This is a genomic window from Aquabacterium sp., assembly GCF_041915145.1.
Lineage (GTDB): Bacteria > Pseudomonadota > Gammaproteobacteria > Burkholderiales > Burkholderiaceae_C > Aquabacterium.
Window position 1 is genome coordinate 1 of record NZ_JAYSBZ010000020.1, and the last position, 44717, is coordinate 44717.

Annotated in this window: 40 protein-coding genes; 25 read left to right on the forward strand and 15 right to left on the reverse strand. The window is 67.0% G+C overall.

The features are described from left to right. Nucleotides 1-2 precede the first annotated feature (2 nt). The 7 genes from nusG (at nucleotide 3) to rpoC (ending at nucleotide 11767) form a co-directional block, all read left to right on the forward strand. Nucleotides 3-530, forward strand: a complete 528-nt coding sequence (gene nusG, locus ACE3SS_RS05580; RefSeq protein ID WP_374592175.1) for a transcription termination/antitermination protein NusG — start codon at nucleotides 3-5, stop codon at nucleotides 528-530. A gap of 168 nt (nucleotides 531-698) precedes the next feature. Continuing rightward, entirely contained in the window at nucleotides 699-1130 is a 432-nt protein-coding gene (gene rplK / locus ACE3SS_RS05585; RefSeq protein ID WP_374592176.1) for a 50S ribosomal protein L11, read from the forward strand. A gap of 1 nt (nucleotide 1131) precedes the next feature. Continuing rightward, nucleotides 1132-1833 carry a 50S ribosomal protein L1 gene (gene rplA, locus ACE3SS_RS05590; RefSeq protein WP_374592177.1) on the forward strand — a complete coding sequence of 234 codons (702 nt, stop codon included), beginning with the start codon at nucleotides 1132-1134 and terminating at the stop codon, nucleotides 1831-1833. Between the two features lie 294 nt (nucleotides 1834-2127). Next, nucleotides 2128-2643: a 50S ribosomal protein L10 gene (gene rplJ / locus ACE3SS_RS05595; RefSeq protein WP_374592178.1), complete on the forward strand. Its 516-nt coding sequence runs from the start codon at nucleotides 2128-2130 to the stop codon at nucleotides 2641-2643. A 51-nt stretch (nucleotides 2644-2694) separates the two neighbouring features. Then, nucleotides 2695-3075, forward strand: coding sequence for a 50S ribosomal protein L7/L12 (rplL, locus tag ACE3SS_RS05600; RefSeq protein WP_374592179.1), 381 nt, complete (start codon nucleotides 2695-2697; stop codon nucleotides 3073-3075). 296 nt (nucleotides 3076-3371) lie between these two features. Next, nucleotides 3372-7499, forward strand: a complete 4128-nt coding sequence (gene rpoB / locus ACE3SS_RS05605) for a DNA-directed RNA polymerase subunit beta (RefSeq protein ID WP_374592180.1) — start codon at nucleotides 3372-3374, stop codon at nucleotides 7497-7499. 20 nt (nucleotides 7500-7519) lie between these two features. Then, entirely contained in the window at nucleotides 7520-11767 is a 4248-nt protein-coding gene (gene rpoC, locus ACE3SS_RS05610; RefSeq protein ID WP_374592181.1) for a DNA-directed RNA polymerase subunit beta', read from the forward strand. 118 nt (nucleotides 11768-11885) lie between these two features. Here rpoC and ACE3SS_RS05615 read toward each other — a convergent pair whose 3' ends face one another. From ACE3SS_RS05615 to ACE3SS_RS05630, 4 genes are read right to left on the reverse strand one after another with little or no spacing between them, the layout of a single operon-like run. After that, the gene (locus ACE3SS_RS05615; protein WP_374592182.1) at nucleotides 11886-12431 is read right to left on the reverse strand and encodes a molecular chaperone TorD family protein; all 546 of its coding nucleotides are present in this window, start codon (nucleotides 12429-12431) and stop codon (nucleotides 11886-11888) included. Continuing rightward, nucleotides 12428-12973, reverse strand: coding sequence for a hypothetical protein (locus ACE3SS_RS05620; protein WP_374592183.1), 546 nt, complete (start codon nucleotides 12971-12973; stop codon nucleotides 12428-12430). The genes ACE3SS_RS05615 and ACE3SS_RS05620 overlap by 4 nt, the downstream gene beginning before the upstream one ends. 23 nt (nucleotides 12974-12996) lie before the next feature. Then, nucleotides 12997-14040 (reverse strand): 4Fe-4S dicluster domain-containing protein, encoded by a 1044-nt coding sequence (locus ACE3SS_RS05625; protein WP_374592184.1) that lies wholly within the window; start codon nucleotides 14038-14040, stop codon nucleotides 12997-12999. Next, nucleotides 14037-17024 (reverse strand): molybdopterin-dependent oxidoreductase, encoded by a 2988-nt coding sequence (locus tag ACE3SS_RS05630; RefSeq protein ID WP_374592185.1) that lies wholly within the window; start codon nucleotides 17022-17024, stop codon nucleotides 14037-14039. Before ACE3SS_RS05630 ends, ACE3SS_RS05625 begins: the two co-directional genes overlap by 4 nt. A 143-nt stretch (nucleotides 17025-17167) precedes the next feature. On the opposite strand from ACE3SS_RS05630, the gene ACE3SS_RS05635 reads away from it, so the two are divergent. After that, a complete protein-coding gene (locus tag ACE3SS_RS05635) occupies nucleotides 17168-18190 on the forward strand; it encodes an AraC family transcriptional regulator ligand-binding domain-containing protein (protein ID WP_374592186.1) in 1023 nt (340 codons plus the stop codon). 19 nt (nucleotides 18191-18209) lie between these two features. On the opposite strand, the gene ACE3SS_RS05640 is transcribed toward ACE3SS_RS05635, so the two are convergent. Next, on the reverse strand, nucleotides 18210-18833 hold the full coding sequence (locus tag ACE3SS_RS05640; protein ID WP_374592187.1) for a TetR/AcrR family transcriptional regulator: 624 nt from the start codon (nucleotides 18831-18833) through the stop codon (nucleotides 18210-18212). Between the two features lie 231 nt (nucleotides 18834-19064). Here ACE3SS_RS05640 and ACE3SS_RS05645 point away from each other — a divergent pair, with 231 nt between their 5' ends. The 3 genes from ACE3SS_RS05645 to ACE3SS_RS05655 are packed head-to-tail and all read left to right on the forward strand — an operon-like array spanning nucleotide 19065 to nucleotide 22479. Beyond that, on the forward strand, nucleotides 19065-19823 hold the full coding sequence (locus tag ACE3SS_RS05645; RefSeq protein WP_374592188.1) for an acetoacetate decarboxylase family protein: 759 nt from the start codon (nucleotides 19065-19067) through the stop codon (nucleotides 19821-19823). A 12-nt stretch (nucleotides 19824-19835) separates the two neighbouring features. Then, nucleotides 19836-21353: an acyl-CoA dehydrogenase family protein gene (locus ACE3SS_RS05650; RefSeq protein ID WP_374592189.1), complete on the forward strand. Its 1518-nt coding sequence runs from the start codon at nucleotides 19836-19838 to the stop codon at nucleotides 21351-21353. Nucleotides 21354-21363: 10 nt separating this feature from the next. Continuing rightward, complete coding sequence (locus ACE3SS_RS05655) at nucleotides 21364-22479, forward strand: acyl-CoA dehydrogenase family protein (protein WP_374592190.1); 1116 nt, start codon at nucleotides 21364-21366, stop codon at nucleotides 22477-22479. A gap of 8 nt (nucleotides 22480-22487) precedes the next feature. On the opposite strand, the gene ACE3SS_RS05660 is transcribed toward ACE3SS_RS05655, so the two are convergent. From ACE3SS_RS05660 to ACE3SS_RS05670, 3 genes are all read right to left on the reverse strand, one after another. After that, the gene (locus ACE3SS_RS05660; RefSeq protein WP_374592191.1) at nucleotides 22488-22925 is read right to left on the reverse strand and encodes a putative toxin-antitoxin system toxin component, PIN family; all 438 of its coding nucleotides are present in this window, start codon (nucleotides 22923-22925) and stop codon (nucleotides 22488-22490) included. A gap of 103 nt (nucleotides 22926-23028) precedes the next feature. Beyond that, nucleotides 23029-24132, reverse strand: coding sequence for a tRNA 2-thiouridine(34) synthase MnmA (mnmA, locus tag ACE3SS_RS05665; RefSeq protein ID WP_374592213.1), 1104 nt, complete (start codon nucleotides 24130-24132; stop codon nucleotides 23029-23031). An 8-nt stretch (nucleotides 24133-24140) separates the two neighbouring features. Beyond that, complete coding sequence (locus ACE3SS_RS05670; RefSeq protein WP_374592192.1) at nucleotides 24141-24632, reverse strand: NUDIX hydrolase; 492 nt, start codon at nucleotides 24630-24632, stop codon at nucleotides 24141-24143. A 166-nt stretch (nucleotides 24633-24798) separates the two neighbouring features. On the opposite strand from ACE3SS_RS05670, the gene ACE3SS_RS05675 reads away from it, so the two are divergent. The 4 genes from ACE3SS_RS05675 to ACE3SS_RS05690 are packed head-to-tail and all read left to right on the forward strand — an operon-like array spanning nucleotide 24799 to nucleotide 28114. Continuing rightward, nucleotides 24799-25914: a Re/Si-specific NAD(P)(+) transhydrogenase subunit alpha gene (locus tag ACE3SS_RS05675; protein WP_374592193.1), complete on the forward strand. Its 1116-nt coding sequence runs from the start codon at nucleotides 24799-24801 to the stop codon at nucleotides 25912-25914. A gap of 30 nt (nucleotides 25915-25944) precedes the next feature. After that, on the forward strand, nucleotides 25945-26307 hold the full coding sequence (gene panD, locus ACE3SS_RS05680) for an aspartate 1-decarboxylase (protein ID WP_374592194.1): 363 nt from the start codon (nucleotides 25945-25947) through the stop codon (nucleotides 26305-26307). A gap of 25 nt (nucleotides 26308-26332) precedes the next feature. After that, nucleotides 26333-26653: an NAD(P) transhydrogenase subunit alpha gene (locus tag ACE3SS_RS05685; RefSeq protein WP_374592195.1), complete on the forward strand. Its 321-nt coding sequence runs from the start codon at nucleotides 26333-26335 to the stop codon at nucleotides 26651-26653. Continuing rightward, a complete protein-coding gene (locus ACE3SS_RS05690) occupies nucleotides 26654-28114 on the forward strand; it encodes an NAD(P)(+) transhydrogenase (Re/Si-specific) subunit beta (protein ID WP_374592196.1) in 1461 nt (486 codons plus the stop codon). A 118-nt stretch (nucleotides 28115-28232) separates the two neighbouring features. Here ACE3SS_RS05690 and ACE3SS_RS05695 read toward each other — a convergent pair whose 3' ends face one another. Then, entirely contained in the window at nucleotides 28233-29345 is a 1113-nt protein-coding gene (locus tag ACE3SS_RS05695; protein WP_374592197.1) for a hypothetical protein, read from the reverse strand. 47 nt (nucleotides 29346-29392) lie between these two features. Further along, on the reverse strand, nucleotides 29393-30673 hold the full coding sequence (locus tag ACE3SS_RS05700) for a tetratricopeptide repeat protein (protein ID WP_374592198.1): 1281 nt from the start codon (nucleotides 30671-30673) through the stop codon (nucleotides 29393-29395). Nucleotides 30674-30964: 291 nt separating this feature from the next. Here ACE3SS_RS05700 and ACE3SS_RS05705 point away from each other — a divergent pair, with 291 nt between their 5' ends. The 3 genes from ACE3SS_RS05705 to ACE3SS_RS05715 all read left to right on the forward strand — a co-directional run bounded on the left by ACE3SS_RS05705 (nucleotide 30965) and on the right by ACE3SS_RS05715 (nucleotide 34100). After that, nucleotides 30965-32686 (forward strand): long-chain-fatty-acid--CoA ligase, encoded by a 1722-nt coding sequence (locus ACE3SS_RS05705; protein WP_374592199.1) that lies wholly within the window; start codon nucleotides 30965-30967, stop codon nucleotides 32684-32686. A 117-nt stretch (nucleotides 32687-32803) separates the two neighbouring features. Beyond that, nucleotides 32804-33574: a 5'-methylthioadenosine/adenosylhomocysteine nucleosidase gene (locus ACE3SS_RS05710; RefSeq protein WP_374592200.1), complete on the forward strand. Its 771-nt coding sequence runs from the start codon at nucleotides 32804-32806 to the stop codon at nucleotides 33572-33574. 7 nt (nucleotides 33575-33581) lie between these two features. Then, nucleotides 33582-34100 (forward strand): hypothetical protein, encoded by a 519-nt coding sequence (locus ACE3SS_RS05715; protein ID WP_374592201.1) that lies wholly within the window; start codon nucleotides 33582-33584, stop codon nucleotides 34098-34100. A 6-nt stretch (nucleotides 34101-34106) separates the two neighbouring features. Here the strand turns inward: ACE3SS_RS05715 and ACE3SS_RS05720 are convergent, their stop codons facing one another. The 3 genes from ACE3SS_RS05720 to otnI all read right to left on the reverse strand — a co-directional run bounded on the left by ACE3SS_RS05720 (nucleotide 34107) and on the right by otnI (nucleotide 37727). Then, the gene (locus ACE3SS_RS05720) at nucleotides 34107-35891 is read right to left on the reverse strand and encodes a flagellin (RefSeq protein WP_374592202.1); all 1785 of its coding nucleotides are present in this window, start codon (nucleotides 35889-35891) and stop codon (nucleotides 34107-34109) included. A gap of 127 nt (nucleotides 35892-36018) precedes the next feature. After that, nucleotides 36019-36891 carry a lysophospholipase gene (locus tag ACE3SS_RS05725; protein WP_374592203.1) on the reverse strand — a complete coding sequence of 291 codons (873 nt, stop codon included), beginning with the start codon at nucleotides 36889-36891 and terminating at the stop codon, nucleotides 36019-36021. Then, nucleotides 36888-37727, reverse strand: coding sequence for a 2-oxo-tetronate isomerase (gene otnI, locus ACE3SS_RS05730; RefSeq protein ID WP_374592214.1), 840 nt, complete (start codon nucleotides 37725-37727; stop codon nucleotides 36888-36890). Before otnI ends, ACE3SS_RS05725 begins: the two co-directional genes overlap by 4 nt. A gap of 188 nt (nucleotides 37728-37915) precedes the next feature. Here otnI and coq7 point away from each other — a divergent pair, with 188 nt between their 5' ends. Next, nucleotides 37916-38554, forward strand: a complete 639-nt coding sequence (gene coq7 / locus ACE3SS_RS05735; protein WP_374592204.1) for a 2-polyprenyl-3-methyl-6-methoxy-1,4-benzoquinone monooxygenase — start codon at nucleotides 37916-37918, stop codon at nucleotides 38552-38554. Between the two features lie 81 nt (nucleotides 38555-38635). On the opposite strand, the gene ACE3SS_RS05740 is transcribed toward coq7, so the two are convergent. Next, nucleotides 38636-39064: an OsmC family protein gene (locus ACE3SS_RS05740; protein WP_374592205.1), complete on the reverse strand. Its 429-nt coding sequence runs from the start codon at nucleotides 39062-39064 to the stop codon at nucleotides 38636-38638. 357 nt (nucleotides 39065-39421) lie between these two features. On the opposite strand from ACE3SS_RS05740, the gene ilvA reads away from it, so the two are divergent. Together ilvA and ACE3SS_RS05750 are read left to right on the forward strand one after the other, a co-directional pair. Beyond that, complete coding sequence (gene ilvA / locus ACE3SS_RS05745; protein WP_374592206.1) at nucleotides 39422-40996, forward strand: threonine ammonia-lyase, biosynthetic; 1575 nt, start codon at nucleotides 39422-39424, stop codon at nucleotides 40994-40996. A 163-nt stretch (nucleotides 40997-41159) separates the two neighbouring features. Next, a complete protein-coding gene (locus tag ACE3SS_RS05750) occupies nucleotides 41160-42305 on the forward strand; it encodes a nicotinate-nucleotide--dimethylbenzimidazole phosphoribosyltransferase (protein WP_374592207.1) in 1146 nt (381 codons plus the stop codon). A 49-nt stretch (nucleotides 42306-42354) separates the two neighbouring features. On the opposite strand, the gene ACE3SS_RS05755 is transcribed toward ACE3SS_RS05750, so the two are convergent. Further along, a complete protein-coding gene (locus ACE3SS_RS05755; protein WP_374592208.1) occupies nucleotides 42355-42957 on the reverse strand; it encodes a hypothetical protein in 603 nt (200 codons plus the stop codon). A 147-nt stretch (nucleotides 42958-43104) separates the two neighbouring features. Here ACE3SS_RS05755 and gspG point away from each other — a divergent pair, with 147 nt between their 5' ends. The 4 genes from gspG to ACE3SS_RS05775 all read left to right on the forward strand — a co-directional run. Then, nucleotides 43105-43557, forward strand: coding sequence for a type II secretion system major pseudopilin GspG (gene gspG / locus ACE3SS_RS05760; RefSeq protein ID WP_374592209.1), 453 nt, complete (start codon nucleotides 43105-43107; stop codon nucleotides 43555-43557). A gap of 13 nt (nucleotides 43558-43570) precedes the next feature. Next, nucleotides 43571-44089, forward strand: coding sequence for a Tfp pilus assembly protein FimT/FimU (locus ACE3SS_RS05765; protein ID WP_374592210.1), 519 nt, complete (start codon nucleotides 43571-43573; stop codon nucleotides 44087-44089). A gap of 17 nt (nucleotides 44090-44106) precedes the next feature. Then, nucleotides 44107-44463 (forward strand): type II secretion system minor pseudopilin GspI, encoded by a 357-nt coding sequence (gene gspI, locus ACE3SS_RS05770; RefSeq protein WP_374592211.1) that lies wholly within the window; start codon nucleotides 44107-44109, stop codon nucleotides 44461-44463. Further along, a partial coding sequence (locus ACE3SS_RS05775; RefSeq protein ID WP_374592212.1) for a type II secretion system protein J occupies nucleotides 44463-44717 on the forward strand: 255 nt, incomplete at its 3' end. The genes gspI and ACE3SS_RS05775, both read left to right, overlap by 1 nt.

Below are 44717 nucleotides of genomic sequence, written 5' to 3' on the forward strand. Positions count from 1 at the left end.
CGCTGCGTTGGTATGTTGTGCATGCCTACTCCGGTATGGAGAAGGCTGTCGAACGCAATCTGCGCGAGCGCATCGACCGCGCCGGCATGCAAGACCAATTTGGGCGCATTCTGGTGCCGACCGAAGAGGTGGTCGAGGTCAAGAACGGCAAGAAATCGGTCACCGAGCGCCGCTTCTTCCCGGGCTACGTCCTGGTCGAGATGGTGATGAGCGATGACACCTGGCACCTGGTCAAGAACACCTCCAAGGTGACCGGGTTCGTGGGTGGCGCCAAGAACCGTCCGGTGCCCATCTCGGAAGACGAGGTCATGAAGATCGTCAACCAGATGCAAGAAGGCATCGAGAAGCCCCGGCCCAAGGTGGAGTGGGAAGTCGGCGAAGTGGTGCGCGTCAAGGAAGGTCCGTTCACCGATTTCAACGGTGCCATCGAAGAAGTCAATTACGACAAATCGAAGGTGCGCGTGTCGGTCACGATTTTCGGTCGCGCCACGCCGGTTGAGCTCGATTTCGGGCAGGTTGAAAAAATCTGACCATCTATTGATCAAGCCCCGATGGTGGGGCGGTTGCCGCAAGGTGCCGAACGCCATCCGTTGCTGCCGATGACGAGATATCGGTGCGAGGAGCCCAGGTAATCAGCCCGTGGGCGTTGGAACTCAGCCACTTTGGCGCGGCCGCCGGGGTGGTTCCAGGAGAAAGAAATGGCCAAGAAAATTGTCGGCTTCATCAAGCTGCAAATTCCGGCAGGCAAGGCTAACCCTTCGCCTCCGGTCGGTCCGGCGCTGGGTCAGCGCGGTCTGAACATCATGGAATTCTGCAAGGCGTTCAACGCCCAGACGCAGAGCATGGAGCCGGGTCTCGTGCTGCCGGTCGTGATCACCGCGTTCGCAGACAAATCCTTTACCTTCGTCATCAAGACGCCGCCCGCAACGGTGCTGATCAAGAAGGCAGCCAAGCTGGACAAGGGTTCGCCCCGTCCGCACACCGACAAGGTGGCCAAGCTGACGCGCGCGCAGATCGAAGAGATCGCCAAGACCAAGATGAAGGACCTGACGGCTGCCGACCTGGACGCCGCGGTTCGTACGATTGCCGGCTCCGCCCGTTCGATGGGCGTGACCGTGGAAGGGGTGTGACATGGCTAAGCTGACGAAACGCCAAAAGGCCCTCGAAGGCAAAGTGGACAGCACCAAGCTGTACGCCATCGAAGATGCTCTCAAGATCGTGCAAGAGTGCGCCACCGCCAAGTTCGATGAATCCATCGACGTGGCCGTGCAACTCGGCGTGGACGCCAAGAAGTCGGATCAGGTCGTGCGTGGCGCCGTGGTGCTGCCCAACGGCACTGGCAAGACCAAGCGCGTGGCGGTGTTCGCCCAAGGCGCCAAGGCTGAAGAAGCCAAGGCTGCTGGCGCTGACGTGGTCGGCATGGAAGACCTGGCTGAGCAAGTCAAGGCTGGCAACATCAACTTCGACGTCGTGATCGCTTCGCCGGACACGATGCGCATCGTTGGTACGCTGGGTCAGATCCTCGGCCCCCGCGGTTTGATGCCGAACCCGAAGGTCGGCACCGTGACGCCCGACGTCGCCACCGCCGTGAAGAACGCCAAGGCTGGCCAAGTGCAGTTCCGTGTCGACAAGGCCGGTATCGTGCACGGCACCATCGGCCGTCGTTCGTTCGACGCCGACAAGCTCAAGACCAACCTGGCAGCGCTGCTGGATGCGTTGACCAAGGCCAAGCCGGCCACCAGCAAGGGCATTTACCTGCGCAAGGTGGCGGTGTCGTCGAGCATGGGCGTGGGCGTGCGCGTGGACGTGTCGTCCGTGAACGTGGGCGCTTGAGCCTGAAGTGAATCAGGGTTTGGCGGGTGTCTGACGCCAAACCGAAAAGATTGGTGGGCCGTCGCCTTTTCGGAAGCGACGGGCTATCAAAGACCGTTGGCGCGGCGCAAGCTGCTTAATCGAGGCCGGTGAGCGAAGTTTTCGCAAGCAGGCTGGCAAGCCAACGCAGATGGCGGTCCCGCTGGAAGGAATTCGAATGCCGCAAGGCAAGGATTTTCCGGACAGAAGGTCGCTGCAAACCGGGTGCGTCCGGGGTGTCGCAAGGCAAACCGAACGCGTTTTAAGGAGTAGACCTTGAGTCTGAATCGCAACGAAAAAGAAGCCGTTATCGCCGAAGTGGCTGCCCAGGCGGGCAAGTCGCAGACGCTGGCTTTGGCTGAGTACCGCGGACTCACGGTGGCTCAACTGGACCAGCTGCGCCGCATCGCGCGTGCTCAGGGTGTGTATCTTCACGTGCTGAAGAACACCCTGGCGCGCCGCGCTGTCGCAGGCTCGTCCTTTGAAGTCGCCGCTGAGAGCATGAGCGGCCCGCTGATCTACGGTTTCTCTGAAGATGCCGTGGCAGCAGCCAAGGTGATCGCTGACTTTGCCAAGGGCAATGACAAGCTGGTCATCAAGGCGGGTGCTTATGCAGGCAAGGCCCTGGACGCCAATGGTGTCAAGGCGCTGGCCTCCATCCCCAGCAAGGAAGTGCTGCTGGCCCAATTGTGTGGCCTGCTCAATTCGCCGGTGTCGGGCTTTGCTCGCGTGCTGGCCGCTGTGGCCGAGCAAAAGGGTGGCGGCGCAACCGCCGAAGCCCCGGCTGCTTGAGCCCCGCGCGCGTACTCAATTCAACATTCAACCGATTTTTAGGAAACCAAAATGGCATTCGATAAAGACGCATTCCTGACCGCCCTGGACAGCATGTCCGTGATGGAGCTCAACGAGCTGGTCAAGGCCATCGAAGAGAAGTTCGGCGTGTCGGCCGCTGCAATGGCCGCTCCCGCTGCTGGCGGTGCTGCTGGTGGCGCTGCCGCTGCTGCTGAAGAGAAGACCGAATTCAACGTGGTGCTGGTTGAAGCCGGTGCCAACAAGGTCGGCGTGATTAAGGCTGTCCGTGAAATCACCGGCCTGGGCCTCAAGGAAGCCAAGGATCTGGTGGACGGCGCTCCGAAGAACGTCAAGGAAGGCGCTGCCAAGGCTGACGCTGAAGCTGCCGTCAAGAAGCTGGTCGAAGCTGGCGCGAAGGCTGAACTCAAGTAATTCTTGGGTTGAAGCGAGGCTGGCGTCCGTTTCGGGCTGCCAGCCTTTTCGCACTTCAGGGGTTTGTCGCCCCTGAGGGCACTTGAAAGGATGTTGCCGACCGCAGCGCCCTTCCAAGTGTTCTCTGAACCGACTGCAGAGAACCGGTTTGGTCGGACCGAGGTGCAATGCCTCGGTTGTCCGCCAGCGGTTGGTAGTGGCCAACCACCAAGCTTCGAACGCAATGTTCGAAAAGCCAGTCGCCGAACCGAGAAGCGCCGCGCAGGGCCCGCCGGCGCCTCGACACGGAGTCATTGATGGCGAAAGCAACCCCCTACAGCTACACCGAGCGCAAGCGTATTCGCAAGAGCTTTGGCAAACGCACGAGCGTGCTGAATGTTCCTTACCTGTTGACGATGCAGAAGGACTCGTACGTCGCCTTCTTGCAAAAGGACGTTCCGCCTGCCAAGCGCAAACCGGAAGGTTTGCAAGCGGCCTTCTTGTCCGCGTTCCCGATCGTCTCGCACAACGGGTTCGTGGAAATGAAATTCCTCGAATACAACATCGCCAAACCGGCGTTCGATACGCGCGAGTGTCAGCAGCGGGGTTTGACTTATGCAGCGGCCGTGCGCGCTCGCCTGCAGATGATCATCTATGACCGTGAAACTTCGACCTCGCAGTCGAAGGTGGTCAAGGAGATCAAGGAGCAAGAGGTCTACATGGGCGAAGTGCCCCTGATGACCGACTACGGCTCGTTCATCGTGAACGGCACCGAGCGCGTGATCGTGTCGCAGCTGCACCGCTCGCCGGGCGTGTTCTTCGAGCACGACAAGGGCAAGACCCACAGCTCGGGCAAGCTGCTGTTCAGCGCCCGCATCATTCCGTACCGCGGCTCGTGGCTCGACTTCGAATTCGACCCGAAGGACATCCTGTACTTCCGCGTCGACCGTCGCCGCAAGATGCCGGTCACCATCCTGCTGAAGGCCATCGGCCTGAATCCGGAAGCGATCCTGGCGCACTTCTTCGTGTTCGACAACTTCCGCCTGATGGACGCTGGTGCCCAGATGGAATTCGTCGCCGACCGCTTCAAGGGTGAGGTGGCCCGTTTCGACATCACCGACAAGGGCGGCAACGTCGTCGTCGAGAAGGACAAGCGCATCACCGCGCGCCACACCCGCGCGCTGGAGCAATCGGGCACGCAGTTCATCACCGTGCCGGAAGACTTCCTGCTCGGCCGCGTGGTGGCCAAGAACATCGTCGATCCGGACACCGGCGAGATCATCGCCAAGGCCAACGACGAGCTGACTGAGGCGTTGCTCAAGAAGCTGCGCGCCGGTGGCATCAAAGACCTGCAGGTGCTCTACACCAACGAGCTGGATCAAGGCGCGTTCATCTCGCAAACGCTGGCCAGCGATGAAACCGCTGACGAGCTGGCTGCCCGCGTGGCCATCTACCGCATGATGCGCCCCGGCGAGCCGCCGACCGAAGACGCCGTGCAGGCGCTGTTCGGCCGTCTGTTCTACAACCCCGACACCTACGATCTGTCGCGCGTCGGCCGCATGAAGTTCAACGCGCGCGTGCTGCGCGAAGGCTCCGAAGGCCCGATGGTGCTGACCAACGAGGACATCCTCGACGTGGTCAAGATCCTGGTCGATCTGCGCAACGGCCGTGGCGAAGTCGATGACATCGACCACCTCGGCAACCGTCGCGTGCGTTGCGTGGGCGAACTGGCCGAGAACCAGTACCGCTCGGGGCTGGCTCGTATCGAGAAGGCCGTGAAGGAGCGTCTGGGCCAGGCCGAGACCGAAGCCCTGATGCCGCACGACCTGATCAACTCCAAGCCGATCTCGGCTGCGCTGAAGGAGTTCTTCGGTGCGTCGCAGCTGTCGCAGTTCATGGACCAGACCAACCCGCTGTCCGAGATCACGCACAAGCGTCGCGTCTCGGCCCTGGGCCCGGGCGGTCTGACCCGCGAGCGCGCCGGCTTTGAAGTGCGCGACGTGCACCCGACCCACTACGGTCGCGTGTGCCCGATCGAAACGCCTGAAGGTCCGAACATCGGCCTGATCAACTCGCTGGCGCTGTATGCGCAACTCAACGAGTACGGCTTCCTCGAAACGCCGTATCGCCGCGTGATCGACAGCAAGGTGACCGACCAGATCGATTACCTGTCGGCCATCCGCGAAGGCGACTACGTGATCGCGCAGGCCAACGCCTCGCTCGACGCGACCGGCAAGCTGATCGACGAACTCGTGTCGGCCCGTGAAAAGGGTGAGTCGGTGCTGACCAGCCCCGAGCGCATCCAGTACATGGACGTGGCCCCGACGCAGATCGTGTCGGTCGCTGCCTCGCTCGTGCCCTTCCTGGAGCACGATGACGCGAACCGCGCGCTGATGGGCGCCAACATGCAACGTCAGGCCGTGCCGGTGCTGCGCCCCGAAAAGGCGCTGGTCGGTACGGGCGTCGAGCGCGTGGCTGCGGTCGACTCGGGTACGGTGGTGACCGCCAACCGCGGCGGCGTGGTCGATTACATCGACACGAACCGTATCGTGATTCGTGTCAACGATGACGAAGCCGTGGCCGGTGAAGTCGGTGTGGACATCTACAACCTGATCAAGTACCAGCGCTCGAACCAGAACACCAACATCCACCAGCGCCCCATCGTGAGCCGTGGCGACAAGGTGGCGGCGGGCGACGTGATTGCTGATGGCGCCTCGACCGACATCGGCGAGCTGGCCCTGGGCCAGAACATGCTGGTGGCCTTCATGCCCTGGAACGGCTACAACTTCGAAGACTCGATCCTGATCAGCGAGCGCGTGGTGGCCGAAGACCGCTACACCTCGATCCACATCGAGGAACTCGTGGTGATGGCCCGCGACACCAAGCTGGGCAGCGAAGAAATCACGCGCGACATCCCGAACCTGAGCGAGCAGCAACTGGCTCGCCTGGACGAATCGGGCATCGTCTACATCGGCGCCGAAGTTGGCCCGGGCGACGTGCTGGTGGGCAAGGTCACGCCGAAGGGCGAGACCACGCTGACGCCGGAAGAAAAGCTGCTGCGCGCCATCTTCGGCGAGAAGGCGTCCGACGTGAAGGACACCTCGCTGCGTGTTGACCAAGGTACCAACGGCACCGTGATCGACGTGCAGGTCTTCACCCGTGAAGGCATCCAGCGAGACAAGCGCGCCCAGCAGATCATCGACGATGAGCTGAAGCGCTTCCGCCTGGACCTGAACGATCAGCTGCGCATCGTCGAAGCCGACGCGTTCGAGCGGATCGCCAAGCTGCTGGCCGGCAAGGTCGCCAACGGCGGCCCGAACAAGCTGGCCAAGGGTACGGCGATCACTGCCGAGTACCTGCAGTCGATCGAGCGCTACCACTGGTTTGACATCCGCCCGGCGGAAGACGAGCTGGCGAACCAGCTCGAGTCGATCAAGAACTCGCTGGAGCAGACCCGCCACAGCTTCGACCTCGCGTTCGAAGAAAAGCGCAAGAAGCTCACGCAAGGCGACGAGCTGCCCGCTGGCGTGCTGAAGATGGTCAAGGTGCACCTGGCCGTGAAGCGCCGCCTGCAGCCTGGCGACAAGATGGCCGGCCGTCACGGCAACAAGGGTGTGGTGTCGAAGATCGTTCCGGTCGAAGACATGCCCTACATGGCCGACGGCACGCCGTGCGACATCGTGCTGAATCCGCTGGGCGTGCCCTCGCGGATGAACGTGGGTCAGGTGCTTGAAGTGCACTTGGGCTGGGCCGGCAAGGGCATCGGCCAGCGCATCGGCGACATGCTTCAGAAAGAAGCCGCCACGGCCGAGCTGCGCAAGTTCCTCGACGAGCTGTACAACAAGTCGGGCGGCAAGACCGAAGAGCTCAGTGCGCTCAGCGACGCCGAAGTCCGCGAGATGGCGGCCAACCTGAGCAAGGGTGTGCCGTTCGCGACGCCGGTGTTCGATGGTGCCAAGGAAGAAGAAATCCGCGGCATGCTGCAGCTGGCCTATCCGGCCGACATCGCCAAGGCCAAGGGCCTGACGCCGACCCGCACGCAAGCCATCCTGCACGACGGTCGCACCGGTGACGCCTTCGAGCGTCCGGTCACCGTCGGCTACATGCACGTGCTGAAGCTGCACCACTTGGTGGACGACAAGATGCACGCCCGCTCGACCGGCCCGTACTCGCTCGTCACGCAGCAGCCGCTGGGTGGTAAGGCGCAGTTCGGCGGCCAGCGCTTCGGTGAAATGGAAGTGTGGGCGCTCGAAGCCTACGGTGCGTCTTACGTGCTGCAGGAAATGCTGACCGTGAAGTCCGACGACGTGAATGGCCGTACCAAGGTGTACGAAAACATCGTCAAGGGTGAGCACTCGATCGACGCCGGCATGCCCGAGTCGTTCAACGTGCTGGTCAAGGAAATTCGTTCGCTCGGTATCGACATCGAGCTCGAGCGCAACTGAGATAGGAATAGGAGAGCCCCATGAAAGGTTTGCTGGACCTGTTCAAGCAATTCACCCCTGATGAGCATTTCGATGCCATCAAGATCGGCCTGGCCTCGCCCGAGAAGATTCGGTCGTGGTCGTTCGGTGAAGTGAAGAAGCCTGAGACCATCAACTACCGCACGTTCAAGCCCGAGCGTGACGGCCTGTTCTGCGCCAAGATCTTCGGCCCGATCAAGGACTACGAGTGCCTGTGCGGCAAGTACAAGCGCCTGAAGCACCGCGGCGTGATCTGCGAAAAGTGCGGCGTCGAAGTCACCCAGACCAAGGTGCGCCGTGACCGCATGGGTCACATCGACCTGGCTGCGCCCTGCGCGCACATCTGGTTCCTGAAGTCGCTGCCCAGCCGTCTGGGCCTCGTGCTCGACATGACGCTGCGCGACATCGAGCGCGTGCTCTACTTTGAAGCCTACGTGGTGGTGGACCCCGGCATGACCCCGCTGAAGAAGTTCAGCATCATGTCGGAAGACGACTACGACGCGAAGAAGCAGGAGTACGGTGACGAGTTCGAGGCGCTGATGGGCGCCGAGGGCGTGAAGCGCCTGCTCGAGGAGATGGACCTCGACACCGAGATCGAGAAGCTGCGTGGCGACATGACCGGCTCCGAGCTGAAGGTCAAGAAGAATTCCAAGCGCCTCAAGGTGATGGAAGCCTTCAAGAAGTCGGGCATCAAGCCGAACTGGATGATCCTCGATGTGCTGCCCGTGCTGCCGCCGGACCTGCGTCCGCTGGTGCCGCTGGACGGCGGTCGCTTCGCAACAAGCGACCTGAACGACCTCTATCGTCGCGTCATCAACCGCAACAACCGCTTGGCTCGCCTGTTGGAGCTGAAGGCGCCCGAGATCATCGTGCGCAACGAAAAGCGCATGCTGCAAGAAGCGGTCGATTCGCTGCTGGACAACGGTCGTCGCGGCAAGGCCATGACCGGTGCCAACAAGCGCGCGCTGAAGTCGCTGGCCGACATGATCAAGGGTAAGTCGGGTCGCTTCCGTCAGAACCTGCTGGGCAAGCGCGTCGACTACTCGGGTCGTTCGGTGATTACCGTGGGCCCGACCCTCAAGCTGCACCAGTGCGGTCTGCCCAAGCTGATGGCGCTTGAACTCTTCAAGCCTTTCATCTTCGCGCGTCTCGAAGCCATGGGCATCGCGACCACGATCAAGGCTGCCAAGAAGGAAGTCGAAGCCGGCACGCCGGTGGTGTGGGACATCTTGGAGGAGGTCATCAAGGAGCACCCGGTTCTGCTGAACCGCGCGCCGACGCTGCACCGCCTCGGCATCCAGGCTTTCGAGCCCGTGCTGATCGAAGGCAAGGCGATCCAGCTGCACCCGCTGGTTTGCGCGGCCTTCAACGCCGACTTCGACGGTGACCAGATGGCCGTTCACGTGCCGCTGTCGATCGAAGCGCAGATGGAAGCCCGTGCCCTGATGCTGGCCTCGAACAACGTGCTCTTCCCGGCCTCGGGCGAGCCGTCGATCGTGCCGTCGCAAGACGTGGTGCTGGGTCTGTATTACGCGACCCGCGAGCGCATCAACGGCAAGGGCGAAGGCATGGTCTTCGCCGATCTCAAGGAGTTGCAGCGCGCGCTCGACAACGGCGTGGTCGAGATCACCGCCAAGATCAACGTGCGCCTGACCGAGTGGGTCAAGAACAAGGAAACCGGCGAGTTCAAGCCCGAGACCAAGCTGGTCGAGACCACCGTGGGCCGCGCGTTGCTGAGCGAGATCCTGCCCAAGGGCTTGCCGTTCGCCAACATCAACAAGGCGCTGAAGAAGAAAGAAATCTCGCGCCTGATCAACACCTCGTTCCGCAAGTGCGGCCTGAAGGAAACCGTGGTGCTGGCCGACAAGCTGCTGCAAAACGGCTTCCGTCTGGCCACGCGCGCCGGCATCTCGATCGCGATCGACGACATGCTCGTGCCGAAGGAAAAGCCGGGCCTGATCGAGCGCGCCGAGAAGGAAGTGAAGGAGATCGAGCAGCAGTACGTGTCCGGTCTGGTCACCGCTGGCGAGCGCTACAACAAGGTCGTGGACATCTGGGGCAAGACCGGCGACGAAGTCGGCAAGGTCATGATGAGCCAGCTGGCCAAGCAGAAGGTCATCGATCGCAACGGCAAGGAAGTTGATCAGGAGTCGTTCAACTCGATCTACATGATGGCCGACTCGGGTGCTCGCGGTAGCGCCGCCCAGATCCGTCAGCTGTCGGGTATGCGGGGTCTGATGGCCAAGCCGGACGGCTCGATCATCGAGACGCCGATCACGGCGAACTTCCGCGAAGGCCTGAACGTTCTGCAGTACTTCATCTCGACCCACGGCGCCCGCAAGGGTCTGGCCGACACGGCGTTGAAGACCGCGAACTCGGGTTACCTGACGCGTCGTCTGGTCGACGTGACGCAGGATCTGGTCGTGACCGAGCAGGACTGCGGCACCGACAACGGCATCGCCACCCGCGCGCTGGTTGAAGGTGGTGAAGTGATCGAATCGCTGCGCGACCGCATCCTGGGCCGCGTGCCCGCGATCGACGTGCTGCACCCCGAGACGCAAGAAGTGTTGGTGCCGGCCGGCAAGATGCTGGACGAAGACACCCTGGACGAACTCGAGGCCGCAGGCGTCGATGAAGTCAAGGTTCGCACGCCGCTGACTTGCGGCACGCGATTCGGCCTGTGCGCCAAGTGCTACGGCCGCGATCTCGGCCGTGGCGGCCTGGTGAACGCCGGTGAGGCGGTGGGCGTGATCGCCGCGCAGTCGATCGGTGAGCCGGGTACCCAGCTGACCATGCGGACCTTCCACATCGGTGGTGCCGCGTCGCGCGCCGCCATCGCGTCGAGCGTCGAGGCCAAGTCCGACGGTCTGATCGGCTTCAACGCCACGATGCGCTACGTGACCAACGGCAAGGGCGAACTGGTGGTGATTTCGCGTTCGGGCGAAATCGTCATCTCCGACCCGCACGGCCGTGAGCGCGAACGCCACAAGGTGCCGTACGGCGCGACGCTGAACGTCAAGGCAGACCAGTCCGTGAAGGCTGGCCTGATCCTGGCAACCTGGGATCCGCTGACCCGTCCGATCATCACCGAGTTCGCCGGCAAGGCCCGTTTCGAGAACGTCGAAGAAGGCGTGACCGTGGCCAAGCAGGTGGACGAAGTGACCGGCTTGTCCACGCTCGTCGTGATCGACCCGAAACGCCGTGGCGCCGCCAAGGTGGTGCGTCCGCAAGTGAAGCTGCTCGACGCTTCCGGCGCCGAAGTGAAGATCCCGGGTACCGACCACTCGGTGACCATCGGCTTCCAAGTAGGCGCGCTGATCCAGGTGCGCGACGGTCAGGACCTCGCTCCGGGCGAAGTGCTGGCGCGTATCCCGATCGAAGGTCAGAAGACCCGCGACATTACCGGCGGTCTGCCGCGTGTGGCCGAGCTGTTCGAAGCCCGTACGCCGAAGGACAAGGGCACCCTGGCCGAGATCACCGGTACGGTGTCGTTCGGCAAGGAAACCAAGGGCAAGGTGCGTCTGCAGATCACCGATCCGGAAGGCAAGATCTGGGAAGAGCTCGTGCCCAAGGAAAAGAACATCCTGGTGCACGAAGGCCAGGTGGTCAACATGGGTGAGCTGATCGTCGACGGCCCGGCCGATCCGCAGGACATCCTGCGTCTGCTGGGTATCGAGGAACTGGCCCGCTACATCGTTGACGAAGTGCAGGACGTGTATCGCTTGCAGGGCGTGAAGATCAACGACAAGCACATCCAGGTGATCGTTCGCCAGATGCTGCGTCGCGTGCAGATCACCAACCCGGGCGACACGCACTACATCGCTGGCGAGCAGGTGGAGCGCTCCGAGATGCTCGACACCAACGACCGGATGCGCGCCGAGGGCAAGATCCCGGCCACGTATTCCGACGTGCTGCTGGGTATCACCAAGGCTTCGCTGTCGACCGACTCCTTCATCTCGGCCGCTTCCTTCCAGGAAACGACCCGCGTGCTCACCGAGGCTGCCATCATGGGCAAGCGCGACGAGCTGCGTGGCCTGAAGGAAAACGTCATCGTGGGTCGTCTGATCCCGGCCGGTACCGGCTTGGCCTTCCACCAGGCTCGCAAGGCCAAGGAAGAGATGGACGACGCCGAGCGTCGCGCCATCGCCATGCAAGAGGCGGAAGAGAACGCTGCCCTGGCAATGTCGCAACTGGACGAGTCGGCCGAAGAGGCTGCACCCGCTGCCGGTGGCGACGTGGCTGCCGAATAAGCGGTTACGTTCGTGCTGCGGACCCGGGCCGAAAGGCCCGGGTGATCAACCCGCCAGTCACTTGTATTGATTCAGTTTTGATCAGTGCAAGTGACTGGCGGGTTGTTTTTTTGTGCGATCAGCTGGCGTCAGGCGCCGGGCATTGGCGCAGGTCATCGGCCAGCCGCGCCAGCACGGGTTGCCAGGCGGTGCCTTCAAGACGCTGGCCCACCTGGGTGGCCCAGGGCAACAGCCAGCGCGTGATCAGTCCGTGCTGCAAGACGGGCTCCTCTTGTTCAAACGAGACGGCCAGCAGCTCCAGCACCACGGCCAGGTGATCTGGCGGTAGCGGCGCAGCGGCCCAATCCAGCTGGAGATGCTCCATGACGCGCACCAAGTCTTCTCGCACGTCGCCGCCGTCGAGCTGCAACTCGGCGTGCAGGATGACGGTCACGGGGGACTGTGGTGCTCCCAGGTGGAAGGTGCCCCAGTAGTCGCCCGCCAGCGTCTCGAACGAGCCGAGCCCCAGCGCCGAGAACACCTCCGCGCGTTCGCGGTCATCGAGCATCGGGCTGAAGAATCGCGACCACAAGAGCAGATCGATGGCGCCGTCGTCGTCAGGCGCGGGCTTGTCGAGAACGCCTTCGGGCGCGGCGTGGTGCGCCTGGGTTTGCGCGGCGCTCATGTCAAGGACACCAGGGTCGTGGAGACGGATTTCAGCCCGCCTCGCTCTTTCTGATCGCCGCGCCACACGGCGACGCCCACCTTGCCGGCTTTTTCGAGTTCGACCCAACCCGGGAGTTGCAGCACCACTTGCCAGTAGCCACCTTCCCACTTGGGTGCGGCGACCCAGTTGGTGGGCGGCGTGCTGCGTTGCATGGTGCCGAGGCCCTCGGCGTGCATGCGAAACAAGTCTTTGCGATCAGCGCGCCACAGCACGCCTTGCACCGGCTGGCCGGGCGCGCCCATGGTGATCCACGGCGCATCGGCCTGCTCGGGCACGAGCAGGGCGCAGGCGTCGGGGAACAGCGACGGGTTGTCCGTTACCGACGTCACCGGGGCGCTGCAGGGCCAGCGCAGCACGATGCGATAGCCGCGTCCGGCGACGCGCTCGTAATCGAGTTGCACGCGTGGCGTGAGCGGCGTGGTGTGGTCGGCGTAGGCCTTGGCCATATAGCCGCCGGGCTGCATGGCCACGGGCGCGGCCATCATGTCGATGGTTTTCATGTTCGGCTTTTCAGGGGCGGGGGTCAGAACACGGTGGCGCTCTTGCCGGTGTCGAGGTGGAAGTTGTCGTTCCAGTCGTAGGCGATGAGGATGTCCATCAGGGCGCTGGCCTGGCCGTGCTTGCTCCGTTCGCGCTCGGCTTGCAAGGTGGCCATCGCCGTGTGGACGCGCGGGCCGAACAGGCTTTCGAGGTAGCCCGGCGGAATACGCATCTCGTTGGTGGGGCGGCCTTCGCTGTCGAGCTTGTGGGGCGACAGCGGCGGGATGTAGAACACGTTGGGCTCCAGGCCGAACTCGGGGTGCAGCGGCAGCGCCACCTTCCACTGGTGCACCAGCTTCCAGATCGGGCCGTTTTCGTCGTTCAGATAGCCAACGTAGCGCAAGCGGCCCGGGCACTGCCGGGCGCACGCCGGCGCCACGCCTTTCTCGACGCGCGGCAGGCAGAAGATGCACTTGGTGGACACCTGCCGCACCGGGTCGAAGAAGACCTTTTTGTACGGGCAGGCTTCGACGCAGAAGCGGTAGCCGTGGCAATGGTCTTGATTGACCAGCACGATGCCGTCTTCGGCGCGCTTCTCGATGGCGTTGCGCGGGCAGGCGTCTTTGCAGGCGGGGTGCGTGCAGTGGTTGCACAGGCGCGGCAGGTAGAACTGGTGGTTGTCTTGCGGGTATTGGCCCTCGCCGTGGTCTTCGTCCCAGTTCGGGCCCCATTGCGGCTGACCCTCGGGGCGCAGCCAGGGCTTTTCGGCTTCGGCCTCGGTGGCGATCTTGAAGTAGACCTTTTTGTGGTTGAACTTCCACGCGCGGCCATAGCCGGTGTCGGCGTCGGGGATCTCGCCGCGCTTGACCTGCCCGTGGGCATCGCGGCCGCCGATCTCCCAATACTTGGCCGGGAAGCCCTTGCCGGGCATGCTCTCGACGTTGTTCCAGTAGGCGTAGGCCGTGCCTTCGTCGCGGTTCCAGAGGTTCTTGCAGGCCACGGTGCAGGTCTGGCAGCCCAGGCATTTGTTGAGGTCGAGCACCATGGCCAGTTGGCGCTGGACGGGTTGGGGTTGGATCAGGCTCATGCGTGTTGCCCTTGCGGGTTGGCGGATGCGTTGGGGTTGGCGTTGGCGTTGTTTGGCTCCGTCCAGGGGCGGATGCCGATGCGGGTGTCTTGCACATGCGTGCCGGGCTCGAACAGCGCGAAGGCCCACTGCACGTGTCCTCGTCCGCCCGCGAAGTGCATGGGGTTCATGAGCCCGGGCATGATCCACTTGTAGCTGCGGTGATCGGGGAACTGATGCGGCTCCCAGGCATGGAAGAAATACGCCACGTTGGGGCGAACCATGTTGGAGTGCTTGATACGCATGCGTACGGTGCCCAGCCGGTTGAAGATCTCGGCCCAGGCGTGGTCGGCCAGGCCCAGGCGCTTGGCGTCGGCGGGGTTGAGATAGAGCAGCGGCTCGCCGCGTTGCAGGCGCATCAGCAGCGGGGTGTCGCGCCAGATCGAGTGGATGCTCCAGCGCGAGTGGCACGAGATCATCTGGAACGGGTAGTCGCCGCCGGCCTTGGGGCTTTCTTTGTGGGTGGGCAGACTCTCGTTGGCCTCGATGAACCAAGGGTGGTCGATGTAGAACTGCTGGCGGCCCGTGAGCGTGGGCCAGCGCCACTTGTGCTTCACCTGGTGCTGGGCCACGGTCAGCACGCCTTCGCCTTCCCAATCGCCATTGAAGAGCTGCGAGTTGAGCGTGGTGCTGCCGGTGCTGCTGAACTTCTGCACGCCGCTTTGCCGCAGATCGGTGTCTTGCATGCCCGAGGTCGATGAGCTGAAGCGGATGATTTCTTGCGTCACGCCGGGGGCGTCCTTCGGGCCCCAGCCGCCGTCGCAGGCGTAGATCTTGTGGATCTGCTTGAGATCGAATTCCTTCTTCAGCCCGCAAGGCGCGGCGGCGGGCACGTTGCGCTCGATGGCAATCTCTTGCACCCGCTTGGACAGATGCCAGTAGATCTCCCACTCGTCGCGGCTGTCGCCCAGCGGCGGAATGGCGGCGTCGCAGTAGTGGAGGTAGGGCACATACGAGACCGGGTATTTGATCCCGACCTTTTCGTAGTAGCCCGCGGCGGGCAGCAGGTAGTCGGCATGCATGCCGGTGAACGACAGCTTGGGGTTGACGTCCACCACCAGATCCAGGCTGGGCCACAGCTCGTTGAGCGCGTGTTGCGGCAGGTTGCTGCGGCGCAGAACGTTGTTGCCCCCGGTGATCCAGGCCTTGGGCGGGGTCTTCTCGGGGCGCGGAAAGGTCGGCATCCAGCCCTTGCGGCGCGCCTCGGCGTCGTAGTCGCTCAGGGTGCGCGAGTAGCCGGCGGCGCGCGTCTCGCGGTCGAGCTCGCCTTTGATGCCGGCAAAGTTGAGGTTGGCCGAAGCGCTGTTGGTGGCGCACACCCGCTCGTTGGTGATGCGCTGGGTTTCGGTGAGCGTGATTTCGAGCGGCGTCTTCTTGCGCATCACCAGCTCGGCTGCCGTGCGAAAGATGCCGCCCCAGCCCAGCGCCTCAAGGGCCACGCCCATCAGCCCGCCCAGGCCAGGCGCTTTCAGCTCGGTGGCGATCTCGAAGCCCTCGATGGCAAACCAGCCGGTGGCGTTGAGGCCGGCGCCGCGCTTGCCGATGGCCCCCTTGAGTGCCAGGCACAGGATCTTCGAGCGGTTCATCAGATCGGCGTGCAAGAAGCGGTTCGAGCCCCAGCTCGACAGCACCAGCGGACGCTCGGCCTTGGCAAAGCCTTCGGCGAACGCCTCGACTTGCGCAACGCTGAGGCTGGTGACCTGCGCCGCCCGCTCGAACGTCCAGAGGTCGAGCTGCTCTTTCAAGATGGCGCCCACCGGCGCTACCTGAACGGTCTTGCCGTCCTTGAGCGTGGCGCTGTAGAGCCCCTCGATGGCCGGGTCGACGTCTTGCAAGAACAGCCGGGGGTTGTCGCTGCCCTCGCCGGCGGGGGCCGCCGCGATCCGCCGGGCCCGCAAGTCGTACCAATAAAACACGCCGGTGCGGCCCTCGGGCTTGAGGTCGCTCTCGGCCAGAAACTGCCCCGTGTCCAGCCGCACCAGCATGGGCAAATCGGTCTGCTCTTTCACGTAGGCCCAGTTCACGCGATCGGTGGCCCAGATGTGGCGCGCGGTGGCCAGCGCCAGCGCGGCGTCGGTGCCGGCGCGTATCGGCAGCCAGTGATCGGCGTGCGTGGCGGTGGCCGAGAAGATCGGGTCGACCACCGTGAGCGTGGCGCCCTTGTAGCGGGCCTCGAACAAGAAATGCGCGTCCGGGATCTGGGTGACGGCGGGGTTCATGCCCCAGACGACGAGGTGATCGGACAAGAACCACTCGTCCGAGCTGCCGCCCATGTGCGGAAACCCGAACGTCAGCATCGAGCCGATGTTGAGATCGCCCACCTCGGCCCAGTCGTCGGCGATCGTGGCGCCCAGTTGCCCGAAGAACTTGATGCGCCCGGCGGTCGTGGCGCCGTAATCGAAGTGCGGGCCGAGATCGTGGTAGATCGCCTCGACACCGTGCTGCTGGGCGATGTCCACCATCTTGCCGGCGATCTCGTCGATGGCCTGCTCCCACGAGATCTTCTGCCACTGCCGCGAGCCTCGCTCGCCCACGCGCTTGAGCGGTGTCGTCAAGCGCGACGGGCCATACATCACGTGGGTGTAGCAGGCCCCTTTCTGGCAGCCGCGCGGGTTGAAGTCGGGCACCACGCCGGGCTCGGACGACGCGTAGTTGGCCGCCTGCTCCTCGCGCACGATGACGCCGTTCTTGACGTAGATGTCCCAGTTGCAGGCGCTGCGGCAGTTCAGCCAGCCGTGCGAGCCCTTGGCCACCTTGTCCCACGTCCAGCGCTGGCGGTACAGATCCATCCAGGATCCCAGCTTCTCTTGCGTGCGCGGGCCCAGCGGCACACCGCTGGCCTGATGCCGGCGGGGGCTGAAGTGATACAGCGGCAGGCCCGCCACCGCCGTGGCGCCGGCACCCAGCGCCGCATACTTGAACAGGGTTCGTCTCGTGAGCGTCATCGCACCCTCTCGTTGTCGTGTTGTCTCGTGGTGTTGTCGTGATCCCGACACGGTTGTGTCGTCTTCACGCCACTTTGAGCGTAGTGAGCGACGGCCCGGCGCGCCGGTGAGGGCATGACAACAATCGGTGAATAATGGCCAGCATGCAGAACGAAGCCTCGCCACCACGCCGGCAGCGCCGGGTTCCGGTGCACTACTTCGGGCAGTTGCTCGACTACATCGACGCGCAGGGCGGGCAGTCTCGGCGGGTGCAGGGCGCCGCCGGGCTGCGCGCCGAGGCGCTGCGGCCCGACGGGCGCGTCGAGCTGGCGCGGGTCGATCGTCTGCTCGACGCCGCCGAGCGCGAGCTGGGCGCCGGCTTTGGGCTGCGTTTCGGGCTGCAGCTGTCGCTGGCCTCGCACGGCAGCCTGGGCTTCGCGACGATGGCCAGCCGCAGCATCGGCGAAGCCCTGTCGCTGGTGGCCGAGTTCTTTCGCATCCGCAGCCCGCTGGTCTGGATCAGCCTGCTGGCCGAGGGCGACGAGGCGCGGCTGACGATCCAGCGCGCGCAGCCCCTGGCCCGGCACGACGTGGTGGTCGACATCACCCTGGGCTGCACGTTCTCATCGCTGCGCTTTCTGGCCCAAGGCGCCTTGCGGCTGCGCCGGGTCGAGCTGTGCCGGCCAACGGTGGACGACGCTTATGCGCGCACCTTCGGCTGCCCGGTGCGCGCGGCCTGCGCGGCGGACGCTCTCGTTTTCGCGCGCGCCGATCTCGACCGCCCGCTGCCGCTGGGCGACGCCACGGCGCTGGCCCAGGCGCGAGCGGCCTGCGCGGCCGAGCTGGTCACGGCCGGTGACACCGCCGGCGTGGCCGCCCAGGTGCGCGGCGTGCTGGCCTCGGCGGGCGAAAGCTTCCCCGATGCCGACACCGTGGCGGCGCGCCTGCGCCTGTCGGCGCGCACCCTGCGCCGGCGCCTGAGCGACGAAGGCGTGCGGCTTCAGGAGCTCGCCGACGAAGAGCGCTTGCGGCAGGCCTTGCGCTGGCTGGGCGATACCGACGAGAGCGTGCAGCGCATCGGCGAGCGTCTGGGCTACGCCGACCCGTCGAACTTCGGCCACGCCTTCAAGCGCTGGACGGGGCAATCCCCCCAGGCCTGGCGCAAGGCGCGGCGGCAGGCCGGCTGAGGCGCGCTGGCGGCGCGGCTCATTGCGGCAGCGCCAGCATCATCGCCACCGTGCTGCGCGCCAGCAGCTCGACGACCTGATCCTCGCTGTCGTAGCGGCGATCGGCCAGCCCCAGGCCGAATTGCAAGGTGAGGGCGACGACCGCGTCGGCACCCATGCGGCGCATGGCGTCGCTCAGCCCCGCGGCGGCAGCCAGTCCGGCGAGGTCGCGCGCGAGGTCGGCGCTCAGCTCGTCGAGCAACTGCCGTCCGCAGGCTCCGAGGGTGGATTGCGGGCGGTGCTGCTCGGCCAGAAACAGCCGCAGCAGGCCCGCGTGCCTGACGGCCGCGCGGATCGACAGCCGATAGGCCTCGACCGACGCGGCGACCAGATCGCTGCTGGTGCGCAGCGGCGCGCGCGCGGCATCGAGGCTGTGGCGCAACTGCTGCACCAGCTGCGTGGCCAGCTCGCGCAGCAGCTCGTCCATGTCGCGAAAGTGCACGTAGAACGTGGGCTGGGCCACCCCCGCCCGCTGAGTGATCCGCCCCGTGGTGAGCCCGTCGGGGCCGTGTTCGAGCAGCACGGCCATGGCGGCGTCGAGCAGGCGATGGCGGGTCAGGAGCTTGGCTTCCTTGCGGCTGAGGGGGCGGGCGGCGGCGGGCATGGGCGGGGCAACGGTGCGCTTGATCGGGCGATTGTCTTATAGGTCGAATCAGCCGACTTGGTCGGGCTGGATCCGGCTGGCATTCGGCGGGCGTTCGGCATCGATACTCGGTAGTTTCCTGGGGCCGGGCAACGAATGGCTTTGAAGTGGGTCAATGATCGCCTATAGATCTATCGGTGAAACTGCGTGCGCTGCCTGTCGCCGCGACGGGCCAACCGGAAAGGGTTCGACATGCTGTTTCGCTTCATCGATCAATGGCGCACGATGCTGGGCATGGGGCTGGGCAAGCCGAATATGTGGGATCACGCCCGCATGGTCTTTTGCGACATCCCGGTGGACGCGGCCAAGGTGCGGAGCTGGCTGCCGTTTCCGCTGCGACTGGCCCGGCCGGCGCGCGCCACGCTGTTCATCGCCGACTACCCCAAGACCACGTTCGGCTGCGTCTACCGCGAGGCGGCGGTGCTGATCCATGCCCGCCTGTTCGGCATCTTCCCGGTGCTGCATTGCCCGTGGATGGTGGTGGATTGCGATCAGGCGCTGATCTGGGGGCGCGAGCTGCTGGGGTACCCGAAGAAGATGGCGCAGATCGAGTTCGCCGAGGGGCCGGACGGCCGCTTTCACGGCAGCGTGGCGCGGCGCGGCTTCGAGGTGATGCGCTTCGAGGGCGCGGTCGGCGCGCGCGACTCCCAGCCCGGCCCGGGCATCGGCCGCATGCAGGTCAACATCCGCTCGCACATCAGCGTCTTCATGCCGGGGCACTTGCTGACGGTGCGGCCGTCCGAGACGGTCCACGAAGCCAACCAGATGCAGCTGCGCGTGGAGCTGAAGGACTCGCCCTACGAGCCGCTGGGCATCGCCGCCGGGCCGGCCGAGCGCGCGACGATCCGCACCTGCGATATCGGCGGCGGGCTGTTCCCGCCACCCATGCGGATCTGGCCGGTGGGGCCGGCGTTCATGACGCGGCTGTCGCACCTGCTGCGCACGCGCTGAGGGGAGGCCGCGATGACACAGTCGAACCCGTCGGCGGGCGGCGCGGGCGGGCTGCCCGGCCTGGCCGGGTGGTCGGCCGGACTGGCGGCGGTGGCCGAGCTGCCCCGCTCGGCGCGACGCGACGTGGAGGCGGCGATCGAGCTGGCGCGGCGCTTCAACGCCGAGGTGGTGCGGCTGCTGGCGCTCGACCTTGACCGCGCCGTGCAAGACGACCCCGAGCTGCTGGCACACGGCTTCATCGCGCAAGCCAACGAGTGGCGCCTGTTCACGCGCTGGCTGCCCAAGATGTTTGGCGGCGCGGGCTGGAACATGCTGTCGCTCTACGCCTTCATCGAGGAGGTGTCGAGCGAGTGCGTCGGGCTGGCCAACGTGATCGGGGTGCACTACCTGGGCGTGGCCACGCTGCTGTCCACCTGGAACATGCGCCTGGCGCTGCGCGTGTTCGCCGACGTGGTGGCGGGCGAGCGAGCACGCCGGCCCTGCCTCGTCTCGCTGGCCATCACCGAGCCGCACGCCGGCACCGACGTCGAAGAGACCGAGCTGGTCGACCGCGCCCGCCTGGGCACCACGGCCACGCGCCAGCCCGACGGCAGCTACCGGCTCGACGGGCGCAAGGTGTTCATCTCGAACGGGCACGTATCGACCTGGCACATGGTCATCTCCTACGAAGATCGTCGCCACCCCGCCGACACCACCGTCGTCGCGGCCGTGCGTACCGGCACGCCGGGGTTCTCGTTCGGGGCCAAGGAAAAGAAGATGGGGCAGAAGGCCTGCGTGGCGTCCGAGCTGCTGTTCGATGACTGCCGCGTGCCGCCCGAGCAGGTGGCGCTGGACCGCGAGCAGACCCGCGCGCTCGGGCGCCCGCATCGCGACATCGCGCAGACGGTGATCGACTACGTGGTGTCGTCCACGCGCGCCGGGGTCGGCGCCTTCGCGGCCGGCACGGCGCGCGGCGCCGCCGAGGCGGCCACCCGCTACGCCGCCACCCGGCAATTGGCCGGCGGGCAGCTCCTGATCGAGCAGCAATGGGCCCAGACGTTGCTCGCCGACATGGCCCAGCACGCCGCGCAGGCCCGGCAGGCCTACATCGAGTCGGCCCTGGCCAACGGGCTGGGCGGGCTGTACCAGGTGCTGTTCGCCCAGCCGGCCTACGGCGCCGACCGCCTCATGCCCCGCGCCTGGATGCGCCGGGGCGGCGCGCTGGCGCTGCGCAGCGACTGGCTCACGCGCTGGTTCCAGCGGCGCTACCTCGGCGCGTATCCGCCGTGCTGGCAGCACCTCACCTCGGGCGTGGCCTCGCTGGCCAAGGTGGCGTGCAGCGATTTCGCGGTGAAGAACGCCGGCCTGGCGATCGAGCTGATGGGGGCGGACGGCCTGCGCCACGAGTACGGCGTCGAGAAACGCCTGCGCGACGCCAAGCTGCTGCAGATCTACGAAGGCACCAACCAGCTCAACCGCATCAACTATTTCAAGTGCCTGCTGCGGCCGCACGAGGGCGTGCGCGTTTTCTTGCGCAACTGCGCGGTGTGAGGAGTCAACCATGAGCCACGACAGCTGCGAGATGCGCTGGCCCGACGACGGGCTGCACGACTGGTGGGACGCCGCCGATGCCTTCGCGCGCGGCCAACTGGCGGGCGACGCCGCGAGCCGGGGCGACGAGGTCAGGGCCGCCATGCGCGAGATGGGCATGGCCTCGATCTGCGCCGACGAGCGCCTCGGCGGGCTGGCGCAAGGCGCGGCGGCGCTGGCGCGCGTCCTCGAGGCCCTCGGCGCGGTCGATGCCTCGGCGGCTGCGGTGATCTACGCCCAGGCGGCCGCCCATCGGGCCTTGCGCTGCGCGAGCCTGCCGGCCGATGCGTGGCGGCGGCACGCGCCCGATCTGGCCGATGCCTGGCTGGCCTGGCCGGGCTACCGGGCGCTCGACGAAGGCAGTTGGCCCGCGCTGACGGCGTCGCCCGGCGCCGACGGCGGCGCCACGGCGGCGCTGAGTGGCGAGGTGCCGATGCTGCTGCTCGGCGACTCGGCCGACTGGGCCGTGTTGCCGGCTTGCGCGCCAGACGGCACGCGCCCCCTGGTGCTGCTCGATCTGCGGCACCCCGGCGTGCGGCGCGGCGCGCCCATCCGCACCCTCGGGCTGACGGCGTGCGGCGCGGCCGACCTGTGCCTGACCGCCGCGCCGTGCCTGCTCCTCGGGGTGGACGCGGCGACCGCGTTCCGGCGTGGCGCGCCGCTGCTGGCCGCCGGGGTGATCGCCATGCAATGCGGGGTCATGCGCGGCAGCCTGCAAGCCGCTCAGACCTACGCCGCCGATCGCCACCAAGGCGGCGGCGACCTGCTGGGGTGGGGCGAAGTGCGGCGCCTGCTGTCGCTGATGCATGAGCGCTGGCGCGCGGCCCGGGGGCTGCTCGCCCAGGCCGTGGCGGCGGACGAGCCGGCGGGGGCGGCCGATGCCGCGTCGGCGGAATACGGCGCCTTGCACGCTGGCGCGCTGGCCTGCGAACTCACGCTCGACGGGGTGCAACTGCTGGGCGGCAACGGCTACATGAAAGACTACGGTCAGGAGCGCCGCCTGCGCGACGCGCGCCAACTGCAAAGCCTGCCGGGCGGCGTGGCCTGGCGGCGCCAGCGGCTCATCTCGCAAGCGCTGGCGGCCTGACGCGGCGCTCAGCAGCCCGCCGCGCTGTCCGGCGGGGGCAGACCGCTCCAGCGCGCGGCGGGCACGATCTCCAGCCCCACCGCGCGAGCCCGGCGAGCCAGCTTGAGCAGCGCGGCGTCCTTGCTGATGAGCCAGCGCGCGCCCACGGCCAGGGCCAGGTCGATGAACACCTGATCCTCCGGGTCCTTGCAGCGCATCGGGCCGCGCGGCGGGCGATCGACGAAGCGGGCGGGCTCGAACGCGGCGGCCATCGTTTCGGGGTGCGGTTGCCAGCGCGCAAAGCAATCGCGCGGCCAGACCAGACCCCACTCGCGCCGCATCGCCTCGCAAGCCACCCAGCGCACGGCGCCGGCCGCCACCGCTGCGGCGATCGGCTGCATCGCGGGGTCGCGAAAGAGGTGCCAGTCGAGCAGCGCGTTGGTGTCGAGGATGATGATGGGCGGCATGACTACCCCTCGCCTGCGGCATACCGCAGTCGGTCCCCCGAGGGGACGGAGCCCGGCTTCGGGCGGCCGGGCGCTCGGGCTCCCGCGCTAGCCCATGTCCTATTCACTGAGCTTCCGCGATCACGCCGCCGCCCAGGCAGACGTCGCCGTCGTACAGCACCACCGACTGCCCCGGCGTCACGGCCCACTGCGCCTCGGCGAAACGCACGTCGATGTGCTCGGCGTCGGTCGATTCGAGGCGGCATTCGGCGTCGGCCTGGCGGTAACGCGTCTTGGCGGCCAGCGGGCCGATGGGGGGCGCAAAGCCGGCGACCCAGCTCAGGTCGTCGGCGCGCAGCGCGTGGCTTTGCAGCCAGAGGTGGGCGTGGCCCTGCACCACGTAGAGCGTGTTGGTGGCCACGTCCTTGCGCGCCACGAACCACGGCTCGTGCTCGCCACCGCCGCGCGGCGCACCCTTGTCTTTCACACCGCCGATGCCGATGCCTTTGCGCTGACCCAGCGTGTAAAAGCTCAGCCCGACGTGTTCGCCCAGCACGCGGCCGCGGTCGTCCTTGATCGGGCCGGGCGTGTTCGACAGGTAGCGGTTGAGAAACTCGCGGAACGGCCGCTCGCCGATGAAGCAGATGCCGGTCGAGTCCTTCTTCTTGGCGTTCGGCAGCTTGATCTCGGCGGCGATGCGGCGCACCTCGGTCTTGGGCAGCTCGCCCACCGGGAACAGCGTCTTGCTGATTTGGGCCTGGTTCAGGCGGTGCAAGAAGTAACTCTGATCTTTCAGCGGGTCGAGCCCCTTGAGCAGTTGATGCTGCTCGCCAACTTGCCGGACTCGGGCGTAGTGGCCAGTCGCGATCTTTTCGGCGCCCAGGCGCATCGCGTGGTCGAGGAAGGCCTTGAACTTGATCTCGGCATTGCACAGCACATCGGGGTTGGGCGTGCGGCCGGCCTGGTATTCGCGCAGAAATTCGGCGAAGACGCGGTCTTTGTATTCGGCGGCGAAGTTGACGTGCTCGATCTCGATGCCGATCACGTCGGCCACGCTGGCGGCGTCGAGAAAGTCTTGCCGGCTCGAGCAATATTCGGAGTCGTCGTCATCTTCCCAGTTCTTCATGAAGATGCCGATCACCTCGTGCCCCTGCTGCTTGAGCAGCCAGGCGGACACGGCCGAATCGACGCCGCCGCTCAGCCCGACGACCACCCGCTGACGCCGCACGCCCGCGCTCACAGCGTCTCGGGCTCCATGAAAAGACTGACGTCGGTGTAGATGGAGTCGAGCGGCAGCCGGCGCCCGGCGAGGTGGTCTTCGATGCAGCGCAGCACCAGCGGGCTGCGGTGGCGGTGCGTGCTGGCGCGCAGCTCCTCGGGCGTCATCCAGACGGCGCGGATGACGCCGGTGTCGAGCGCGCGGCCCAGCTCGGGCTCGCCGACGGTGCCGGCGAACGCCAGGCGCACGTAGGTCACGTCTTCGCCCGTGCGGGTGCGCCGAAAACGCGACAGGTAGACGCCCTGAAACGCCAGCGGGGTGAAATGGCAGGCGGTTTCTTCGAGCGCCTCGCGGATCACGCCCTGCAACGGCGACTCGCCCGGGTCGAGGTGGCCGGCGGGGTTGTTGAGCAGCAGACCGTCGGAGGTTTGCTCCTCGACCAGCAGGTAGCGGCCGTCGCGCTCGACAATGGCGGCGACCGTGACATTGGGTTTCCAGCGGTGTGTCATGGTCATTCATTATCGTTGGAGTCGCTTTTCGGAACGACAAGTTCCGCCCCTCGTGCTCCAGAACCCTCGTCCAACTTGTGTATGCTGGAGGGTTCGACACATTCTTGTATTGCACACCAGCGCCGCGCCTCTTGGCCGCCGCTTCGATGACACCGAAGGAGACCGCATGTTCATTGGCGTTCCGCGAGAGACGACTGTCGGCGAGACACGCGTTGCCGTCACGCCCGAGACGGCCAAGAAACTGAAGGCCCAGGGCCACACGCTGCGCATCGAGTCGGGTGCCGGGGTGGCCGCCAGCGTGCCCGACGAGGCCTACGCGGCCGTCGGCGCCGAGATCGTGGACGCCGCCACGGCCTGCGCCTGCGACCTGGTGCTCAAGGTGCGCGCTCCGCAAGACAGCGAATTGCCGCTGCTGCGCGCCGGCACCACCGTGGTGGGCATGCTCAACCCCTTCGACGCCGCCGGGCTGCAGCGCCTCAACGCCACCCGGCTCACGGCCTACGCGCTCGAGGCCGCGCCGCGCACCACCCGCGCGCAGAGCATGGACGTGCTGTCCTCGCAGGCCAACATCGCCGGCTACAAGGCCGTGATGATGGCGGCCGACAAATACCAGCGCTTCTTCCCGATGCTCATGACCGCCGCCGGCACCGTGAAGGCCGCGCGCGTCGTGATCCTGGGCGTCGGCGTGGCGGGCCTGCAGGCCATCGCCACGGCCAAGCGCCTGGGCGCGGTCATCGAGGCGTCCGACGTGCGCCCCTCGGTGAAGGAGCAGGTCGAGTCGCTGGGCGCCAAGTTCATCGACGTGCCCTACGAAACCGCCGAAGAAAAAGAAGCCGCCGAAGGCGTGGGCGGCTACGCCCGCCCGATGCCGCAAAGCTGGCTCGACCGCCAGAAGGCCGAAGTCGCCAAGCGCGTGGCGCAGGCCGACATCGTCATCACCACCGCCTTGATCCCCGGTCGTGCCGCCCCCGTGCTGGTCACCGAAGACATGGTCAAGGCCATGAAGCCGGGCTCGGTCATCGTCGACCTGGCTGCGGCGCAGGGCGGCAACTGCCCGCTCACCGAGGCCGGCAAGACCGTGGTCAAGCACGGCGTGACGCTGGTGGGCGAAACCAACCTGCCCGCGCTGGTGGCCGCCGATGCCTCGTCGCTGTACGCCCGCAACGTGCTCGACTTCCTGAAGCTGATCATCAACAAAGAAGGCGCCTTGCACGTCGACCTCGAAGACGACATCGTCAAGGCTTGCCTGATGTGTCGCGATGGTCAGCTGCTGCGCGCCTGATTCCCCGCCCTTGCCTTAGAGGATTTCGCCATGCAACGCATCATGCTCCGTGCCAAGCTGCACCGTGTCACCGTCACCGAAGCCGACCTCACCTACGAAGGCTCGTGCGGCATCGACGAAGACCTGCTGGACGCCGCCAACATGCACGAGTACGAGCGCATCGACCTGTACAACGTCAACAACGGCGAGCGCTTCTCCACCTACATCATCAAGGCCGCGCGCGGCTCGGGAGCGATCTCGCTCAACGGCGCCGCCGCGCGCCGCGCCCATGTGGGCGACCTGCTCATCATCTGCACCTACGGCCCGGTGGCCGAGAGCGAGGTGCCGGCCTGGAAGCCCAAGGTCGTGCTGGTCGATGGCGACAACCGCGTCACCGAAATCCGCAAGCTCTGATCCGACTCAAGACTAGGAGACAACGATGGAAGCCTTAGTGCCAACTGTCAGCCACGTCGTCATCAACCTGACCATCTTCGTGCTCGCCATCTATGTGGGCTATCACGTGGTCTGGACGGTGACCCCCGCCCTGCACACCCCCTTGATGGCCGTGACCAACGCGGTGTCGGCCATCGTCATCGTCGGGGCCATGCTCGCAGCCGCGCTCACCGTCACGCCGCTGGGCAAGATCATGGGCGTGCTGGCCGTGGCGCTGGCGGCGGTCAACGTGTTCGGGGGCTTCCTGGTCACGCGCCGCATGCTCGAGATGTTCAAGAAGAAAGACAAGAAGGCAGGGGGCAAGTAAATGAGCCTGAACCTCATCGCATTGCTGTATCTGGTCGCCTCGGTGTGCTTCATCCAGGCGCTCAAGGGCCTGAGCCACCCGACCACCTCGATCCGCGGCAACCTGTTCGGCATGATCGGCATGACCATCGCCGTGCTGACCACGGTGGGCCTCATTCAGGGGCAAGCCGAGCACCTGCACGTGAGCTTCGGCGCGGGCCTGGGCTACGTGCTGGCCGCGCTGGTGGTGGGCGGCAGCGCCGGCGCCATCATGGCCAAGCGCGTCGAGATGACCAAGATGCCCGAGCTCGTGGCCTTCATGCACAGCATGATCGGTCTGGCGGCGGTGTTCATCGCCATCGCCGTGGTGGCCGAGCCCTACGCTTTCCAGATCGTGGCCAAGCCTATTGGTGATGCCCTGGCGGTGATTCCGGTAGGCAATCGTTTGGAGCTGGCCCTGGGCGCGGCTGTTGGCGCCATCACCTTCTCGGGCTCGGTCATCGCGTTCGGCAAGCTGAGCGGCAAGTACAAGTTCCGCCTGTTCCAGGGTGCACCGGTGGTGTTCGCCGGTCAGCACATGCTGAATCTGGTGCTGGGCCTGGCGGCCATCGGCCTGATCGCGCTCTTCATGGCTGTTGATGTTCAGCGCCTGGACGTGTTCTTTGCCCTGATCGCGCTGAGCTTCGTGCTGGGTGTGCTGATCATCATCCCGATCGGTGGCGCCGACATGCCCGTGGTGGTGTCGATGCTCAACAGCTACTCGGGCTGGGCGGCGGCCGGCATCGGTTTCTCGCTGAACAACTCGATGCTGATCATTGCCGGCTCGCTGGTGGGCAGCTCGGGCGCGATCCTGAGCTACATCATGTGCAAGGCCATGAACCGCTCGTTCTTCAACGTGATCCTGGGTGGCTTTGGTGGTGACGCCGGCGCGGCGGCCACGGGCGGCGCGCAACAGCAGCGCGCGGTCAAGAGCGGCTCGGCGGACGACGCGGCCTTCATCCTGGGCAACGCCGAAACCGTGGTCATCGTGCCGGGCTACGGTCTGGCCGTGGCGCGCGCGCAGCACGCCGTGAAGGAGCTGGCCGAGAAGCTCACGCACAAGGGCATCACCGTCAAGTACGCCATCCACCCGGTGGCGGGTCGCATGCCGGGGCACATGAACGTGCTGCTGGCAGAGGCCGAGGTGCCGTACGACCAGGTCTTCGAGATGGAAGACATCAACGGCGAATTCGGTCAGGCCGACGTGGCCATCATCCTGGGCGCCAACGACGTGGTGAACCCGGCCGCGCAGGTCAAGGGCAGCCCGATCTACGGCATGCCGATTCTGGAAGCCTACAAGGCCAAGACCGTGATCGTGAACAAGCGCTCGATGGCCAGCGGTTATGCCGGCCTGGACAACGAGCTGTTCTACATGGACAAGACCATGATGGTGTTCGGCGACGCCAAGAAGGTCGTGGAAGACATGGTCAAGGCGGTGGAGTAAGCCGCTGCAAGCACGAGGCCGACGCGTGCGTCGGTGTCAACAAAAAGGCCGCGAGGGGAAACCGTCGCGGCCTTTTTGTTGGGCCGCACGGGTGTGCGGCTGTCGTCGGACGCTGGCGTCAAGGCGTCTTGACGGTGGTCGGCTGGACCAGTTTCACTTGCTGGGCGATCACCGAGTCGGTGAATCCACGCGATGCAGGCGTGCCTTCTACGCCGCGCACCGCCACGTTGCCCATATAGCCTGCAGCATTTTTGCCAGTCAGGGTGCCGTCCACTGCCATGCTGTAGTAGCCGCCACCTGTCTCGATCGCCTTGGTTGTTGTTGCGGACAGTTGTGCTCCGTTGGCGATGCCGCTTACCGAGAACACCAGCGGCTGCTTGCCGACTTCGATTTCCTTGGTCACGGTCTGGGTGAAGAGGCCGGTGCCAAAGGCCATGGTCATGTTGAAGATCATCTTCTGGATCAGCGTGACGCCCTTGTAGCTGGCCGTGAAATTACCCGCACGCAAGGCCGCGATATCCGCATCGCTGGTACGCACGCCAACCACGCCATAGATCGGGGTCTGACCCTCGGCACTCAACGAGGCGACGGTCTCGGTGTTGCCCCGTGCGTAATCGACGATGAAAGCCCAGGCCTGGATGGCGTTGCTGTCGATGCCTTCGACGGTGACGGGAATGGCGACCGGGTTGTTGCTCACGTTCGTGTACGCCAAGCCGGCAAAGTCGAGGCGACCGGTATCGGTCAGCGCGAGTTTGGTGTCCGCCGAGGTGCCGACGTAGTCATGAGGCGTGAATGCACCGCTGACGAAGGAGGGCCCGGTCAAGTTGGATATGGTGGTGTTGGTCAGCGAATACGTGCCCCGCACCTTGGCCTGATCGCCGCCGATCACGGCGTACTCGCAGTCGCAGTTGGTGTCCAGCTTGGTGAAGGTCGCGAAGCCTTCAAGGGTGCCCTCGGTGGCTGGCGTCGGCGGGTTCACCGGCCCGATCGGGCGATACAGGCTGGACGCATCGGTGCGGAAGCTGGGCAGCGCCGGCGGGTTGCCGGCGGCCGGGGCTTCGAATTGCTCCCACGGGCCCCAGGCCTTGACGCTGTCTTGCGCGATGGTGACGTCGCCGTAGAGCTTGATGTTCTGCATCTCGGCGGGGGTGGCGGCATGAGCCGACAGGCCCGCGACGAGCGCGGCGGCCAGGCTGGTGGCGCGGAGCGCGGTCTGGAGGGTGGGGCGCATGGGGGTACTCCTTCGAAAATGAAACAAATAAGCGAGGTGATCGAGGGTCAGTAGCTGCGACCCAGCGAGGTCACGAACAGGGTGCGGCGGTAGTCGTACAGGCCGATGTTCGAGCCGTTGCGGATGTAGGTCACGCTGTTGGCCCACTGCCATTTTTCGAGCCAGCCGCTCTGGAAGCGGTGGTTGGCGCCGAGTTCGATGCGGTTTTCGTTTTCGTGGCGCTTGTAGCCGTAGAGCAGTTCGGGCGCCTTGAATTCGGCGTGGCGGTAGGACACGCGGCCGAACACGTCGCCGCCGTTCCAGGCTTGCCAGCGCAGTCCGATGAAGGGCTCGTCGGCGTTGTTGCTGAAGCGGCCATAGCGGTCTTCCTCGACCGAGAAGCGCACGCCGCCTTGCACCGCGAGGCTGTTGCCGAACGACAGGTGGCCGTAGCTCAGGCCGATCGAGCGGTAGTGGCCGTCGCGGCCTTCGTCGATGCTGCGGTTGTAGGCGCGGTTGATGTATTGCAGATCGACGCCGAATTCGCCCTGGGCGACCTGAATGGCCAGCGAGGGGCTGATCGACCAGTAGTCGGCCAGGTCTTCGCCGCCCAGCGTGATGTGGTCGACCTGGAAGTTGAGGTTGGCGCGGGTGCCGTTCTTGCTGATCAGTCCGGGGCCGGTGGACAGCGTGGCGACGCCGAGGTTGTAGGCCTTTTCCTGGTCGTAGCCACGGTGGTAGAGGCTGCCGGCGGTCGTCCAGCTGAAGCGCGAGGTCGATTCGCCCAGGCGCACCGGGCTGCCGCTTTGCCAGGTGTGGGTCAGGCCGGCTTGCAGGTCGGTGCCCCAGTCGGAGCGGCGCTGGCCCGCGGGGTCGAGCGTGAAGCCGCCGGGCAGCAGGGTGCTGGTGGGGCCGGCGGTGACGTTGCTGTCGTGGACCAGGCCGGCCAGGCCCGATGCCTCGAACTTGTTGGGCTGGCCGAAGGTGGCCTTTTCGTCGAGTTCGAGCTGCTTCAGGAACGATTGCACCGACAGGCGCACGTTGTCGGGCGTCTTGGGGTCGTCGAGCACCTGCTGGGCCTGGGCGCGGGCCTTGGCGAATTCGAGGGTGCGGTAGTAGGTGACGGCCAGCTCCAGGCGGGCGCGGTTGAGCGTCGGGTTGGCCTGCAGCAGGCTTTCAAGCGTTTCGATGGCCGAGTAGGGGCGACCGGTTTCGCGCTCGTACAGGCCTTGGCGATATTGGTCTTCGATGTCGCTGCCTTGAGCGCGAGCCAGGGCAGGACAGAGGGTGGCGCAGGCCAGGGCGCAGGCGGCGACCACGGGGCGGCTGCCAATCGGTGCGAAACGCATGAACAAGTCTCCGGACTTCAATGTAGATGGTGCCAACTCGCCCCGATCGCGCAGGTTCGTGCTTGAAGCAGCACCGCCTGACCCGCTGTCGTGCAGGGCGTTTAACGAATTGTTACAAGACCGATTGTGATCTTTTCACGCGGATTGTGGGAGGGGCGGAGCCACCGAATCAGGGGGACTTGCCCCTGATTCGGTGGCTCCGGGCAACGCTGTTGGGGCGTGGGCCGCGTTTCCCCCGGTTCGCCGCCGGGCATGCTCGCCCCAGAATCGGCTCCCGCCCAGGAGACCGCTATGGACAAGATTTGGCTCAAGAGTTACCCGCCCGGTGTGCCGCACAGCATCGACCCGGATCAGATCGACTCGCTGTTGCAGCTGATGGACGAAGGCATGCGCGCCTTCCGCGATCGGCCGGCCTACAAGTTCATGGGCAAATCGATGTCGTTCGGCCAGCTGGACGCGCTCAGCAAGCGCTTCGCGGCCTATTTGCAGAGCCTGGGGCTGGTCAAGGGTGACCGCGTGGCGATCATGATGCCCAACGTGCCGCAGTATCCGGTGGCGGTGGCGGGCGCGTTGCGCGCGGGCTGCGTGGTGGTGAACGTCAACCCGCTCTACACGGCGCGCGAACTCGAGCACCAGCTCAAGGACTCGGGCGCCAAGGCCATCGTCATCATCGAGAACTTCGCCGCCACGCTGCAGGAATGTCTGGGCAAGACGGCGGTGGGTCACATCGTGCTGGCCGCGGTGGGCGACCTGCTCGGGCCGCTCAAGGGCACGCTGGTCAACCACGTGGTGCGCCGCGTCAAGAAGATGGTGCCGCCCTTCGAGCTGCCGGGCGCCGTGCGCTTCAACAAGGCGCTCGACCTGGGCGCGCGTGCCGCGTGGCGCGCGCCCAAGTTGGCGGGCAGCGATGTGGCCGTGCTGCAGTACACCGGCGGCACCACCGGCGTGAGCAAGGGCGCCATGCTCACGCACCGCAACATCGTGGCCAACATCCTGCAGGCCGAGGCCTGGAACAACATCCTGTGGGCGCAGCTCGATCGCAATGAGCAGCCCGTGCTGATCTGCGCGCTGCCGCTGTATCACATCTTCGGTTTCACGGCCTGCATGATGCTGAACATGCGGCTGGGCGGCTGCAACGTGCTGATCATCAACCCGCGCGATCTGCCGGCCTTGTTCAAGGATTTGGCGCGTCAACCCTTCCACAGCTTCCCGGGCGTCAACACGCTGTTCAACGCCATGGTGCACCACCCGGACTTCCACAAGGTCGACTGGAGTCAGTTGCGCGTCACCGTGGGCGGCGGCATGCAGGTGCAGCACCACACGGCGCAGCTGTGGCGCGAGCGCACCTCGGTCAACATCTGCGAGGCCTACGGCTTGTCCGAAACCTCTCCGGGCGTGACCTGCAACATCCCCACGTCCACCGAGTTCAGCGGCACCATCGGGCTGCCGTTCCCGTCCACCGAGGTGCACATCCTCGACGAGGTCGGGCAGCCCGTGCCGCTGGGCTCGCCCGGCGAGATCAGCGTGCGCGGCCCGCAGGTGATGGCCGGCTACTGGCAGCGGCCCGATGAAACCGCCAAGGTCATGACGCCCGACGGCTTCTTCCGCACCGGCGACATCGGCGTGATGGACGAGCGCGGCTTCGTGCGCGTGGTCGATCGCAAGAAAGACATGATCCTGGTGTCGGGCTTCAATGTCTATCCGAACGAGATCGAGGACGTGCTTACCCAGATGCCCGGCGTGCTCGAAGCCGCCGCCGTGGGCGTGCCCGACGACAAGTCCGGCGAGGCCGTGAAGCTGGTGCTGGTGCGCGAGAGCGAAGCCGAGCACAGCCCGCCCGTCACCGAGGCCGACGTGCGCGCCTATTGCGAGGCCAACCTCACGGGCTACAAGCGCCCGAAGGTGGTGGAGTTCCGCGCCGAGCTGCCCAAGACGCCGGTCGGCAAGGTGCTGCGCCGCGAGTTGCGCGACCAGCCAGCGGTCGAGCGGGTGGCGCAGCAGCGCGCGGCCTGACCGCTGCCTTAACGCCGCGCTAACCCGGCGCGCCGGGTGGCTGGCTACACTGCCCCGAATGCCGCGCGCCGTGTGCGGCCAAGGGGACACCATGCAGCAGATTTCGAGGGGGCGGCCATGAGCCGCCTCGCCATCGTGGCCGCCATGCACGACGAGCTGCGCGCCGTGCTGCAGGCCATGCCCGACGAAGTGCCCCGGGTGCGCGCCGGCCGCGAGTTCTGGGTCGGCCACCTCGATGGCCACGAGGTCGTGGCGGTGCTGGCCGGCATCGGCAAGGTCGCGGCGGCCACCACGGCCACCTTGCTCATCACCGAATTCCAGGTCGATCGCATCCTGTTCACCGGCGTGGCCGGCGGCCTGGGCGAGCACGTGCGAGTGGGCGACGTGGTGGTGGCGGACGGCCTGACCCAGCACGACATGGACGCCTCGCCGCTCTTCCCGCGCTTTGAAGTGCCGCTCACCGGCGTGAGCCGCTTCGTGCCGGACGCGGCTTTGTCCGACGTGTTGTGGCGCGCCGCCCAGACGGTGCTGGCCGAAGCCGCCGGCGCGCAGGGCGAGCACCTCGACGGCGCGCGGCTGCGGGCTTTCGGCATCACGGCGCCGCGTGGGCACCGCGGCCTCATCATCAGCGGCGACCGTTTCGTGTCCACGCAAAACGAGTCCGAGGCGCTGCGGCAGGCCTTGCCCGAGGCGCTGGCCGTCGAGATGGAGGGCGCCGCGCTGGCGCAGGTCTGCCACGACTTCAACGTGCCCTGCGCGGTGGTACGCACCGTGTCGGACCGCGCCGACGATGCCGCGCACGTCGACTTCAACCGGTTCATGGCCGAGGTGGCGGCGCATTATTCGCTGGCCATCGTGCGGCGCGCCCTGCGCTTGCTGGCCGCCTGATCGAACCATGAAGTCGCTGTGGCGGCTGCTGGGCCGCGTGCTGCGCGGCCTCGGCACGGCCCTGCTGGCCGCAGTGCTGCTGTTCGAGGAATGGGGCTGGCGGCCGCTCACGGCCTTCGCGGCCTGGGTGGCGCGTCTGCCGCCACTGGCCGCGCTCGAGGCGCGCATCCGCCGCGCCTCGCCCTACGCCGCGCTGGCGCTGTTTGCGCTGCCGGCGCTGGCGCTGCTGCCGGTCAAGCTGGGGGCGCTGTGGCTGATCCACCAAGGGCATGGCGGGCTCGGCTTGAGCGTCATCCTGGCCGCGAAGGTGGCGGGCACGGCGCTGGTGGGGCGGCTGTTCATCCTCACCGAGCCGCAGCTCATGGGTATCGCCTGGTTTGCACGGGCGCTCACCTGGTGGCGGGCCAAGAAGGCGGCGTGGCTGGCGCGTGTCCGGGCCAGCGCGACGTGGCAACGGGTGCAAGCCGTGGCCGACTGGGCCCGGGCGCGGGCGCGGGCCGTGGCGCGGTGGGTGCGAGGCGGGTGAGGCGCTTCAGCGCAGCAGCGTCAGCACGCTGCTCGGGCGCGCATTGGCTTGCGCCACCATCGCCAGGCCGGCGCTGCGCAGCACCCGGTTGCGGCTCAGCGCGGCGGTTTCGCTGGCGAAGTCGGTATCGGTGATGCGGCTGCGCGCGGCGCTCATCACGGTGATGTGGTCTTGCTGCGTGGCCACCACCGCTTCGAGCCGGTTCAAGGTGGCGCCGAGCAGGCCGCGTCGGGCGCTCAGCGTGTCGATGGCGGCGTCGATGCGCAGCACGGCATTGCTGGCGTCGCCCTGCGTGATCAGCTTGGCGTCGTCCAGGCTGCCGGCGGGCGGGTTGACCAACGGGTTGAAGGCCAGCGCGCCTGACGACTGGGCTTGCGAGCCACCGATGGTCACGGTTTCGGTGGCGTTGATCTTGAGGGTGCCGGCCTGGTTGTCCACGTTGGCGACCACCCCGGCCACTTGCGACTGCACGGCGCTGGCGAGGCTGGCGGCGTCGGTGAAGCTGCCGACGACGTTGATGGTCGGGCCCTGACCCACCTGCACGGTCAGGTCGCCGGCCCTCAAGGTGAGCGCTGCAGCCTGTCCGCGCGAGAAGTTGGCGGCCCCGGTGTCGGTGAACTGGCCGACGTCGGGCAGCACGTTGTCGGCGGTGTGGCTGATGCTGATGCCGTTGGTGCTGCCGGTCACGCGGTACACCCCCGCCGCGCCCAGGTTGAGCTGGCGTTGGATCTCGCTCATCAGCCCGGCGGCGTTGCCGCTGAAGTCGGTGGTGAGCGACACGCGGTGGCCGTCCACCGAGAAACCGGCGTGCGTGTTGCGTGACGAGGCGGTGCCCGCCGTGGTGGTGGCGCTGGCAAAGACCGCCGCATTGCTGCCGCTCACCGCGCTGATGCTCGGCGCCACGTGACCATAGTTGGCATTCGAGGTCTTGGTGATCGTCAGCGCGCTGCCGTTTTGCGAGACCACGTAGGCGCCGCTGGCTTGTGCGTTGAGCTGCGACTGCACCGCCCCCGCCACGCCGGCGAGGTTGCCGTAGTTGGCGTTGAGGTTGACCGTCAGGCCATCGACCTTGAAGACGGCGGCGTTACCCGTGCCGCTGTAGTTGCTGACGGGCGTGCTGGTGGTGGTGGCGTAGCCGGGGGTGAACGGGATGTCGGGGCGCGAGAAATCGAGGTTGCCGATGGGCACGGTGGTGTAGGTGCCGGCGAACACGAAGCCGCCGCCGCCGCCGCTGCCATTGAGCGTGCGCAGGTCGGCCGAGGTGGCCGTGGCGATGGCGCCGAGCTGCGCGCTGCGCACGCTGGTCGAGAGATCCACGCTCAACGTATCGGCGGCATCGGCCCCCACTTGCAGGCTGAGCGGGCTTTGCGAGCCGTCAAGCAGGTGCCGGCCGTTGAAGGCGGTGACGCTGGCGGTGCGGTCGAGTTCGAGGGTGGACTGCTGCAGGTCGAAGTCCAGCGAGGCCCGGTCGGCGCTGCTCAGCGTGGCGTTGCAGGCCTGCACGGCCAGCTCGCGCATGTGCTGCAGCCGCTCCACCATGCTGCCCAGCGCGAACTCGCCGGTCTGGAACATCGAGATGCCGTCATTGGTGTTGCGCAGCGCCTGGGTGGTGCCGCGCACCTGGCTGGTCATGCGTTCGGCGATCGCCAGCCCGGCGGCGTCGTCGGCCGCGCTGTTGATGCGCAGCCCCGACGCCAGCCGCTGCAGGGACGTGCGCAAGCCGTCCTGGGTGCGATCCAGGTTGCGGCTGGCCGTCAGGGCGGCGAGGTTGCTGTTGATGACCGAGGACATGGCGTGTGCACAGCCGGCCCCCTCCCCAAATGAGAGGCCCGGTCTATCCATGTCGGCCCGCCGGACCAGGGACTTGAATCGCGAGGTCGGGGCGGCGTGAAATGGGCCGCTGCGGGCCCGGTGGCGGTCAGGCCCGGCGTGTCAGGTGGGCCGTGCCGTTGAAGGTGCGATCGAGCCAGGCGCCGACCTCGGTCAGCACCTCGTCGCGCTCGGGTTCGTTGAAGATCTCGTGATAAAGCACCGGGTAGGCGTGGGCGCTTACCCACTTCTTGGGTGCCGTCGCCGCGAACCTGTCGCTGCCGGCCGGGTTCACGCAGCGGTCGCTGCCGCCGTAGAGCAGCAGGGTGGGCACGTGCCACTCCGCCGCGTGCGCCAGCGCCCGCTCACCGCTGTCGATGATGAACTGGGCCAGCTTGGGGGCGATCAGGCCATGCACCAGCGGGTCGGCGTCGTACTTGGCCACCTCGGCTGGGTCGCGCGACACCCAGGCCGACTTCAGCCCGTTCGACGCGCTCAGCCACGGCATGAAGCGCAGCCCGAAGGCGAGCAGCAGCTTCTGCGCGGCGCTGGGCGCCACGTCGAGCGCCGGCGACGACAGCACGTAGCCGTCCACCGCGCGGGCCCAGTCGCCGCTCTCCAGGCCTTGCTGGCCGAGCGCGAAGCGGGCCGCGGTGACGCCGCCCATGCTGTGCGCCAGCACGATCAAGGGGCCGCCGGGCAGGCGGGCGCGGGTCTGGTCGATGGCGGCGGCCAAGTCGTGCAGCAGGTCGTCGGGCTGCGCGATGTGGCCGCGTCGGCCGGGCGAGCGGCCGTGGCCGCGCTGGTCGTAGCCGGCCACCGCCCAGCCTTGCTGGTTCAGGTAGCGCGCCACGTGTTCGTAGCGGCCGATGTGCTCGCCGTGGCCGTGCACCAGCAGCACGGTGCCGCGGGGGTGATCGATGCGCCATTCGTGCCAATGCAACTGCAGGCCGTCGCGGGTGGTGAGAGTCGAAGTGTTCATGGGGTGGCCCAGGCGTTGCGTTGTCGATCGAGGTGCGGGCGCAGCCAGCCCAGGCCGGCGCGGGTGGCGTCGGCCTGGCCGGTCAGGCGCGGGCGGTATTCGCAGCCGATCCAGCCGGCGTAGCCCAACTGGTCGATCAGCTCGAAGACGGCAGGGTAGTCGATGGCGCCGGCTTCTGGTTCGTGGCGACCGGGCACGCCGGCCACCTGCATGTGCCCGATCCGGCTCGGGCCGTGCTGCGGGTGCAGCGCGCCGGTGAGCCAGCTCAGCACCTCGCCTTCGACGATCTGGCAGTGATACAGATCCATCTGCACCAGCAGGTTGGGCGCGCCGATCTCGGCTACCAGGCGGTGCGCGTCGGCCTGGCGGGTCAGCAGGTAGCCGGGCATGTCGATCGGGTTGATCGGCTCGATCAGCAATTTCACTTGGGCGCTGGCGGCTTGCGCGGCGGCCCAGGCGAGGTTGTGCTGGTAGGTGGCCCACTGCTGCTCCACGGGCAGGGCGGGTTGCACCAGCCCGGCCATCACATGCACGCGCGTGCAGCCCAGGGTGTGCGCCGTGTGCAGCGCCTGCTCGATGCCGCGGCGGAATTCGGCTTCGCGCCCCGGCAGCGCCGCGATGCCGCGCTCGCCAGCCGCCCAGTTGCCCGGCGGGGCGTTGAACAGCACCCAGCACAGGCCGTGGGCGTCGAGCCGGGCCCGCAGCTCGTGGGCGGGGTGCTCGTAGGGGAAGAGGCACTCGATGCCGTCGAAGCCATCGCTCGCGGCTGCCGCAAAGCGATCCAGAAAGGGGTGCTCGGTATAGAGCCAACTGAGATTGGCGGCAAAGCGGGGCATGGCGGACGACTGCAACTGCGGAGACAACAGCGGGGCGATGGCCGACCCAGGGGGCGGATCGCGAGTCGTCAGCCTACCCGAGCCAGCGCGGCGCGGCATGGGTAACATGCCTGATCTCCATCCCCGCGAACAGGCGGGTGGCGTTGCCCCGGACGTGGCCACCGCGTCGGGTTTTCGAGAGGCTTGCCATGACCATCCACCACTCCGCGCTCGATCGCCTGCTGATGACCGCCGACAACGCCTTGCGCACCGTGCTGGGCGTGCATGGCGCCTCGCGCCCGTGCCCGCAGCCGCTGACCGAAAGCGCCGTGCTCGACGACGCGCAAAAGCGCGAGGCGGCAGCGCTGATGCGCGTCAACCACGTCGGCGAGGTCTGCGCCCAGGCGCTCTACAACGCCCAGGCCCTGAGCACGCGCGACCCCGCGCTGCGCGAGCATTTCGAGGCGGCGGCGCGCGAGGAGACCGATCACCTGGCCTGGACCAAGCAGCGCGTCGACGAGCTCGGCGGCCGCCTGAGCCTGCTGAATCCGCTCTGGTACGCCGGGGCGTTCGCCATCGGCCTGGCGGCTGGCCGCGTGGGCGACCGCGTCAGCCTGGGCTTCGTCGTCGAGACCGAGCGGCAGGTCGAGCAGCATCTCGACAGCCATCTTGAAAAACTGCCCGAGGGCGACACCGCCTCGCGGGCCATCGTGCGCCAGATGCGCGACGACGAAGTGCGCCACGCCAAAGATGCCGAGCGCGCCGGAGGCATCGAGCTGCCGGCCCCGGTGCGCGGCCTGATGCGCGCTGCGGCCAAGGTCATGACCACCACCGCGCACTACATCTGATACACAAACCACCCTACCCAGCGCGCGCCGCAGATCCGGCTCCGCCGGTCTGCTGGCGCGGCCCCCTCGAGGGGGCGGCCATCAGGCCGTAGGGGGGGAGATTTCAAAACTCGTCGTGATCTCGGCAGTCTTGCCCAGCATGATGCTGGCCGAGCAGTATTTTTCGTGCGACATCTGCACCGCGCGCTGCACGGCGGTCTCGGTCAGGTTCACGCCCGTCACCACGAAGTGCATGTGGATCTTGGTGAAGACCTTGGGGTCGGTGTCGGCGCGCTCGGCCGTCAGCTTGACCTGGCAGCCGCGCACGTCGTGGCGGCCGCGCTTCAGGATCAGCACCACGTCGTAGGCCGTGCAGCCGCCGGTGCCGGCGAGCACGGTTTCCATCGGGCGCGGCGCCAGGTTGCGGCCGCCGCCGTCCGGGGCGCCGTCCATGTTGATGAGGTGGCCGCTGCCGGTCTCGGCCGCGAAGGCCATGCCCGACGCGGGCAGCCAGTTGATCGTGCATTCCATGGTGTGTGTGTCCTGCTGGGCAATCGCAATGGCGGCGATTGTGCCGCCGTCGCGGAGGGGCGACGTTTCGGGCGGTTGAGGCGGCAAAAGTCACGCGTTGCCGCGAATAGGCCTCTGGCCGACGGGGTCGCGTGCAGGAAAACCCGCGCTTCGTATACAATTCGATACATCGTTCTGGCGGCGGTCAGAACGTGGCGGTTCTGCCGCCTCATGTTTGTCTCCTCCACCCTCCTCCATTGGTGGATTTCAACCCGAAGCTTGCAAAGGCTTCGGGTTTTTTTCTGGTCTCTTATGATCGATGGCTTCGCCCCGTCGATCGGGGTCCGACCATCGAGACCGCCTGTAGGAGAAACCGCCATGGCCCGCGTCGCCCGAGCTGCATCGGCTGCCAAGAAGACGGGGCGCGCCGCGCGCCCGCTGACCTTGTCGGACTACCTGCAGAAGATCCTCACCGCGCGGGTCTACGACGTGGCCATCGAGAGCGACCTGCAGCCGGCGCGCAACCTCTCGGCCCGGCTCGGCAACCAGATCCTGCTCAAGCGCGAAGACCAGCAGGCCGTGTTCAGCTTCAAGCTGCGCGGCGCCTACAACAAGATGGCGCAGATCACGCCGGCGCAACTCAAGCGCGGCGTGATCTGCGCCTCGGCCGGCAACCACGCGCAAGGCGTGGCGCTGGGCGCGCGCCGCATGGGTTGCCGCGCCGTGATCGTGATGCCGGTCACCACGCCGGCGGTCAAGGTGGACGCCGTCAAGGCGCTGGGCGGCGAGGTCGTGCTGCACGGCGAGAGCTATTCGGACTCGTATGAGCACGCCCTCAAGCTCGAGCGCGACGGCGGCCTCGTGTTCGTCCACCCATTCGACGACCCCGACGTCATTGCCGGCCAGGGCACCGTGGCCATGGAGATCCTGCGCCAGCACCAGGGTCCGATCGACGCGGTGTTCGTCGCGATTGGCGGTGGCGGGCTCATTTCGGGCGTGGCGGCCTACATCAAGGCGGTGCGCCCCGAGATCAAGGTCATCGGCGTGCAGATGGTCGATTCCGACGCCATGCTGCGCTCGGTCAAGGCCGGCAAGCGCGTCACGCTGCCGAGCGTCGGGCTGTTCTCGGACGGCACGGCCGTCAAGACCGTGGGGCAAGAGACGCTGCGCCTGGTGCGCCAGCACGTCGATGAGTTCGTCGTGGTGGACACCGACGCCGTCTGCGCGGCCATCAAGGACATCTATCAGGACACGCGCGGCGTGGTCGAGCCCGCCGGGGCGCTCGGCGTGGCCGCCATCAAGCAATACGCGCAGCGCCACAAATCGCGGGGCAAGACCTTCGTCTCGGTGATCTGCGGCGCCAACATGAACTTCGACCGCCTGCGCTTCGTGGCCGAGCGCGCCGACGTGGGCGAGGAGCGCGAGGCGCTGTTCGCGGTGACCATCCCCGAGGAGCGCGGCTCGTTCAAGCGCTTCTGCGAGCTGATCGGCCCGCGCAGCGTCACCGAGTTCAACTACCGCATCTCCGACGACCGGCGCGCGCACATCTTCGTCGGCCTGAGCACCAGCGGGCGCGGCGAATCGGCGCGCATCGCCAAGCACTTCGAGTCGCACAGCTTCGCCACGGTCGACCTCACCGGCGACGAACTGGCCAAGACGCACATCCGCCACATGGTGGGCGGGCGCTCCGAGCTGGCGCAGGACGAGCGCCTGTTCAGCTTCACCTTCCCCGAGCGGCCGGGTGCGCTCATGACGTTCCTGACCAGCATGCACCCGAACTGGAACATCAGCCTGTTCCACTACCGCAACCAGGGGGCCGACTACGGCCGCATCCTGGTCGGCATCCAGGCGCCGCGTGCCGAGGGGCGCGAGCTGCGCTCCTTCCTCGATGGCCTGGGCTACTCCTTCGTCGAAGAAACCCGCAACCCGGTCTACCGACTGTTTCTGCGTTGAATTGAAATAAGACGTTACAAACGTGATCCCTCAATCGCGGGAAGCCGGTACTAGTCCGCGTTGACGCTCGTCACGCGGTCTTCACAATGTTTCTTCTCTGCTGGCGATTGATTTTCCAAGGCGCGTGGCAGTCAGGCTCCAGTCGTTCCTCCCGGACCAGAACATGTCTGCTGTGCAAAGTTCATTGATTCACTCAACCGCTCACCCCGGTCTGGAGCGCGCGCTGCGCGAGAAGCTGCTGCGTCGCAGCGAGACCGTCGGCAGCCTGGGTGAACTCGAGCCCCTGGCCGTGCGCCTCGGGCTCATCCAGGGCAATCTCAAGCCGCGGCTCGAGCAGCCGCAGATGCTGGTGTTCGCGGGCGATCACGGCCTGGTCGTCGACCGCATCCTGCCGCCCACCCGCTCCACCGCCACCCAGGTGCGCGAGCTGCTCGGCGGGCGACTGCCGCTGCCGGTGTTTGCCCGCATCCAGGGCATGGAGCTGTCCATCGTTGACGCCGGCGTGGCCGAGGCGCTCGAGCCGCACGCCGGCCTGCTGGCCCGCAAGATCGCCCATGGCACGCGCAACTGCCGCGTCGGCCCGGCCATGACGCTGGCCCAGGCGCACGCCGCCATCAAGGCCGGCATGGAAATCGCCGACACCCTGCCCGGCAACCTGCTGGCCTGCGCTGGCGTGGGCGAGGGCGCGTTCGAGAGCGCGGCGCTGGTGATTTCGCGTCTGGCGCATGGCCGCATCTCGCTGCGCCAGTTGCTGGCCACGCCGACGCTGCTGGCGCAGCAAGACTTGTCGCGCCAGCTCGTGGTGCTGCAAGGCGCGCAGGGGCGACATCGCAACATCAACGATCCGGTCGAGGTGATGGCCGCGTTCGGCGGCTACGAGGTGGCCATGATGGTCGGCGCCATCCTGGTGGCGGCCGGCAAGCGGCATCTCATCGTCGTCGATGGCCTGCCGGCCTGCGCCGCGCTGCTGGTGGCTTCGCGCATCGCGCCGGCCGTGATGGACTACGTCGTCTTCAGCCGCAGCCACCCGCACCCGGGGCTCACGGCAGCGCTCGATCTGTTCGAGGCGACGGCGCTGCTCGAGCTCGGCATGTCGAGCACCGACGGCACCGGCGCCGTGCTGGCCTGGCCGTTGATCCACAGCGCGGCAGCCTTGCTGACCGAGGTGGCCGAAGGCGAATCGCCAGGCACCACCTTCCCGTCCGATCTCGCGCCGATGAGTGCCGACGTCGAAGACGCCCACGTGCTCGACGCTTATGACGACGAGCTGTCCACGTCGCCGGGGTCGTCGCTGTATTCCGAGGTTTGAGCGCAGGGTCAGCCAGCCCGCTGGACGGGTGGCCGCGTCAGGCGCTGGCTCAGGGCTGGCCGGTTGGCGGCACGCCCGGGGCTGGCGGCAGGTTGCCGGCGGGCGGTTGCGGCGCGGCGCCCATGGGCATGCCGGGCGGCACGCCCCCACCAGCTGGCGGCGCAGAGGCGTTGACGTCGCCGCTGTTCAGCAGCGATTGCGCGCTGGGCAACACGCCGGTGCTGGGCGGCGGCAGGGTCGGCGCGCTGAGCATGCCGGCCGCCGGGCCGTTGGCCGGGCCCACCGAGGCGCCGCGTTGGTTGACGAACTGCAGCACGAGGTCGCGATCCAGCCGGCTGCCCACGTGATAGGCGCGCGGCGGTTTGCCGTCCACGGCGATCAGGGCCACGCCGTCGGCGCCCGAGCCTTCGCGTGGGGCGATCACGCCAAGCAGCTTGAAGCGGCTCACCAGTGCCGGCTCGATGGCCGCTACCGCCGATTTCAGCGGGGCCGGGAAGAGTCGCAGGATGTCGCCGCGTGCCGCCTGTTCGAGCGACACCGGCAGCGTTTGCGCCGGCGCGGCAGTGGGGCGCGCCAGCAGACGCAGCCCCCAGAACGCCACGCTGGCCGCGACGGCAGCCCAGACCAGGAAAGCGGTAAGACGTGAGACCATGGTGGGCCATTATGATGGATGCGCCCTGGCCTGAAACCGGGAACACACGGGGCTGACGCCTGCATTTCGGTTACCCGATGGCGGGGCGATGTTCGCTACAGTGTCGGCAGCCGTGCTGCCTCTTCAACACCTTTGCTGATCAAGACGATGCTTGCCAACCTGCCTTCTCGCCGCGTCCCGGTTCGTGCCTTGGTGGCGCGCGGCTTCACCCTGATCGAGCTGATGGTCGTGCTGGTCATCATCGGTTTGCTGGCCGCGCTGATCGTGCCCAACGTGCTCGACCGCGCCGAAGACGCCCGCGTCACCGCCGCCAAGACCGACGTCAACAACATCATGCAGGCGCTCAAGCTCTACAAGCTCGACAACCTGCGCTACCCCACCGCGCAGCAGGGTCTGAAGGCCTTGACCGCCAAGCCCACCGAAGGGCCGACGCCGCCCAACTGGCGGCCGTATCTTGAAAAGCTTCCCGCCGACCCGTGGCACAACCCCTACCAGTATGTGAACCCGGGTGTGAAGGGCGAGGTCGACGTGTTCAGCCTGGGGGCCGACGGGCAACCCGGCGGTGAAGGCCGGGATGCCGACATCGGCTCGTGGCAATGACGCCGTTCGGCGTTTGAGCGCGGCCCGTGCAGTCCGCGCGGCCGGCTTCACCTTGCTCGAGTTGCTGATCGTGGTGGCGTTGATCGCCGTGGTCAGCGCGGTGGCCGGTCTGGCCTTGCGCGACCCGGCCGAGACGCGCTTGGAGCGCGAGGCGGTGCGACTGGCCTCTCTGCTGGAGGCCGCGCGTTCCGAGAGTCGTGCGTTGGGGGTGGCGGTGACGTGGCTGCCGCGCCCGGTGCAGACCCGCAACGAGACCCTCGACTTCAACTTCGTCGGCTTGCCCGAGCGGCTCGCTCCACCGCGCCGCTGGCTGGAGCCCGGCGTGACCGTGCAAGTGGCCGGCGCCACCGCCGCCGCGCCCGGCATCGTGCTGGGCCCCGAGCCCCTGATCGGCCCGCAGCGCATCGTGCTGCGCATCGACGACCGCAGCGTGACGCTGGTGTCCGACGGCCTCGGGCCGTTCGCGCTGGACGGCAGCGCCGACGCGGCCGAGTCGAACTCCGCGCCGGGGCCGGCCGGCCTGGTTCGGTGACACCGGGGCGTGGCAGCATGCGGCAACGCGGCATGACCCTCATCGAAGTGCTGGTGGCGCTGGCCATCGTGGCCGTGACGCTGGCGGCGGGCATGAAGGCCGCCGGGTCGATGACCAACAGCGCGCAGCGCCTGGCCGACGTCACGGCCGCGCAGTGGTGCGCCGACAACCAGCTCGCCGCGCTCAAGCTGGCGCGGCAGTTTCCGGGCATCGGCGAGGGCGATTTCGCCTGCGAGCAACTCGGGCGCAGTTACCGGGGGCAGATGGTGGTGCGGCCGACGCCCAACCCGAACTTCCGGCGCGTGGACGCCAACGTGCGCGACGAGGCGGGGCTGCCCATCCTCACGCTCACTACCATCGTGCCGAGGTTCTGATGCGTCGGCCGGCTCTCCGCTCCCCCCGCCTGGGCGCTCGCGGCTTCACGCTGATCGAGGTGCTGGTGGCGCTGCTCATCCTGTCGGTGATGGCGGGCATGGCCTGGACCGGGGTGGACGCCTTGCTGCGCTCGCGGCAGGTGGCCGAGAGTCGTCTCAACACCACCTTGCGCGTGCAGTCCACGCTGGCGCAGTTCGAGGCCGACATGAACGCCGTGTGCGACACGCTGGCCGTGCCGCCGCTGGTGTTCGAC

Bases quoted from the DNA above. Each gene is read 5' to 3' on its own strand.
- rplK (WP_374592176.1), top strand. From the start codon at position 699: ATGGCCAAGAAAATTGTCGGCTTCATCAAGCTGCAAATTCCGGCAGGC.
- rplA (WP_374592177.1), top strand. From the start codon at position 1,132: ATGGCTAAGCTGACGAAACGCCAAAAGGCCCTCGAAGGCAAAGTGGAC.
- rplL (WP_374592179.1), top strand. From the start codon at position 2,695: ATGGCATTCGATAAAGACGCATTCCTGACCGCCCTGGACAGCATGTCC.
- rpoB (WP_374592180.1), top strand. From the start codon at position 3,372: ATGGCGAAAGCAACCCCCTACAGCTACACCGAGCGCAAGCGTATTCGC.
- rpoC (WP_374592181.1), top strand. From the start codon at position 7,520: ATGAAAGGTTTGCTGGACCTGTTCAAGCAATTCACCCCTGATGAGCAT.
- ACE3SS_RS05615 (WP_374592182.1), bottom strand. From the start codon at position 12,431: ATGAGCGCCGCGCAAACCCAGGCGCACCACGCCGCGCCCGAAGGCGTT.
- ACE3SS_RS05620 (WP_374592183.1), bottom strand. From the start codon at position 12,973: ATGAAAACCATCGACATGATGGCCGCGCCCGTGGCCATGCAGCCCGGC.
- ACE3SS_RS05625 (WP_374592184.1), bottom strand. From the start codon at position 14,040: ATGAGCCTGATCCAACCCCAACCCGTCCAGCGCCAACTGGCCATGGTG.
- ACE3SS_RS05630 (WP_374592185.1), bottom strand. From the start codon at position 17,024: ATGACGCTCACGAGACGAACCCTGTTCAAGTATGCGGCGCTGGGTGCC.
- ACE3SS_RS05635 (WP_374592186.1), top strand. From the start codon at position 17,168: ATGCAGAACGAAGCCTCGCCACCACGCCGGCAGCGCCGGGTTCCGGTG.
- ACE3SS_RS05640 (WP_374592187.1), bottom strand. From the start codon at position 18,833: ATGCCCGCCGCCGCCCGCCCCCTCAGCCGCAAGGAAGCCAAGCTCCTG.
- ACE3SS_RS05645 (WP_374592188.1), top strand. From the start codon at position 19,065: ATGCTGTTTCGCTTCATCGATCAATGGCGCACGATGCTGGGCATGGGG.
- ACE3SS_RS05650 (WP_374592189.1), top strand. From the start codon at position 19,836: ATGACACAGTCGAACCCGTCGGCGGGCGGCGCGGGCGGGCTGCCCGGC.
- ACE3SS_RS05655 (WP_374592190.1), top strand. From the start codon at position 21,364: ATGAGCCACGACAGCTGCGAGATGCGCTGGCCCGACGACGGGCTGCAC.
- ACE3SS_RS05660 (WP_374592191.1), bottom strand. From the start codon at position 22,925: ATGCCGCCCATCATCATCCTCGACACCAACGCGCTGCTCGACTGGCAC.
- ACE3SS_RS05670 (WP_374592192.1), bottom strand. From the start codon at position 24,632: ATGACACACCGCTGGAAACCCAATGTCACGGTCGCCGCCATTGTCGAG.
- ACE3SS_RS05675 (WP_374592193.1), top strand. From the start codon at position 24,799: ATGTTCATTGGCGTTCCGCGAGAGACGACTGTCGGCGAGACACGCGTT.
- panD (WP_374592194.1), top strand. From the start codon at position 25,945: ATGCAACGCATCATGCTCCGTGCCAAGCTGCACCGTGTCACCGTCACC.
- ACE3SS_RS05685 (WP_374592195.1), top strand. From the start codon at position 26,333: ATGGAAGCCTTAGTGCCAACTGTCAGCCACGTCGTCATCAACCTGACC.
- ACE3SS_RS05690 (WP_374592196.1), top strand. From the start codon at position 26,654: ATGAGCCTGAACCTCATCGCATTGCTGTATCTGGTCGCCTCGGTGTGC.
- ACE3SS_RS05695 (WP_374592197.1), bottom strand. From the start codon at position 29,345: ATGCGCCCCACCCTCCAGACCGCGCTCCGCGCCACCAGCCTGGCCGCC.
- ACE3SS_RS05700 (WP_374592198.1), bottom strand. From the start codon at position 30,673: ATGCGTTTCGCACCGATTGGCAGCCGCCCCGTGGTCGCCGCCTGCGCC.
- ACE3SS_RS05705 (WP_374592199.1), top strand. From the start codon at position 30,965: ATGGACAAGATTTGGCTCAAGAGTTACCCGCCCGGTGTGCCGCACAGC.
- ACE3SS_RS05710 (WP_374592200.1), top strand. From the start codon at position 32,804: ATGAGCCGCCTCGCCATCGTGGCCGCCATGCACGACGAGCTGCGCGCC.
- ACE3SS_RS05715 (WP_374592201.1), top strand. From the start codon at position 33,582: ATGAAGTCGCTGTGGCGGCTGCTGGGCCGCGTGCTGCGCGGCCTCGGC.
- ACE3SS_RS05720 (WP_374592202.1), bottom strand. From the start codon at position 35,891: ATGTCCTCGGTCATCAACAGCAACCTCGCCGCCCTGACGGCCAGCCGC.
- ACE3SS_RS05725 (WP_374592203.1), bottom strand. From the start codon at position 36,891: ATGAACACTTCGACTCTCACCACCCGCGACGGCCTGCAGTTGCATTGG.
- otnI (WP_374592214.1), bottom strand. From the start codon at position 37,727: ATGCCCCGCTTTGCCGCCAATCTCAGTTGGCTCTATACCGAGCACCCC.
- coq7 (WP_374592204.1), top strand. From the start codon at position 37,916: ATGACCATCCACCACTCCGCGCTCGATCGCCTGCTGATGACCGCCGAC.
- ACE3SS_RS05740 (WP_374592205.1), bottom strand. From the start codon at position 39,064: ATGGAATGCACGATCAACTGGCTGCCCGCGTCGGGCATGGCCTTCGCG.
- ilvA (WP_374592206.1), top strand. From the start codon at position 39,422: ATGGCCCGCGTCGCCCGAGCTGCATCGGCTGCCAAGAAGACGGGGCGC.
- ACE3SS_RS05750 (WP_374592207.1), top strand. From the start codon at position 41,160: ATGTCTGCTGTGCAAAGTTCATTGATTCACTCAACCGCTCACCCCGGT.
- ACE3SS_RS05755 (WP_374592208.1), bottom strand. From the start codon at position 42,957: ATGGTCTCACGTCTTACCGCTTTCCTGGTCTGGGCTGCCGTCGCGGCC.
- gspG (WP_374592209.1), top strand. From the start codon at position 43,105: ATGCTTGCCAACCTGCCTTCTCGCCGCGTCCCGGTTCGTGCCTTGGTG.
- gspI (WP_374592211.1), top strand. From the start codon at position 44,107: ATGCGGCAACGCGGCATGACCCTCATCGAAGTGCTGGTGGCGCTGGCC.